We start from the raw sequence: 55,503 nt of genomic DNA, 5'->3' as shown, positions 1-55,503 counted from the left end.
GCTTGCCGATGCGGAGAACGGCGTCAGCCTTTGGAGCGAGCGCTACGACCGTCCGGTCGAGGACGTTTTCAAACTGCAGGACAGCCTGACGGAAGGCGTCATCAATGTCCTTGCTGGCTGTTTTGGGGCGATCGCCACGGTGGGCCGCAATGCGGTCCGCCGCAAGCCGCCGGCCAGCCTGCGGGCCTACGACTTTTATCTGCTTGGCGTCGAACAGCACAACATGTTCAGCCGCGCCGGCAATGTCGAGGCAATCCGCCTGCTTTCACGAGCGCTGGAGCTTGACCCAACTCTGGTCAGGGCCTGGACCGAGCTTGCCTATGCCTATTCCATCGAGGCCTGCAACGGCTTTGGCGACGATGTGCCGGGCTCAATCGAGAACTGGCGGGCGGCGGTCGAAAACGCCTTGCGGCTCGACCCGACGGACAGCGCCGCCCACACCTGCCTTGGCGATCTCAAGGGATGTCTCGGCGACTTTGAGGGGGCAGAGCGCGCGTATCAGCGTGGCTTCGAATACGGCTCCAATCATGCCGACACGCTGGCGCTGCTGGCCGGCAGCAAGGCGCTTGTCGCCGGCGATCCGGCCGAGGCGATCCCGCTCATCGAGCGCGCCATGCGCCTCAATCCACTGGCCCCGCCCTGGTATTTCGGCATGCAAGGCCGCATCCTGTTCGTCGCCGGCAGGCATCGCGAAGCCATCGCAGCGCTCCGCAGGAGTTCGCCGGATTCTCCGAACGTGCTGATGTTTTTGGCGCTGGCGCATGCAGCCGTGAGCGAGACCGGCGAGGCGGCTAGGATTGCAGCCCGCTTGAAAGCTGAATTCCCGGACTTTTCGGTCGAACGCTTCGTCGCAGCCTATCCCGTGACAAACCCGCATGCCGTGCAAGCCATACGCGACGCCGCAAAGCTGGCAAGGCTCGGTTGAGGCCTTGCCGAGGAGTCCGCGACCGCGCATTGCCCCGATAATCTCTCAGTCAGCCATCGCCGGCTTGCTGATTTTGGATTTGTCGGTCGTCATCGACAGCAAGGTGATTGATCCAAATACGACCGCAGCGCCAACTGCTCCGATCGGCGACAGTCGCTCGCCCAGAAATATTGCCGCGCCGATCGCTCCGAACACGCTCTCCGCGCTGACGATCACGGCGGCATGGCTGGCCGACGTGAAGCGTTGAGCGATCGTTTGGATGCCGAAGGCGGCCCCGGTCGAGAAGATGCCGAGCACGGCGAGTTCCGGGCCGGCATCGCTGATGGCAGCCAGCGATAAATTGCCCTGAAAGGCGCCGAGCGGCAGAGTGATCGCGGCGGCGCCGAGAAATTGCGCGGCAGCCGTCGCGACCGGCGCGCCGTGGGTCTGCATGTGGCGGCCAAGCTCCACCATCCAAAGCGCGTAGCACGCGGCCGAAAGTATCGCAGCGAGATCGCCATGGCTGAAGCTGGAGGTCAAGCCCCCGGACAGCAGCAGGACACCGATCAATGTCATGGCAGCCGCAAGCCCGCCGACAGCATTCGGACGCTCGCCAATCAGGAACCAGGCCGCGAGCGGTGTCATCACCGTTGCCGTGCTCACTAGGAAGCTCGCATTGGTAACCGAGGTGTCGAGATAGGAGATCTGCTGGACGATGATGGAAATCGAAAACAGAACGCTGACTTTGGTGAGGCTCATCCAATAGCCGGGCCCGAATTTCCTTCCCCATTCGAGCATCGTCAGCGGCGCGACCATGAGCCCCGCGATCAGGCAGCGCATGCCCACGGCGCTGAGCGGATCGAGATGATCCAGCACAGTCTTCTGCGCAACATTGCCGAAGCCCCAAAAGGCAGCAGCAAGCAGAAGCAGACAGTTGGCCTGCACCCTCGACATATCAATGTCTCGACAAAGCTTGCGCCGCGAAGGGCGGATCGCAAGTCGGTTGATGGAAAGGCGAAACGAGCGTCACACTGCGTCTCGGCGGTTCCCGGCGTGCGAAGCCAGCGCGCGCTCGGCTCGCCCGTCCTGGAGCAGCAGCAGGTCGGCCTTTGCCCATAGCAGGTAGCAGACGAGCAATGTCAGCGGCGCAGCAACGAGCGTCGAGGAAGCGCCCGACCACACCGGCGGCAAGGCACCGCCGATCCCGGCCGCTGCCGCTACCATCGCCGGCAGGCGGCTGGCCAGAACGGCGCTGCGGAACGGGTCGGGCCAGGTGGCTTGCCAGCCGGGCAACGGCCTGCCGGCAGCGAAAGCGCTGCCAAACTTGCCTAGTGCATGCAGCAGGCCCGAGGTCGCCGCAAGTACAGGCTCACCGAACAGGAACAGGGCGATGCCAAGCCCGATCGCCCCGACCCCCGACAGCACGTCGCCAAGGCGGTTCAGGGACGCGTCGGGGCTCGGCTTTCTAGCCCAGGCGCGGCAGTAGATTTCGCCGCTGTAGAAGAAGACCAGCGTGGCTAGTGTCAGTGCCATAGCGGCGATGCTACCGGCGAAATAATCGAGGAGCGCGGCAGAGCCACTCAGGCCGGAACCCCGCGGCACGGCGACGATCTGGACCGTGACACCCGTCACCAGCCCGAGCGCATTGCCGAGATTGTAGTATCCGCCGGGACCGGCCATGCGTGAGCGGATTGCCGCGGTAAGCCGCGACAGCCCCCGCACCGCCCGATACCAATCGAGGATAGCGCTTTTCGGCCGCAGCTTCGGTAACGGTTTTTCGTCGAGCATCGACGGTGCGAAGGACAGGACATCGGCCAGCGCCGAGGCCCTGCGCCGGCCGGCTAGCGTGCCGTCCAAGTGGTACAGCGCATCGTCCAGGCGGAGTGGCGCATGGTCGTCTTCGAGCCCCATCAAATCCCCCTCATGAGTTACGACGTCCAGTGGGTACTGGGATGGTTTGCTGCCCACCCGGCGCGTTTTGCCTGAGGTGTCGCCCGGCTCTCCGGCGGCAGCATCGGGAAGGTTCATGGACGCTCGTTGACAGCCCACGACGCTGAGCGGATCGAGATGATCCGGCACGCTCTTCAGCTCAACATTGCCGAAAGCTTGCGCCGCAAAGGGCGGATCGCTGGTTGCTAGCGGGCGGCCAGCTTGTCCAACCGTTTGCAATACAGGCGGACGCCGACGGGGACGATCTCATACCCGGCGTCGTTCAACTGGAGCTTCATCTCCTCGAAATGCCGCTTTGAGCCGCTGACGATCGATTCAGGCGTGTAGTCCCAGCCGTTGCGGGCGGCATTGGCCAGGATGTCGGCATAGAGGCGCATGCTCGCGATTTTCACATCCGATTCCAGCGCCTGCCTGCATCCTCTTGCGAACGACGGCGACTGGGCGGCGGAAAGACTCAAGATCGTGCACGCCAGCACTATGGAAACAGGACGCATGGAAACCTCCCCTGATTGCAGCTTGTTGCTGGAAGCGATCGTGCGATTTATGCGCCTGCGGCGGGATCGGGCAGATGCAGTATTCGACCTCCTGCATTTGTAGTATTCTGTCCTGGGGCGGTTTCCATCATGACGGTCAATGACGCTTCGAAAGCGCAGACGCTCGATGCTTTGTCGGGTCGCGAGCGCGCGGTCGCGGAGAAATTCGCAGCCGGAATGACCTATCGCGAAATCGGCAATGCACTTTTCATTGCCCCGACCACTGTTCGCACCCACCTTGCGGCCATCTACGAAAAACTTGGCGTGCGCACCAAGATCGGGCTCGCGGTGTATTTTGCCGGCGCTTCCGGCGCTAGCAACGGCTCGGGCCAGCACGTCGAGATCGGCCATCAAAGCGGAAAACCGCGGCTGGCGGTGATGCCGGTTAAGGGTCAGTTCGGCAAAACAAAGACCGGCGCGGATGCATTGACGCGCGCGTTGACCGCAGAGCTCGGCCGCTTCTCCCAGATCGGAATCGTCGCAGCGGCCACAATGTTCGCGCTCGCGAAGCGGCATCTCACTGTCAAGGAAATCGGCAGGACCACGGGAGCCAACTATGTCCTGGAAGTCGCGGTCCATCGCCAGGACAAGGCCACGCACGCCTTCGCGCATCTCGTGGACGCCCAGGAGGAAGTTGAGGTCTGGAGCGCAAGATACGATCTCGCCCAGCCGTCATCGCATGACGAATTGACAGGCGTGATCAGCGGAAACCTGTTCCAGGTGTTAATGAAGCACGCGGCAGGCCCGTCCGCCCTCGAGGAAGCAGTTCAGCGCCACAAGCTCTATCTGAAGGCATTTTACCACGTCGAACGGCCGACGGCGAAAGGCATGGGCGTAGCGCGGCGCCTCTGTGAAAGGCTCCTCGCTGGCGAGCCAGACCATGCCTTGATAAGAGAGACCCTTGCCTGGGTCGATTTCCACTCCTGCTTCAACGGATGGTCCAGTGAACCCATCCAGGCCTTTCGCCGGGCTGGTGATGAGGCGCGGGCCGGACTTCGTTACGATGACCGGGAAGCATGTCTGCACAGTGCTCTCGGATTGGCCGAGACTTATCTCGGAAACTTGCAGACAGGCCTTGTTGCCTGCGGCGGGCCATCGCACTCAATCCGAACGATGCAGAGTGCCGTACCTGGCTGGGAATCGGGCTGACTTACGCCGGAGATCTCGAAGGCGCACAGGCAGCTTTCGCGCGGGCCAACCTTCTCAGTCCGGATTATCATCCGATCTTTCTGTTCAGGGGCGATGCCGAATACGCCGCGGGGAACTATGACGCCGCGACTGCCTCGTTTGATCGATTTCTGATGGTCCTGCCTGAATACCACTGGGCACGGCTCCTGCGGGCTGCATCATACGTCGGGATAGGCGATCTCAAGTCTGCCCGGAAAGACGTGTCGTTCGTCTCGCGCGAGTCGCCCACGTTGACCGGCAAGCATGTCCATCAATTGCAGCAGGCGCGCGGTCCGGAGTTTAGGAATAAACTGTTGTCACGCCTCAGCGCCGCAGGACTGCCGTGGAAGTGACTCATCGAGAATGACATTTGCCGCATAAGGTCCGGTTCCGGGTCAACTTGCGGCCATGGCGGGCTCCAACCAGAAATCACCGCGACCGATGGAGGCTCGGCTCGTATCGATCCGGGATTATTTAGGCCACCTCGCGACCCAAGTTCCGGCCGCATTTATGCAACTTTGACCCTTATTGATCAGCGATCCTGCCCCAGGACATCCATTTCGAAACGGAACAATGCCCCGCATCCACCCCGTTCAGCGATCAGATCGCCGATCTCGGAACCTGCCCTTTCATTCAGATGCAGTATTCGACCTCCTGCATTTGTAGTATTCTGTCCTGGGGCGGTTTCCATCATGACGGTCAATGACGCTTCGAAAGCGCAGACGCTCGATGCTTTGTCGGGCCGCGAGCGCGCGGTCGCGGAAAAATTCGCAGCCGGCATGACCTATCGCGAAATCGGCAAGGCTCTTTTTATTGCCCCGACCACTGTTCGCACCCACCTTGCGGCCATCTACGAAAAACTTGGCGTGCGCACCAAGATCGGGCTTGCGGCGTATTTTGCCGGCGCTTCCGGCGCTCGGCTGGACGGGCTATCACTCCCGTCGGACGCTCCGCCAGTGCTCGCCATATTCCCGATCGAATGCCTGAGTTCGGAAGAGCGTTGGCGCCGCTTTGCCGACGGCCTGTCGTCGGACATCACCATCGACCTGGCACGTTACGCGGGCTTGCCTGTCATCGCCTTCCACACGATGAAATCGCTGGGCAGCAAGCCGGCCGATTTCGCGGCGGACGGCAAGGCGCTCGGCGTCACCTATATCGTATCGGGCCAGTTGCGCGCCGACGACCAGAGGATTCGCTTGACGATAGAGCTTGCCGATGCCCGTAGCGGCGTCAGCCTGTGGAGGGAACGCTACGACCGCCCTGTCGAGGACATTTTCACGCTGCAGGACAGCCTGACCGAAAGCATCATCAATGTGTTCGCCGGCAGTTACGGAACGCTTGCCACCGTCGGCCGCAATGCGGTTCGCCGCAAGCCGCCGGCCAGCTTGCGGGCCTATGACTGCTACCTGCTCGCCCTCGAACAGCACACCACCTTCAGCCGCGCCGGCAATGCCGAGGCGATCCGCCTGTTTTCACGCGCGCTGGAGCTTGACCCTACTTTCGCCAACTGCTGGGCCGAGCTCGCCTATGCCTATTCGGTCGAGGCCTGCAACGGCTTTGGCGACGACGTGCTGACGTCGATCGAGAACTGGCGGACGGCGGCCGAAAACGCCTTGCGCCTCGACCCGACGGACAGCTGCGCTCACGCATGCCTTGGCAATGCCAGGGCATGCCTTGGCGATCTCGAAGGAGCGGAGCGCGCGCACCGGCGCGCTCTCGAATACGGCTCCAATCACGCCGGCATACTGCCGCTGCTGGCCGGCAGCAAGGCGCTTGTCGTCGGTGATCCGGCCGAGGCGATCCCGCTCATCGAGCGTGCCATGCGCCTCAATCCATTGGCCCCGCCCTGGTATTTCGGCATGCAAGGCCGCATCCTGTTCGTCGCCGGCAGGCACGACCAAGCCATTGCGGCGCTCCGCAGGAGTTCGCCGGAGTCGCCGGACGCGCTGATGTTCCTGGCGCTTTCACATGCGGCCATGGGCGAGGCCGGCGAGGCGGCGCGCGCCGCGGCCCGCTTGAGAGCCGAATTTCCAGGCTTTTCTGTCGAACGCTTCATCGCAGGCTATCCCGTGACCAACCGGCACGCGTTGCTTGCCATCCGCCACGCTGCCGGACTGGCGAAGCTGCCGTAGACCCCTACCGGTCGATCGTCACCATGACGCGTTCGTTGTAGCGCTCGCCCGAGACCTTGCCCGGCGCCAGCGCGTCGTCGAGCGCCTGCATTGCGGCGGCGTCGAGCTTGATCGCTGGGGCGGCGACGTTCTCCTCGAGGTACTTTCTGCGCTTGGTGCCGGGGATCGGCACGATGTCCAGCCCGAGGTCAGTGCCCTTGTGCAGCAGCCAGGCCAGCGCGATCTGGCCCGGCTTGACGCCCTTGGCCGTGGCGATGTCGCGGACAATCCCGGCCGCCTGCACGTTGGCGTCGTAGTTGGCGCCCTGGTAGCGCGGGTCGCCGCGCCGGAAGTCGCCCTCCGGGTAGTCCTCGGCGCGCTTGACGTCGCCGGTGAGGAAGCCGCGGCCAAGCGGCGCGAACGGCACCAGGCCGATGCCGAGCTCACTGAGCAGCGGGATGATCTCCGGTTCCAGATTGCGTTCCCACAGCGAATATTCGCTCTGCACAGCCGACACCGGATGCACGGCATGCGCGCGGCGGATGTTGGCGGCGCCGGCCTCCGACAGGCCGAAGTAACGCACCTTGCCCTGGATAATCAGATCGCCAACAGCACCCGCCACATCCTCGATTGGCACCGCCGGGTCGACGCGGTGCTGGTAGAGCAGGTCGATATGGTCGGTGGCGAGCCGGCTGAGCGAGCCTTCGACCGCCTCGCGGATATGCTCGGGCCGGCTGTTGCGGTCGGTGCCGATTTGCTTGCCGTTTTCGATACGAAAGCCGAATTTTGTGGCGATCGTCACCTCGTCGCGCCGGCCCTTCAGGGCGCGGCCGAGCAGTTCCTCATTGGTGTGCGGGCCATAGACTTCTGCCGTGTCGAGGAAGGTGCAGCCGAGCTCGATGGCGCGATGCAGCGTGGCGATCGATTCCGCCTCGTCGGCCGGGCCGTAGGACTGGCTCATGCCCATGCAGCCGAGGCCGATCACCGATACCTGCAGCCCCTGGCTGCCCAGCTTGCGTGTGCTCAAGGTCATGGAAGAGATCTCCGGAAAAGCGTCAGGGTTCGTGTGCGTCAGGACGATATAGAGCGCTCGCTTAGTTTCCACAGTCGCTCGGCTGAGGGCTAATCGCACGATCGCGTGAGCCGAAGAGGATCACCTCAGCCTTTCCTGGCAACCAGCAGCAAAGGCTCGCGCTCCGGCGTCGTCACCGAAAAGCCGGACGGGCCGACCGTGTCGAAGAAGCGGTGGAATATCTCGATGAAGACCCGCACGAAGAGCGGCTTTGCCGAACCGTACATGTCGGCGACGATCAGTGTCGGTGGCGGCAATTCGTCGAAGATCGGTTTTCGAACGATCTCGTCGCCATCGGCGGTGGCCCGGCCGATCGGCCGCATGTTGAGGATGGCCATGCCGAAGCCCGAGGCGACCGCCGAGCGGACCGTCTCGTAGGATCGCGTGCGAAAGCGCACCTCCGGTCGTTTGGCCAGCACGTCGAACAAGGTCAGGAGATAGGTTGCGGTGTGCGGCAGATCGAGCAGGACCAGCGGCCGCTCCGCCAGTTCCGCCAGCCAGATGCCGTCGCGCACGGCGAGGGGATCATCGGCATTGAGGACGGCGTGCGCCGGCACCTTGCAGATGCGGGTGACGCTGTCGATGCCGATCGGCCCGATGTCGTAGAGAATGGCCAGGTCGATCTGGCCGGCGACAAGCCGTTCCTGAAGCTGGACCTGGTCGGCCTCGACCAGGTCGATCTCGACATCGCCGACGCTATCGAGATAGCCGCGCAGCATTTCCGGCATGAATAGCGCGCCGAATGGCTCGAAACAGCCGATGCGCAGGACTTTCGGCACGCGGCCGCTGAGATCGCCGATCGACCGGTTGAACTCGGTTTCCGCCGCCAGCATGACGCGGGCTGCTGCGACGAAGCGTTGGCCTGCCGGCGTGATGGAGACGCCGCGCGCCGGCCGCCTGTCGAAAATACGCGCCCCCATCTCGGCCTCGGCCAAGGTGATCGCCGCCAGGATGGAGGATTGCGAGATGTAGAGCGACTTGGAGGCCGCCAGCACGCTGCCGAGACGGGCGACCTCGCAGACATAGCGCAATTGCCGGACGGTCAGGTTCATAGAAAATCCAATTGTTGCATTTAATAGCGCATGTTACTCGCAATAATACATTTTGTGGAAATGCAGAAACCCGCCAGACTGCCTCTGCTGACAAGGCTGCCGAAAGAGTGGCCATGGAACGAGGGGTTCGAACTGCATGCCGAATGGGATATCTCCCATTGCCGACGCCGATGATCTGTGCCGCCTGAGCGCCGCGGAGCTTAACGTTGCCTATCGCGCTGGATCGCTATCGCCCGTCGAGGTGACGATGGCGGCGCTTGCTCGCGCCGAAGCGATTAATCCGCTTTTCAACGCCTTCACCATGATCGACCGCAAGGCTGCGATCGAGGCCGCCGGCGCCTCCGAAAAACGCTGGCGGGCAGGCGAACCGCTGTCCGCCGCCGACGGCATACCCACGACGCTCAAGGACATCGTCTGGGTCGAGGGCTGGAGCGTTCGCTATGGCAGCAGGACCACGCCGGCTGCGCCTTGCGACAGGGATGCGCCCGCCGTTGCCCTGCTGCGCCGAGCGGGCGCTGTCTTCATTGGACAGACGACGACGCCCGAATTCGGCTGGAAGGCGATCACCGACAGCGGGCTTTGCGGCATCACGCGCAATCCCTGGAATGCCGAAAAGACGCCCGGCGGTTCTTCCGGCGGCGCGGCGGTGGCGGCCGCCACCGGAGCCGGCGTCTTCCACCTCGGCACCGATGGCGGCGGATCGATCCGTATCCCGGCCTCCTTCACCGGCATCGCCGGACTGAAGCCGACCTTCGGCCGCGTGCCGGCCTATCCGTCGAGCGCGTTCGGAACCGTCGCCCATATCGGGCCGATGGCGCGGACCGCGCAGGACCTTTCCGTCATGACGCAGGCGATGTCCGGTCGCGATCTCAGCGACTGGCAGCAAGGCGCGGGAACGCTGGCGCCGCTTGGCCGGATCGATGCGACGCTGCAAGGAGCCCGGGTCGGCTACTGGTCGAAGCCGCCATCCGGCGTGCTGGATGAAGAGATTGCCGCCGCCGTGTCCCACGCGCTGACGTATTTCAGCGCGTTTGGCGCGACGGTCGAACCCATTGATCTCCCCGGCGGCGATCTGCTCGATCTTTTCCAATACCACTGGTTCACCGGCGCCGCCGCGCGTCTGGCGCTGATCCCTGAGAACGAACGGGCAGGGATCGATCCGGGCTTCCTGGAGATCGCCCGGGCCGGGGCGGCGTTCGACGCCAAGGCACTGGTCGCCGCACAGTTACAGCGCGGCGAATTCGGCGCCGCCATGGATCGGCTGCTCGACACCTATGACTTCATCGTTTCGCCGGGAACATCGATCCCGGCCTTCGACGTCGGGCTTGAAGTGCCTTCGGGCAGCGGCCTGTCGCGCTGGACCGAATGGGCAGCATTCAGCTATCCAATCAATCTCAGCCAGCAACCGGCCTGCGTCATCCCTTGCGGCATGACGGCGGCGGGCCTGCCGGTCGGCTTCCAGATCGTCGGTACGCGTGGCGACGATGCCCAAGTGCTTTCCGCGGCGGCCGACCTGGAAGCCGCCTTTCGGCCCCTGACGCAAGCGTTTCGCCTGAAGGATTTCGCCTAATCTATTTCGCATAAAGAACAGACCGTAACCGACGACAAAAAAAGGGGAATTTTGCCATGATCAACAGACGTGCAATGCTGCAAGGGGTGGCCGGCGCGGGAGCTGGTGCTGCTCTTCTTGCCGACATGAACAATGCGGCGATCGCCCAGGACGCCACCCCCATTCCGGTCGGCTCGGCCCTGCCGATGTCCGGTATCGCCGCCGCCGACGGCATCGAGTTCAAGAACGGCCTCGACCTCGCCGCCGAGGAGATCAATGCGGCGGGCGGCATTCTCGGCCGGCCTGTCGAGATCCACATCGAAGACACCAAGGAAATGGGCGCCGATCTGGTCAGCCAGTCGATGCAGCGCTTGATCGATCGTTTCACGGCCCCGGTCATCATCAACGGCTACAATCTCGGCACCAACATGATCGAGATGGACGTCGCCGCCGACAATGACGTCATCATGATGCACTACAACACGCTGATTTCGCACAATGAGAAGTTCAAGACCGACCCGGCCCGCTACTACAGTTCCTTCCAGGGCGATCCGCCGGAATTCTGGTATGGTCCCGGCTGCCTGAATTTTCTCAAGACGCTAGTCGCGGACGGCAAATGGAAGGCGCCGAACAAGAAGATCGCCATCATCCCGTCGGCCAATGAATATTCGATCGTCATCGCCAATGCGATCCGCGACAAGGCCGCCGAATATGGATTCGAGGTTAGCCTGTTCGAGACGGTTCCGTTCCCGACCAACCAGTGGGGTCCGACACTGGCGAAGCTCCGGCAGGATCCGCCGGCGGCGATCCTGGTCACGCATTTCCTGCCGCAGGACCTGGCGCAGTTCATGGTCCAGTTCCTCGCCGAGCCGATCAACAGCCTGATCTATATGCAGTACGGGCCGTCGCTGCCCGCGTTCCGCGAGATCGGCGGCGAAGCGGTCAACGGCGTCGTCTATTCGACGGTGATCGGTTGCCTGCCGGACGATTTCTCCAAATCGTTCCGCGAGAGTTACAGGGCGAAGTTTGGTCCGAACTCCGCTTACATCACGGGATCGCAGACCTATGACGGCCTATGGATGTGGGCGCTTGCGGCGGCAATCGCCGGCGGTCCGGGCGAGCCGTTCAACAAGGAGCAGACCACCAAGGTGGCCAATGCCATGAAACGCTTGGTCTATCGCGGGGTCAACGGCACCTACCGGGCCGATCCGGCGGGTCAGTCGGCGTTCTGCTACCCGACGCAGGTGGCGGATCCGTCGCTCGGCATGCCGCACCAGTTCCTGCAACATCAGGATTACAAGACCGATCCGAAACTGATCGCGCCGGTGCTCTATGCAACGGACAGCTTCATCCTGCCGCCATGGATCAAATGAACCGGAACGTAGAAATGAAACGAACGAAACCGGCGGGCCATGGCGCCCGACCGGTTGCCATCAGGTAAACAACAGTGCCAGGCAAACGAGATGACTGAGGCCGCGGGCCCGATGCTGGTTTGTGACGGCGTCGTCAAACGGTTTGGCTCGCTGGCCGCCGTCGACGGCGTGTCGATGGTGGTCAATCCGGGCGAGATCGTCGGCATTGGCGGGCCGAACGGCGCCGGCAAGACGACTTTTTTTGATGTCGTGACCGGGATCACGCCGGCCAGCGCCGGCCGCGTGCATTTCGGCGACGCCGACATTTCAACTTTGGGAGCCGACCGCATCTGCCAGCTCGGCATGGCCCGGACCTTCCAGCTCAATGCCGCCTTCGATAGCTTGACGGTTCGCGAAAACATCGAGATCGCCGCCTATTTCGGCCGCCAGCGGCGCAGGCTGGCTGGCTTCCGCCTCGGCGAGGATGTCCGGCAGGCAACAATGGAGGCGCTGGATTTCGTCGGACTTGCGGGCAAGGCTGAAGAGACCGTGGCGCGGCTGCCGGTGCTCGACCGCAAGCTCCTGATGATCGCCGGTGCCATCGCCACCAAGCCGAAGATGCTGTTCCTCGACGAGCCGGTCGGCGGGCTCAACGTCGCCGAGATCGACCAGATCATGGCGATGGTGCTGAAATTGCGCGACCAGGGACTAACCATCGTGCTGATCGAGCATGTCATGCGCTTTCTCCTGGCGCTGTCCAGCCGCGTCATCATCATGCACCACGGCAAGGTGATCTTTGAGGGCAGGCCGGACAAGGTGGCCGAGGACCAGACCGTCGTCGAAACCTATCTGGGACAAGGCACGCAGAAGCGGCTGAAGAAATTCTTCGACGACCAGGCCGCAACGAGCCCGGTCGAGGGGGCGCAATGACGAGCGCAGCCGCCAAACCGCCCGTCCTGCAGCTCGACGCCATCGTCTCCGGCTATGACGGCCTTGAGGTGCTCAAGGGCATTTCGCTGACCGTCCGTGCCGGAGAATTCGTCACCGTCGTCGGCCCGAACGGCCATGGCAAATCGACGCTTCTCAAGACGATCTCCGGCCTCGTGCCGCTACGCGGCGGGCAGATCAGCATCGACGGCCAGCGCCTGTCCGGAAAGCCACACGAAACGGCGATGCTGGGCGTCGCCCACGTGCCGCAGGGCGACATGCTGTTTGCGCAGATGAGCGTGCTCGAAAACCTGCTGATGGGCGCCTATCTGGCGCCGGACAAGGCCGAGATCAAGCGCCGGCTGGACGAGGTCTACACGCTTTTGCCGAAGCTCGCCGACCGCCGCGACCAGGTCGCCTCGAGCCTGTCCGGCGGCGAACGGCGCATGGCCGGCATCGGCCGCGGCCTGATGATGGGCGGGCGCATCCTGTTGATCGACGAGCCGTCGCTCGGCCTGGCGCCGCTGATCATCGATCAGGTCTACGGCGTCATTGCCGAACTGAGCAAAGCCGGCCGGACGATCCTCCTCGTCGAGGAGAACCCGGCGCGGGTCGAGGACCTCGCCGACCGCCTGCATCTGCTCGACGACGGCGCTATTGTCTGGTCGGGCAAGCCCGCTGAACTGATGGCGCGAGACGAGCTCCTCGCAACCTATCTTGGAGGCTGACGCCATGACCGACGTTCTCATGGCCATTCTTGTCGCCGGCTTCACGTCCGGCGCGCTCTATGCCCTGGCGACGGTCGGGCTGTCGCTGGTCTGGGGCTCGATGGGCATGCTCAACATGGCCCATGCGGCGATGCTGACGCTTGGCGGCTATGTCGCCTTCACGGTGATCACCTCGCTCGGCCTGCCGATCGCTATCGGCTTTGCCGGCGCCATTCTCGTGGGCGCCGCGGCCGGTGCGATCCTTTATTTTGCGATCGTTCGCAATCTCCTGAAGAACGACAAGTCGACATTCGAAGCCAACGTCATGATCGCCACGGTCGGCATCGGTATTGCGCTGGAGAATGCCATCCTGCTGACGTATGGCGGACAGCCGCTGAAGCAGCCGGTCTCGATCGCCGGCGCCGTTCGCCTCGGGCCGCTGACGCTGCCCTGGCAGAACCTTTTGATCATCGCGGTCGTCGTCGTCATGATGGTGGTGGTCTCGCTGGCGCTCGGCCGCACGCGGATGGGTCGTGCAATCCGGGCGACGGCGCAGAACCGCGATGCGGCCCAGCTCATGGGCGTCGCCGTCAACCGCGTCTATCTGCAGGTGCTGATGCTGTCCGGCGCGCTCGCCGGCATCTGCGGCGTCATGGTCTCGTCGATGACGCAATTGTCACCGCCGCTCGGCAACGATCCGATGCTGAAAGCCTTCATCATGTGCGTCGTCGCCGGCCTCGGCAATCTGCCGGGCGCGGTCGCCGCCGCGCTTGGCCTGGCGCTGCTCGAATCCTTCGTCCAGTACGCGCTTGGCGCCCGCTGGGGCTTTCCGTCGCTGCTGTTCGTGGTCATTGCCGTGCTGATCTGGCGACCGTCCGGCCTCTTCGGCCGCGCCGAAATCCGGCGCATGTGAGGGCATCATGACAGACACCAGATCCATGTCGCGCATGTCCCGCTCAGCCAGGACCGATCTTGCCATCAGCCTGGTGCTGATCGCTGCGGCGGTTGCGCTGCCCTTCATGATCGACAGCCGCTACATCCTCGGCCAGATCGTGCTGGCGCTGTTTTATGCAACGATCGCATCGCAGTGGAATCTTTTGTTCGGCTTCTCCGGCATCTTCTCGCTGGCCCAAATGGCGATCTTTGCCTTCGGCGGCTACGCGACCGCGATGCTCTGCTTCTATTTCGGCTGGAACGTCTGGGCGGCCCTTGTGCCCGGCGCGCTCGGCGCCGTGCTGTTCTCGCTCGTCGTTGGCCTGGCCTGCCTGCGGCTGACTGGCGTCTATGTGGCGCTGCTGACCCTAGCGATTGCCCAGACGATGTATCTGCTGATCGTCACCGACACCGAGTGCTTCGTCATGGTTGGCTCGGTCTGCCGCCAGTTCACCGGCGGCGCCGTCGGCTTTGCCCGGTTCGGCGATCTTGGCACCAGGGCCTTGCTGAGAGCGCAGTGGCTGGTCGGCAACTATGCGATCATCGCGGTGCTGTTCGGCATCACCATGGTCTTCACTTACGCGATCGTCAAAAGCCCGATCGGGCTTGCCTTCCGGGCGCTCAAGGACAATCCGGGCTATGCGGTGGCGCGTGGCGTCAACCGGTTCCAGGCGCAGCTTCTCGTCTTCGGGATTTCTGCCTTCTTCACCGGGCTTGCCGGCGGTTTCTATGCCGCGCATTTCCAGGCGATCGGCCCCGGCGTGCTGTCGATGTCGCAGCTGATGTTCATCATCGCCATCGTCGTGGTCGGCGGTGTCGGCACGTTCTGGGGACCGCTTGTCGGCACCGTGGTGCTGGTCCTGGCCGACGAGCTGATGCGCGAGAGCGGCGAGTTCCGCACGCTCGGCCTCGGCCTGATCATCGCCCTGTCGGTGGTGCTGATGCCGAAGGGGCTGGTCGGCCGCTTTGGCGATCTTGTCCGCTGGCTGACGCGCAAGCGCAGCGGCCCAACGAACAGCAAGCCAGTAGTGAGCAACATTGTGCAAAGCCCGGCTGCGGCCGGAAAATGAGAGACCGACGATGTTCGACACGATCATAGTGGGTGCCGGCTCGGCCGGCTGCGTGCTGGCAAACCGGCTCAGCGCCGATCCTGGCCGCAAGGTGCTACTACTGGAGGCGGGACGCGAAGCGCCGCTCGCCTCGGACGTGCCGTCGGACTGGCCGACCATGTTCAACACCGCCGTCGATTGGGGCTATTACACCGAGCCGCAGGTCGGCTGCCGCGGCAGGCGGGTGTTCTGGCCGCGCGGCAAGATGATCGGCGGTTCCGGCGCGCTGAACGCGATGATCTATATTCGCGGCCTGCCGTCCGACTATGACGGCTGGGCCGCCATGGGCTGCCCGGGCTGGGCCTGGAGCGACGTGCTGCCGGTGTTCAAGGCCTGCGAAAGCAATGCCGAGCTTGGCAACGATCCGCTGCACGGCGCCAATGGGCCGCTGCATATCGGCAATGTCGGGCATGTCGATCCCAACGAGCTCGCCTGGATCGAGGCCTGCAAGGCCGCCGGCTACCAGCACAACCGCGATTTCAACGGCGTCGAGCAGGAAGGCGTCGGCCTCTTCCAGTTCACCATCAAGAACGGCGAACGCTGGGGCACAGGCAAGGCTTATCTGCGCCCGGCGCGGCAACGTCCCAACCTCACGGTGAAAACCGGGGTGCTGGCGACGGGCCTGATCGTCGAGAAGGGCCGGGCCAGAGGCATCCGCTATCTGGTCAACGGCGTGCCGGAGACTGCCTTTGCCGAGAGCGAGGTGGTGCTGTCGTCGGGCTCGATCGGCAGCTGCCAGCTGATGCTGCTTTCCGGCATCGGCCCGGCCGACGAACTCAGGAGCGTCGGCGTCGATCCCGTCCACGATCTGCCGGGCGTCGGCAAGGATCTGCAGGACCATATCAACATTCCGATCACCTTCTACACCAAGGACAAGATCGGCGTCGGCGCCTGGACCGACGAGACGCTGCAGCGGGATTTTGCGGAGTGGCAGACATCGCGCAGCGGCCCGCGCTCCTCACCCTGGGTGGCGGCCGGTGGCTTCGTCAGGAGCCGACCGGATGTCGAACCGGACCTTCAGCTTTACGGCGCCATCAGCCCGCATCGCGACTATGTGCGGTTCCTGTCGTCGAAGCCCGGCATCACGCTGCACACCACGCTGCAGCGGCCTGACAGCCGCGGCGAGATCCGCCTGCGCTCGGCCAATCCCATCGAATATCCGGCGATCGACCCGCGTTACTTCGCCAGCGACGAGGACGGATCGGATATCGCCACGCTGGTAGAGGGCATTCGCATCAGCCGCCGGATCGCGGCGGAGTCGCCACTCAAAGAAATGCTGGTCGGCGAAATCACGCCAAGCGCCGAATGCGAAAGCGATGCCGAGATCGCCGAGTACATTCGTGGTCACTGCACGACGCTCTACCACCCGACCAGCACCTGCCGCATGGGCACCGACGCGATGGCCGTCGTCGATCCCGCGTCGATGAAGGTGCATGGGCTGGACGGGCTTTGCATCGCCGACGCCTCGGTCTTTCCAAAGATGGTTTCCGGCAACACCAATGCGCCGACGATCATGATCGCCGAACGCGCCGCATCGATGATCCTGGGAGGATAAGAAACAACATGGCGACGGGTTGGAACTTCCATGAACTCTATCTCTGGCACGAGACTGGGAACGCCGCGCAGTTCTTTCAGCCGAGCCTGACCATCGAACCGGGCGAGCATGCCGAGAATGCCGCGACCAAACGCCGGTTCCGCAATCTCATGGAGGTTTCAGGCCTCACCGAAAAGCTGTCGAAGATCGCCTCGGTCGCGGTGAGCGAGGACGATCTCGCCCTGTTTCACGATCGTGACTACATCCGCCGCATCAAGACGCTCAGCGACGAGCGCGGCGGCGATGCGAGCTATCTCACCCCCTTCGGTCACGGCAGCTACGAGATCGCCTGCCTGGCGGCTGGCGGCACCGCTGCGGTGATGGATGCGGTGCTGAGCGGCGATGTCGACAATGGCTACGCTCTGGTGCGGCCGCCCGGTCATCATGCCGAACGCGCGCAAGGCCTGGGCTTTTGCCTGTTCGGCAATGTTCCGGTCGCTATCCTGAAGAACCGAGCCAAACATGGCTTCGAGCGGGTCGCCACCGTCGACTGGGACGTCCATCACGGCAACGGCACCCAGGCGGCCTTCTATGCGGATCCGTCGGTGCTGACGATCTCGATCCACCAGGACGGACTCTATCCGCCCGACAGCGGGTTCCACAAGGAGCGCGGCGAGGGCAAAGGCGAGGGCTACAATATCAACGTGCCACTGCCGGCCGGATGCGGCCACGGCGCCTACATGTCGGTATTCGAACGCGTCGTGCTGCCGGCGCTCACTCGCTACAAGCCTGATCTCATCGTCGTACCATCGGGTTTCGATGCATCGGCGGCCGATCCGCTGGGGCGCATGATGCTGCACAGCGGCAGCTACCGCGAAATGACGCGGCTGCTGATGCAGGCGGCCGACAATCTCTGCGGCGGGCGGCTGATGATGTCGCATGAAGGCGGTTATTCGGCCGCCTACGTGCCCTATTGCGGCCTGGCGGTGATGGAGCAATTGTCCGGCATCAGGACTGATATCGACGACCCGTTCCTGCCGGTCTTCGAAGCCTACGCCGGCCAGCCCCTGCAGCCGCACCAGGCGGCCGCCATAGCCAGGGCGGAGGAATTGGTGGGCGGTATCGGATAGTGGATGTGAGTAGTTCCGGGAGCGCTCATCGCCCCGGCGCAGCTTGCCCAATGTCATGCGGCGGCGGCGGCTTCGAAAGCTGACTCTCCCCGGCTGGCTGAGTGAAAAAGGTGGCCTGATCATCCCAAATTGACACGACAGCCGGTCTCGGCCATCCTTATGCTCGCCGCCTTCTCCTGCGGTGGCTTGTGTGTGAGTGAGTCATGGCCAGTTCCGTCACCAGCCAGAAATCCAAGCGCGCCGCGGTGCGCAAGGCTCTTGACCGCCACAAGGTCTACATCACCGCACAGAGCTTTTCCGCCGGCGCCTACAAAGCGCGTGTCCTCGTTGACGGCGAGGCCTACTGGGTCGACGAATTCCGGCTGAGCCAGCTCCAGCAGGGTCTGTCGCCGGCCGAGCTCGAATTGACGCCGGCCACCGACGATTGAGCTGTGTGAGGCACGACATCGGCCCGCCACATGCTGACAAAATGATTCATGTGATGTGGGTCAAGCCGTTGTTTTTACGCGGCCGACGCATCCCGCTTGGCATGCGCATATGACGTCGAAACTCAAGGCCTATCGCGCCAAGCGCGAATTCAGCAAGACGCCGGAGCCCGCCGGCGGACTGGTTGCCGGAGAAGGCAACCGCTTCGTCGTCCACAAGCATCACGCTACCGCCGACCACTATGATTTACGTTTGCAGGTCGGGGATGTGCTGAAGAGCTGGGCGGTGCCTCGCGGCCCGTCGCTCAACCCAGCCGACAAAAGGCTCGCGGTCGAGACCGAGGACCATCCGCTCGAATATATCGACTTCGAAGGCGTTATTCCCGAGGGCGAATATGGCGGCGGGCCGATGATCGTCTGGGACACCGGCGTCTGGGCGCCGATGGACGACGTCGAAAAGAGTTTGCGCACCGGTTCCTTCAAGTTCCGACTGGCCGGCGAGAAACTGAATGGCGGTTGGATGCTGGCGCGGCTGAAACCGAAGCCCGGCGAGGATGAGGGCAAAAAGAACTGGCTGCTGTTCAAGGAGCGCGATCTCGCCGCCGACGCCAAGCTCGACATACTGGAAGCCCGGCCGGAAAGCGTCAAATCGGGACGGCGCATCGAGGAGCTGGTGGCAACGCCGAAGCCTGCCGCAAGGCCTGTGAAACCGGTCGTGCTGAAGCCCGGCGCTTTGCCGGGCGCCGTCAAGGCGCCGGCGCCCGCCCGCATCGAGCCACAGCTGGCGACGCAGGTTCCGAAGCCTCCGGGCAGTGAACACCCCGCGGAAAAAACGCGCGAAGTCTGGCTGCACGAGATCAAGTTCGACGGCTACCGCACCATGGCGCATCTGGCTAAGGGTGAGGTGCGGCTGATCACCCGCGCCGGCATCGATTGGACCAAGCGCTATGGCGACCTGCCGCATGCCTTCGCCAGGCTGCCCTGTCGCGAGGCTGTTATCGACGGTGAGATCGTCGTGCTCGACGCCAAGGGCATCAGCCGCTTTGCCCTTTTGCAGGACGCGCTGGCCGAAGGCGCCGGCAACAAGCTGCACTTCTATGCCTTCGACCTGTTGTATCTCGACGGCTGGGACCTGAGAAAAGCGCCGCTCGGCCGGCGCAAGGCGTTGCTGTCGCAGTTGCTGTCCGGCCTCGGTGCCAACTCCGCCATCCAGTTCAGCGATCATGTCGAAGGCGACGGGCAGGGGCTCTATGACCAGGCCTCCGAACTGGGGCTGGAAGGCGTCGTCTCGAAACGCGCCACGGCAACCTACCAGAGCGGCCGCACCAAGACCTGGACCAAGACCAAGGCGCTCAAGTCCGACGACTTCGTCATCGCCGGCTACACCACCTCCGACGCGGCCGAGGGGCTGGCGGCGCTAGGCATGGCCGAATTCGAGGACGGCGAATTGCATTATCGCGGCAAGGTCGGCACCGGCTTCGATGCCGCGACAGCAGGCGAATTGCTGGCCCGGCTGGAGCCGCTGCGCGCCGGCGCGTCGGCGCCCGAAGGGGTTCCGCGCGAGATCATGCGCGAGATGAACTGGGTGCGGCCGCTGCTCTCGGCCCGCATCCACTATGCCAACCGCACAGCAGACAATGCGCTGCGCCATGCCGTGTTCCGCGGGCTCAGGGATGTCGGCCTGTCGACGCCGGTGTCGGCCAAGCGCAAGCGGCTGATCGCCGAGGCCGACCTTGCAACGATCTGGGTGACCAACCCGACGCGGCGGCTGTTCGGCAAGACCGGACCGACCAAGCTCGATATCGCCGTCTACTACGCGCTGGTCGGCGACTTCATGCTGCCGCATATTCTCGGCCGCCCGGTGTCGCTGGTGCGCTGCCCGACCGGCAAGCCGCAGGACTGTTTCTTCCAGCGCCATGCCTTCACCGGCATGCCGCCTTCGGTCGTCACCTTCGAGGCGACCAATTCCGAGGGCGAGACCAAATCCTATTTGTCGGTCGAGGACGCCAAGGGCTATCTGGCGCTGGCGCAGTTCGGCGTCGTCGAGTTCCACACCTGGGGCACCCATCGCACGCGGCTCGACAAGCCCGACCTGATCGTTTTCGACCTCGACCCCGGCGAGGGCATCGCCTGGCGCGAGGTGGTCGGGGCGGCGGTGCATATCAAGGGCGAGCTTGAGGCGATGGGGCTGGTGCCGTTCGCTAAAACCTCGGGCGGCAAGGGCATCCACATATCAGTGCCCGTGACGCAGAAACAGAACTGGAAGAAGCTGCACCAAGCGACCAGCGCCATTTCCTCGGCGGTGGCCGCCTCCGCGCCCGACACGTTCACCACCACGATGGGCAAGGACAACCGCAAGCGGCGCATCTTCATCGACTACCACCGCAATGCGCGCGGCCACACCTCGGCGGCACCTTACTCGCTGCGCGCCCGCACAAACCTGCCGGCCTCGACGCCAGTGAGCTGGTCCGATCTGGAATCCATCGACGCTCCGGAAGATTTGAATTATTCTTCGCTGCCGGGCCTTCTGGCCACCTCCGGCGATCCCTGGGCCGACATGGAAGATTTCGCTAGGGATTTGCCGGTATTGTAGGTGGGATGTAGGTTTTGCGCAGCGCTGTTCGTCCTTTGGACGAAGCGCTGCAAAAGTTCGACAGTGCACGGCCGCGTAGGAGAGTTTCATGGCGCCCAGGGCAAGTTGGAAAGGTTACCTCAAGCTCAGCCTCGTCAGCTGTCCGGTCCGGCTCTATCCGGCGACGAGCGCGAGCGAGCGCATCAGCTTCAACCAGTTGCACAAGAAGACGCACAACCGCATCAACATGAAGCCGGTCGATCCCGAGCTCGGGCTGGTCGAGCGCTCGGACCTCGTCAAGGGCTACGAGTACGAGGACAAGCAGTACATCATCATCGATGATACCGATCTCGACGCGGTGCGCATCGAATCCAACCATACGATGAACATCGAGGCCTTTGTCGACGAGGGCGAGGTCGACGTGATCTATCAGGACGCGCCGTACTATCTGGCGCCGGATGGCGCGATGGCCGAGGAAACCTTCGCCGTCCTGCGCGAGGCGATGCGCCAGTCCGGCAAGCTGGCGATTGCGCGGCTGGTGCTGTCCAGTCGCGAGCGCGTGGTGACGATCGGCGCGCGCGAGAACGGCATGTTCGTCTGCACCTTGAGGAACCCGAACGAAGTGCGCGGCACGGCTGAATATTTCGGCAACATCCCGGCCGGCAACCCCGACCCGGAGATGCTGCAGCTCGCCGAAGCGCTGATCAAGCAGAAGGAAACCACCTTCGATCCGAAGAATTACGAGGATCGCTACGAGATCGCGCTGATGGCGATGATCCGCGAGAAGCTGAAGGGCCACAAGCCGATCATCGCGGCCGCGCCCGAGCGCGGCAATGTCATCAACCTGATGGATGCGCTGAAGGCCAGCCTGTCGCAATCGGCAAAGCCGCCGGCTAAGTCGAAGAGCAAGGCCGATGAGGCGGCGAAACCGGCGGCCAAGGCAAGTGCTGCAAAGGCTGGGGCCGCAGCGGCCAAGGAAAATCCGCTCAAGGCCAACCTTCTCAAGGCCGTCGGCAAGAGCAAAGGGTGACAGCTCTCGCCGGCACCGTCTTCGGCACCATCGGCGCGCTGGCGGCGTTTCCGCTTCGGCTGGCCGCGCGCGAGGTCGAGCGCCAGCAGGGCCAGTTGCGGCGCGGCGTCAACAGGCGCACCAGCCATGTCGTGTTCGGACGCTTGTATCTCGCCATGGCCGGGGATGCCGAGATCGAGCGCCGCGTCGCGGCCGAGCGCGCGACCGGCCGTAAGCTGATTAGCGAGAACGGCTTTTTGCGCCTGCTCGGGCTGATGAAGGCGCCGGAGGCCTCGGCCCTGTCGCGGCAGTCGCTTCTCGACCAGTCGCGGCTGGCCGCATCCGACCTCGACCTGTTGTCGCTTTTCGACGCCTTCGAGCATGATGGCGAACCCTATTCGTTTCGCGACCTGATCCTCGCCCGCAAATATGCCGGGCTTGTCGCCGGCGGCGCCTCGTGGGGGGCGATCGCGCGCTCGGTGCACCGCTCCGGCCCGGTCGCCTCGCTCACCGCCAAGTCACTCAATGTAGGCTCGCAGCATGGGCGCGCCGATGCGATCTATCTCGAGGGCGGCCAGAGCGAACTGGACGGACAATTGCTGTTCGACTTGGGATCGCCGGATGACGACACGCTGGAAGAGTTGTTCGCCGACGCTGAAGCCGCGGAGGAGGCTGAACACCACGAGCAGGCGGCGGCGCTCTACCAACGCTGCCTGGCCATCGACCCGACCGATGCGATTGCCGCCTTCAACCGCGCCAACTGCCTGCGCGCCTCCGGCCACGCGGTCGAGGCGGCGCACGACTATGCCCGCGCCATCAAGCTCGACCCCGGCTTTGTCGAGGCCTGGTTCAATCTCGCCGGGCTGATGACCGAGCAGGGCCGCGACGCCTCGGCGCGACGGCACCTGCAAAAGGCGATCGCGCTCGATGCCAATTATGCCGATGCGGTGTTTAATCTGGCACGGCTGGAGTTCGACGCCGGTAACCTTGCCGAGGCACGGCGGCGCTGGGCGCGGTATCTTGAACTCGATGCGGATTCCGAATGGGCGCGTATGGCGGCCAAGGGGGTACAGTTCGTCGATTTGCAGTTGGCGCAGATGTCGGCGGGGTGAGGCTTCGTTTGGTCGCGCTTGAACACCCCCCTCTGGCCTGCCGGCCATCTCCCCCTCAAGGGGGGAGATTATGCGCATGGCGGGTTTCGCCAATCTTCAACGTCGCAGGAGTAGGCGGGCAGTCAAAGCTGCCAATCTCCCCCCTTGAGGGGGAGATGGCCGGCAGGACAGAGGGGGGCGCGAAGGAACTCGGCTTTCATCTGCGAGGCACCTTGTGACGACCACCTTCCTCTTCGACGGCGACGACAACGCCCCGGTCACCATCCTGCTTGCGCACGGCGCCGGCGCGTCGATGGACTCGGCCTCGATGACCGCCACCGCCAAAGCACTGGCAGACGCCGGCTTCCGCGTTGCGCGCTTCGAATTCCACTACATGGCCGCCCGCCGCTACGGCCACCGCAAGCCGCCGCCGCGGGCCGAGACGGTGAACCCCGAATACATCAAGGCGATCGCCGACCTCGGGGCGAAGGGCGTGAAGGGGCCGCTCATCATCGGCGGCAAGTCGATGGGCGGACGCGTCGCCTCGATGATCGCCGACGAGATGTTTTCAAAGGGCGATATTTCAGGGCTGCTTTGTCTGGGCTATCCCTTCCATCCGCCGGCCAAGCCGACGCAGCTGCGCACGAAGCATCTGGCCGCGCTGAAGACGCCAACGTTGATAGTCCAGGGCACGCGCGACGAATTCGGGACGCCGGACGAGGTCGCGACCTACGATCTTTCCGACCGCATCGAGATGCTGTGGCTGGAAGACGGCGACCACGACCTCAAGCCGCGCAAGAACATCTCCGGCTTCTCCACTGCCGATCATCTGAAGACGATGACTGATGCGGTGAAGGCGTGGGCGAGCCGGCTCTAACTTTCGCCCGATGAAGATCGCCACCTTCAACATCAACAACATCAACAGCCGGCTGCAAAACCTGCTGGCCTGGTTGACTATCGCCAAGCCCGACATCGTCTGCTTGCAGGAGCTGAAGGCAAGGGAGACGCAGTTTCCGCGCACAGCACTCGCCGCGGCAGGCTATGGCGCGGTGTGGACGGGTCAGCCGACCTGGAACGGCGTTGCCATACTCGCGCGGAGCTCAGAGCCGGTGCTGACCCGCGAGGCGCTGCCTGGCGACGACAGCGACCGGCAGGCGCGCTACATCGAGGCGGCGGTCAACGGTATCGTCGTCGCCTGCCTCTATGCGCCGAACGGCAACCCGCAGCCCGGTCCGAAGTTCACCTATAAGCTGGCCTGGCACGAGCGCCTGAACGCGCATGCGGCGGAACTGTTCGACACCGGCCTGCCGGTGGTGCTGGCCGGCGACTACAACATCGTGCCCGAACCGCGCGACATCTACCCGACCCGCTCCTATGACGACAATGCGCTGGTGCAGCCGGAAAGCCGGGCCGCGTTCGCGGCGCTGCTCGACCAGGGCTGGTTAGATGCGTTGCGCAAGAAGCACCCCAGCGACACGCTCTACACATTCTGGGATTACCGCCGCAACCGCTGGCCGCGCAATGCCGGCATGCGCCTCGACCACATCCTGCTGTCGAAGAAGCTGGCGCGTCGGCTGACCGGGGCAGAGATCGACCGCGACGTGCGCGGCGAGACCGGCGCCAGCGACCACGCGCCGGTGTGGGTGGAGTTGCGGTGAGGGGGGAGAGCCAATCTCCCTGTGGGGGAGATTGGCTACTATCAGAAGGACATCGACAAGCCCGGCGCTGACCGGCATCATTGCGGGCGAAGCGGATAGCGGCCCGAGGGGAGCCCGATGAACAGGTTTGTCGACAGGCTGCTTGCGGTGCTGCTGCTGGCGATCGGCTTGCTCTGTTTCACACGTGTGTATTTCGCGCTGGGCGGCGAGGGCGCCGGCGAAGGCTTCGCGTCCGTGCGCCTGGCTTTGGTCGGCGCGGCGGGCGTTTGCTCAGCCCTTGCAGCCCTGCTGTTCTGGGCCGGCCTGTTGCCGGGCCGATCGACGCAAGATCCGAAGGTGCCGCTGTTCGGCAGGGGTGCCGAAACGCAACCCGCCGGACGATCACGCCTGCGGAAGATCTTCGTCGTCATTCCGTTCCTTGCCGTACTCGCTTTGGTGGCCGACCAACTCGGCCCCTGGTTGCGACAGCCACAGGACGCCGGCAAAAGCCTGACCGCCGAGCAACCCGCGCCGAACACGCCGAAGGGCGAAGACGTCGCCAGCGCGGAACCGGTACAGCCGCCGGCTCCTGCCTCGCCATCCGAGGTCGCGCTTGCCCCACCCGCCTCACCGCCGGAGGCTGCTCCAGCCCCGCCACCGCAGACTGTTGCGCCGCTGCCCCAGGCTCCGCCGCCGCAGCCGACGCAGGCGGATGGCCACCGCGAGCCCGTCGTCTGGCTGGCAGTTGCGCCTGACGGGCACTCGATCCTGAGCGCCAGCACCGACCGCACGATCAAGCTCTGGGATATCGACGGCAAGCGCCTGATCCGCACTCTCGGCGTCCACAAGGACATGGCGCGGACAGCGCTTTTCCTGCCCGATGGGGCGCGGGCGCTGACGGCCGGCGACGATGGCGAGATCGTGCTGCGCCAGCTCTCCGATGGCGCTGTGCTGCATGTATTCTCGTCAGGCCAGAACGGTGGCGTCAACAAGCTCGCGATCAGTCCCGACGGCAAACGTGCGGTCAGCGGGCACGACACCGGCAGGGTCATCGTCTGGGATATCGAGAAAGGCTCGGTGCTGCATGTGATGCCGGGGCACGACTGGTCGATCAGCGGGATCGCCGTCTCGCCCGATGGCACACGCGCGATCAGCGGCAGTATCGAGGGCACGCTGAAGCTATGGGACATCGACACGGGCAAGCAGCTGCGCAGCTGGCACGGGCACGAGCGTGGCCCCTATGGCGTGGTGTTCATGGCCGACGGGCGCCATCTGATCACCGGCAGCGGCGACTATACGATCAAGCTCTGGGATCTCGACGTCGGTCGCGAAGTCCGCCGCCTCGATGGTCATTCGGGTACGGTCTATGCGCTGGCGCTGTCGACCGACGGCAAGCGGCTGCTCTCCGGTTCGCTCGACGGCACGGCACGGCTGTGGGACGTGGAAACCGGCAACGAGACCGCCCTGTTCGACAGCCGGTCCGGCCCGGTCTACGCGGTGGCATTCGCCGCCGACGGCACGGTGCTGACCGGCGGCTACGACCGCACCATCCGGGACTGGCCGGCAGGCGGCGGTGACGCGGTAGCGCTGTTTCCGGGCGCGCCGGAGTGATCGCCGTAAGCTCCTCCGCGCAGATTAGTTTCGAGGGCAAACGCGACCTGTACAAAATCGGCCCAAGGCCCCATCGTCGCCCAGGGTGTAGGGACCGAACATGACGAATCTCCACTTCGTCGAGGCGTCGATCGAACAGTTGCGGCGGGCGCTGGAGGCCGGCACCGTCACCAGCGTCGAGCTGGTCGGCGCCTGCCTGCGCAGAATTGCGCACTACGACCGGCATGGCATCACCCTCAACGCCGTTCCCGTGCTCAATCCAAAGATGTTCGAAGAGGCGGCCGCGTCCGACCGGCGCCGCCGGGACGGCGCGACGCTCGGGCCGCTGGACGGCATCCCCTACACCGCCAAGGACAGCTATAAGGTGGCGGGCTTGTCGGTGGCCGCCGGCTCGCCCGCTTTCGAGCACCTCACCGCCAACGAGGACGCCTTTACCATCGGAAGACTGAGGGCCGGCGGCGCGGTGCTGATCGGGCTGACCAACATGCCGCCGATGGCCAATGGCGGCATGCAGCGCGGCGTCTACGGCCGGGCGGAAAGCCCCTACAACGCCGATTACCTGACCGCCGCCTTCGCGTCCGGCTCATCGAACGGTTCCGGAACCGCGACCGCCGCCAGCTTCGCTGCCTTCGGGCTTGGCGAGGAGACATGGTCGTCCGGCCGCGCGCCGGCGTCGAACAACGCGCTGGTCGCCTACACGCCGTCGCGTGGCGTCATTTCCGTGCGTGGCAACTGGCCGCTGGTGCCGACGATGGACGTGGTGGTGCCGCATACGCGCAGTGTGCCGGATATGCTGGAACTGCTCGACGTGATCGTCGCCGACGACCCGAACACCAGGGGCGATTTCTGGCGTGCGCAGCCCTGGGTGGCGTTGCCGAAGAGTTCGGCCGTGCGGCCGCCACGCTATACCGGGCTCAGACTGGACGGGGCGCTGCAAGGCGTGCGGCTCGGCGTGCCCCGCATGTATATCGGCCGCGATATAGAGGCTGACGTTCCGATCCAGACCCGCGCGTCGGTGCTGGAGCTGTGGGAGCAGGCGGCAGCGGATTTGCGACGGCTCGGCGCGGATGTGGTGGAGGTCGATTTTCCCGTCGTCTCCAACTACGAGCGCGACCGGCCGGGCACAAAAAACATGGTCGATCGCGGGCTGGTTCCGGTAGAATTCGCCGAGCGCGAGATATGGGACCTGTGCGTCTTCGCCTGGGACGATTTCCTGCGCGCCAATGCCGACCTCGCCATCCCCGATCTCGCCTCGGTCGACGGCGCAAAAATCTTTCCTCAGCCGCCGGGCAAGCTGCCGGACCGCTATGACGACAGTTTCGATCTGGCGGAGTATGTCGAGCGAGCCAAGCGCGGTGCCACACCATTCGAGGCCATTCCCGAGCTGGAGGCCGGCCTGAAAGGCCTCGAGGTGACGCGGCAGATCGACTTCGAGGACTGGCTCGACGCGCAAGGGCTCGATGCGGTGGTGTTTCCCGCCGTCGCCGACGTCGGGCCGGCCGACGCGGATGTCAACGAGGCGTCCGCGGCACTTGCGTGGCGCAACGGCACCTGGGTCGCCAACGGCAATCTTGTGCCGCGCCACCTGGGTATTCCGACCGTCACCGTGCCGATGGGCACGATGGCCGATATCGGCATGCCGGTCGGGCTGACCTTCGCCGGCAAGGCCTATGAGGATACGAAGCTGCTTCGGCTGGCCGGCGACTTCGAGCGTTTCGGCCTGCGCCGCACCCGCCCGCCGCGCACGCCGGAATTGGCCGACGATGTCTTTGCCGCCCGGCATGGCGACATCACGACCAATGATGTGCCGCTGACCATCACGCTTGCCGCCGAGGCGCGGCATGCGGGTGGCCAGGACGAGATAACAATCACGCTTGATGTGCATGGCGAGGCCGGAGCCGAGACCAGCGTGAAAATCCATGTCAACGGCGAGCCTGTCGCCATGCAGCGGACCGGCGCGCGCTTCACCGGGCGTGCGGTCGTACCAGCTGCCACGCACCAGGCGATCCACAGCGTCTGGCGCGGCTCGTACGGCTCAATCGTCACCGCCGTCGTGCGTCTTGAGGACGGACGCGTCGCCGGCGCCTATGCGGTGACGGGAGGGATTGGGTAACATCGCGCTTCGGCTGGTGCCACGGCATCCAGCGCAGCGTCTGCGGCCAGTCTTTCAATCCGCGTCAATCCGGCTTGCAGGGGTCGGCTTTGGCCGCTGCCGTCTTTTCGCCCTCCTGCTGCGCCTCGACATCCTGCTGCGAAGTGGCAAGGTTTTTATCCCCACCGCCTTCCTGGTTGGCAAGCGGCATGGTGTTGGCGTCCTTGCTGGCCGGGCCGCCCTCGACCCTGTTGCCGGTATTCGCGTCGGTTTCGAGGGGCGCACGCGTTGCGTCTTTTGCGATGCCTGATTGAGCTTCGATCGATGCGGTCGTCTCATGGCAAGTGGCGCTTGCCGTGCCGGCGGTCAGGCCGATCATAGAGGTGGCGAGCAAAATAGCGGTTAGCGTCTTCATCTCATCCTCCTTTCGGTGTTTGAGCCTATCTTTCTAAACTGCCGGCGATATCCAAGGTTCCGCTAATTCAGTTCGAACTCGATCCGAACGCTCAGCGGATCGTTCCGGCATCTATCTGGCCGGCATCTATCTGGCGACGTATTCCCATTGATTTGCGGGCTTCCGCAGGCGCGGCCTATCGCGTATTGGGCCAGGGAAAATCCCTTGGGCACGCGTGAAAAGTATGATTCGACTGGAAAGCATCAGCAAGCAGAACGGCCGGCAGATCGTCTTCATCGAAGCCTCTGCCTCCCTGCAGAAGGGCGAGAAGGTCGGGCTGGTCGGCCCCAACGGCGCCGGCAAGACGACGCTGTTTCGCATGATCAACGGTGAGGAGCAGCCCGACGAGGGCCAAGTCTCGGTCGATCGCGGTGTCACTATTGGCTATTTCAGCCAGGATGTCGGCGACATGGAAGGCCGTAGCGCTGTCGCCGAAGTGATGGACGGCGCCGGGCCGGTGAGCGAAGTGGCAGCCGAGATGCGCGAGCTCGAAGCCGCCATGGGCGACCCGGAGCGATCAGGTGAAATGGACGCCATCATCGCCCGCTATGGCGACCTGCAGGCGCGGTTCGAGGAGCTCGACGGCTATGCGCTGGATGGCCGCGCCCGCGAGGTGCTCGACGGCCTCGGCTTCAGCCAGGAGATGATGGACGGCGACGTCGGAAAGCTTTCCGGCGGCTGGAAAATGCGCGTGGCGCTGGCCAGGATTCTGCTGATGCGGCCCGACGCCATGCTGCTCGACGAGCCGAGCAATCATCTCGACCTGGAAAGCCTGATCTGGCTGGAGCAGTTCCTGAAAGGTTACGACGGCGCGCTGCTGATGACTTCGCACGACCGCGAGTTCATGAACCGCATCGTCAACAAGGTGGTGGAGATCGATGGCGGCTCGCTGACCGCTTACTCCGGCAACTATGAATTCTACCAGCAGCAGCGGGCGATCGCCGACCGGCAGCAGCAGGCGCAGTTCGAGCGCCAGCAGGCGATGCTGGCCAAGGAGATCGCCTTCATCGAGCGTTTCAAGGCGCGCGCTTCGCATGCCGCCCAGGTGCAGAGCCGGGTGAAGAAGCTGGAGAAGATCGACCGCGTCGAGCTGCCCAAGCGCCGCCAGAAGGTGTCGTTCGATTTCCAGCCGGCGCCGCGCTGCGGCGAGGACGTGGTGACGTTGAAGAACATCCACAAAAGCTATGGCAGTCGCTCGATCTATGAGGGGCTGGATTTCCAGGTGCGCCGCCGCGAGCGCTGGTGCGTGATGGGCATCAACGGCGCCGGCAAGTCGACGCTCTTGAAGCTGGTGGCCGGTGCTTCCGAGCCGGACAATGGCACGGTGGCGCGCGGGCCCAGCGTCAAGATGGGCTATTTCGCCCAGCACGCCATGGAAGTGCTGGAGGGCGAACGCACCGTGTTCCAGACGCTGGAGGACGCGTTTCCGCAGGCCGGCCAGGCGCCGCTCAGGGCGCTTGCCGGCTGCTTCGGCTTTTCCGGTGACGAGATCGAGAAGAAATGCCGGGTGCTGTCGGGTGGCGAGAAGGCGCGGCTGGTGATGGCCTTGATGCTGTTCGACCCGCCCAACCTTCTGGTGCTGGACGAGCCGACCAACCACCTCGACATCGCCACCAAAGAAATGCTGATCACGGCGCTCTCGCAGTATGAGGGCACCATGCTGTTCGTCTCGCACGACCGGCATTTCCTGGCAGCGCTGTCGAACCGGGTGCTGGAACTGACGCCCGAGGGCATTCAAACCTATGGCGGCGGCTATACGGAATATGTCGAGCGCACCGGGCAGGAAGCGCCGGGGCTGAGGAGCTGAGGCGCAGGCCCGACGCTGCCGCTCACCGTCACTCAAACCCTCGATTCCGGAGAGAAAGCCACCGGCTGCTCAGCCGCGTATCACAATTTCGCGCAGCGGATCGCCGCCGTCGATGAACAGCCGGCCTTGCGCCGTCAACGCGGCCTCAAGCCGTTGCAGGGCGATTTTTCCTGCCTTGGGATGACGCCCGTCCAGTGCGCCGACGCGCACCGCAACGGCAATGTCGAAGGGCTTCTCGTCCGCCTCTAGGTTGAAGTCCTCGATAGCGACCTGACGAAGGCTCAGCCGGCCCGCTGCAATCTCGGCGCGCGAGGCGGCCCTGGCCTGCGCGATGGCCTTGGCCGAGCGGTCGATCGCCAGCACGTGGCCGTCGCCAATCCGGCGTGCGATCTCGCGCGCCGCAGCACCCGGTCCGCAGCCGATCTCGAGCACCCGCATGCCCTGCCGCAAAGGCAGCGCATCGACGATCGCCAAAAGCCTTGGCGACAAGTCGTTCGCCATTCCTCTTCTCCAGCCTTTCCCTGAGCCGAGATTAGCGACCATGGCTGGCGACGGGAAGGCCGACACCTGAGGGGACATCGTCGATGTGTTCACCGCCGGTGGGCGAGGCCCCTTGATCGATATCGAAAAGGCCGACGATCGGTCGACTTTCTCAACTGCCGCGACAGGAACAGTGGGGGGCACTTAAAGCAGGGCTTCCCGGACCAAGCCCGGAGCGGCCCGGCGTCGTTGGCCTGAGGGGGGGACTGGCGCCGAGCCTAACCGGTTGGGGGGTAGATCACCGGCCAATTTAGATACATACGCTCAAGCTAATGTAAGCGCAAGCTAATGTTATGAGTTAGCGATTTCCAGCGGTTGTTTCTGATCGGCCGTGCGCTCGAACCGGGTGCCGAACTGACGCCCGAGACATCCACACCTATGGCAGCGGCTATACCTGACTGTCCCGAACGCTTTGGCAGGAGCCGCCGGACTTGCAGGGCTGATGCGCAGAGCGGAGGCCTGGAAGGCGTCTTGGTGGTCGGCTTGACCATTCAGGAGGCCGGCGACATTGTGGATGGCGAGTTGCTGTTCGCCAGTCCATAACGGTCGTGTGGGAATGGATTTTCGCAACGCCATCGATGAATCGCTGGCCTGGGCCAGCCGATGGTTCGACTACGCCGTCACGCCGTGGTTTTTCTATCAGGCCGCAATCATCGTCGTGCTCTTCCTCGTCGCGAAGCTTGCGGCGCAGCGCATCGAACCGCTCGTGGAGAACCGGGCACGCCAGATAAAGGGCCATCCCGGACTGTTGAGGGTCGTGGTTGCCCTGTTGCGGCGCACCGACTGGATCCTGTTCACGGTCTTCCTGCTTGCCGCGCTCTTTCTCATGCGCGCCGTCACCTGGCCAAGCCGGAGCCATTTCATCACTATCGCGCTCTCGCTATCCCTCGCGTGGCTGTTCGCGTCGGTGCTGTCGCGCATCATCCGCAACCGCTTTGTCGCGCGGGCTCTCGCCTGGCTCACCTGGATCTATGCGGCCCTCGTCATCCTGGGCATCGATGACGACACCGCGGCTTTCCTGGACAGCCTCGCAATACCTTTGGGCGCGGTTCGCCTTTCGGCGCTCATGGTGCTGAAAGCGGCGCTGTTGCTGATCGCCACGGTTTGGCTTGCGGTGGTCGTCGGCAAATATATCGATGAGCGTGTCCGGATCTCCGAAGAGCTGACACCCTCGATCCGCGTCCTCGTCGGCAAGGTCGCAAAGGTCGGCCTTGTGCTGGTCGCGGGTGTCATCGCCCTGTCTTCCGTCGGTCTCGACCTGACGGCTCTGACGATATTCTCCGGCGCCGTCGGCGTCGGCCTGGCTTTCGGGCTGCAAAAGGTCGTTTCAAATTTCGTCTCCGGCATGATCATCCTTCTCGACAAGTCGATCAAGCCGGGCGACACCATTTCGCTCGAAGGCACCTTCGGCTGGGTACGCGAACTGCGGGCGCGATTTGTCTCGGTGGTGACGCGCGACGGCCGCGAATACCTGATCCCGAACGAAGACTTCATCACCCAAAGGGTCATCAACTGGTCGTTCAGCGATAACCTTGTGCGGCTCGACGTCAATTTCGGGGTCTCTTACGACGCCGACCCGCATAAGGTCAGTGAACTGGCGATAGCGGCCGCCACGAGCGTCGGCCGGGTCGAAGCGGGCCGGCGGCCGGTCTGCTGGCTCACGGACTTCGGCGACTCCTCGCTCAATTTCGTCCTGCGCTTCTGGATCCACGATCCTCAACAAGGCCTGACCAACGTGCGCGGAAGGGTGCTGCTGGCGCTGTGGGACACCTTTAGGGAAAACGGCATAGACATCCCCTATCCGCATCGCGAGATCATCATGAAGCCGGACGGGCGCGTTGGGACATCACGCGGGCGCTGATGGGGCAGGGTGCAGCAGGGTCGCGGCGCCGAAGCTGAGAGCGGCCTTTTCGTCCGTGCCATCGCAACGCCGCTTATTCCCTTCAAGCCTCGGCTCCAATGCTGTATCCAGCCCCGAATTCAAGGAGCCCCTCGATGACCTCACATCTCGCCGACGCCAGCATGGTTGTCGATGCAGCCGGCATGCCGGCCGATGACGACGCCGCGTGGCAGGACGATGTTCGCGCGGGCGTGCGGCATGTGCGCGATCTGGATTCGCTGCCACTGTCGCCAGCCGAGCGCGCGGCGGCCCAAGCCGCGGCCACGCGCCACAAGGTACGCATCCCAAAAGCCTATCTCGACCTGATCGACTGGAGCGACCCCGCCGATCCCATCCGGGCGCAGGTCATCCCGTCGCCCGAAGAACTGGCCGAGCAGGAAGGCGAGCTCGACGATCCGATCGCCGACCATGCCTTCAGTCCGGTGCCGAGATTGACGCATCGCCATGCCGACCGGGTTCTTTTGTTCCCGACCTATCAATGCGCGGTCTATTGCCGGTTCTGCTTTCGCAAGGAATCGCTGACCTCGATCGGCCGTGGTTATACGCGCGAGGCGCTGGAGCCGGCCTTTGCCTATATCGAGGCTCATCCCGAAATCCGCGAGGTGATCCTGACCGGCGGCGATCCGCTGTCCCTGCCGGACAAGGCGCTGGCCGAAATCCGCGCCCGCATCGAGGCGGTTCCGCATGTGCGGCTGTTACGCATCCACACGCGCGTGCCCGTCGCTCTGCCCTCGCGCGTCACGTCAGGGCTGGTTCGCTCCCTGCAGGGCCGGCTGATGGTCACGATCGTTACCCATTTCAACCACGCGCGGGAGATCACGACGGCGGCCGAAGCGGCCTGCCGCACGTTGCGACAGGGCGGCTTCGTGCTGCTGAACCAGAGCGTTCTCCTGAAAGGCGTCAACGACACGGTCGAGGTGCTGGAGGAGCTGTGCCGGGAGCTGATGTACCGCCTCGGCGTCAAACCCTATTACCTGCACCACGGCGATCTCGCCCGCGGCATGGCGCACCGGCGCACCACCATTGCCGAGGGACAGGCGTTGGTCAGCGCCTTGCGCGCGCGGCTGTCGGGCATCTGCAACCCCGTCTATGTGCTGGACCTGCCGGACGGCGGAGGCAAGGTGCCGCTCGGCCCGTCCTATGTCGAGGCGCAGGACGGAGAGACGTGGTGGATTCGCGGGCAGGACGGCGAGGTGAGGGCGTATAGGGAGGTTGTCGGCGATCTTTGAAACCTGGGTTCCTCGCCCCGTCAAGCGGGGAGAGGTGGCTCGGCGAAGCCGAGACGGGGAGGGTTTTCCCCTGAGCGCCGAAGCTCCTGCCGTTGGGCCTGGTTGGAACCGGATCCAATGCCTCGCATTTTAGAGATGAGGGGCAAAGGAGCGCAGGGTGAAAGCTTTATCAGCCTTACTTGGCGGCTTCGTGCTGACGCTGGCGGTTTTTGCCAGCGGATTGGCCTTCGCCCTCTGGATTCTTGCCGCCGAGCCGGTGCGGCAGGTCGCCCCGACGTCCAGCGTCGCCGAACTGTGGCCCAAGGAGCCGCGGAAGGTGGACGCTGCTTCGCAGCGTCTTGAGCGACTTCCCGCCCGCCCAGTTGATCGCAGCTCGACACCTGCCGATGCCGCGGCTTCGGCGCCCATCGTTACCGGCTCTATCCAGCCGCAAGCGGACGAGCAGCAGACGGGCGAGCAGCAGGCGGTGCCTGCCGGCCATGCAGAATGGTGCGCAAGCCGCTACCGCTCCTACAGGCCAAGCGACGACCACTACACGTCCTACAGCGGAGAGCAGCGCCCCTGCATCTCGCCCTATCTCGATGCGGGCGCTGCCGACCGCACCGCACAGCCTCCCGACGATGGCGCCAGCTATGTCGAAGCGAGCGACACGTTGCCAATGGATGGTTACGTTCCGTCGCAGGAAGCCGGCGCCGCCTGGCTTCCGCCCGACCACGTGCAATATTGCTTCAGCCGCTATCGCTCCTATCGGCCGGAAGACAACAGCTATCAGCCTTACTCCGGCGGCCCGCGCAGGCAGTGCGAGTAGGCAGGGCGGGCTGGCGGCCGCAGTGCATGGCGCCTTGTGCGACCCCACCCAACGATCACGCAGATTTCTTGGATCGTTCGGGTTGGCGCGGCGTTCATCCGATACCCAAAGGAGGAATCAACATGGGCGACGACCGGGAAGACAAGATTCGTGAGCGCGCATACCAGATCTGGGAACGTGAAGGCCGGATCCATGGCGATCCCGAGCGGCACTGGCACCGGGCCGAGGCCGAGATCGACAGGGAGGCAGCCCTGCCGTTGACGGCAGGCGATGCCCTGCCGGAAACCCGCGAGGTCGCGAGCTCCGACGTCTTGACGGTGGAGGCCCTGGCGATACGCACCGGCATATCGGGCGAACAGGCGCAGGAGCTGATCGACAGGCTGGGCAACGACCGGGCGGCGATCGAACAAGCCGCGCGCAACCTCAAGGGGAAGCAGCGGCTCGGGGAGTGACAGATGATCAGAAAGCTCAAAGACGGAAAATACCGCCTCTATTCGCGCAAGAAAGACGAAAAGACCGGTAAGCGCCGCAATCTCGGCACCTTCGATACCCGCGAGGCCGCCGAGAAGCACGAACGCGAGGTGCAGTATTTCAAGAGGCATTGAGGCGGCGTTGGTGGCCGGTGCCCGCCAGGCAGTTGCGCCGCATGCCTGGCGGAACCTGAATTCTTACTCCGATGCCGGCGTTGCCGACCGCACCGCACAGCCTCCCGACGATGGCGCCAGCTATGTCGAAGCGAGCGACACGTTGCCAATGGATGGCTACGTTCCGTCGCAGGAAGCCGGCGCCGCCTGGCTTCCCGCCGACCACGTGCAATATTGCTTCAGCCGCTACCGCTCGCCGGAAGACAACAGCTACCAGCCTTACTCCGGCGGCCCACGGAGGCAGTGCGAGTAGGCAGTAGGAAGGTGCTGAGAGGCGACTTGCGCCATCTGCAAACTAGGTGCTGGACCTTCCCCAGGGCGAAGGCAAAGTGCCGATCGGGTGCGTCGTATTTCGAAGCGCGGGACGATGAGACGTGGCAGATTCGCGGGCAGGATCGGGCGGTGAGGGAGGTGGTGGGGAGTTCCCTATTTTCCTAGAATCTCCAACATATCGCAAACCCGTCGGAATATAACGCCATTGGACGCTGCTTGCCGGGCCTTCTCAGAGATTACCCGGTCTAGCGGAATCGAATACGCCATGGTCTCATGGATGTCGCGCGCATCCATGCATATGATCTTCTTGCCTCGGCCGAAGGCGAATAGGCCGTCTTCGGTAAAGCCGCTATAACTAATGAACAACCCTCGTCTCCAAGCGGCCTTCTCCTCGACCTTCCCGTGGAATGCCCTCAAGGCCGCCGCATCTACCAAACGGTTCTGCCACTTGGCTTCGAGAAGGTATGTCGATCCTTCTAGCTGGAAACTGCCGTCAATCTGCTCGCCGCGAATGCGGAAAGGGTCGCGGGCCACAAGACCGTACACATTGAACATGTCCCTGAGAAATCTTTCGAAGTCATATCCACGCTGATGAGGTGCCACGTCGAGCAAAGCTTTGTAGCGTGTCATCAATCCTGCGATAGCTTCGGGAGATACATTTTGGGCCGGCGCAGAGGTAGCCGGTTGGTTCGGCTTTCCGAGTTCCCACAGCCCACCAATCGAATGCATCAGGTTGGCCATCTTCTTATGGATGTCCGAGATGCCTTCCTTCTGACCGTTGCGCTCTATTGCAACTTCACGGTGGTCCCAAAGGGCCCTAAGTGCCTTCACCACAACCGGCTGCGGTGCCGTTTGGAGGAAATAGCGCATCCGCTTTCCCTTCGACCCACCTTCGACGGACCACCTGGGGTGGTCAATGTCTATGTCGATCTCCTCCTTGAAGAACTGAGCAAATGTTCTGTCCGAGAAGTTCAGCACATAACCGCCGCCCATCCAGAAGAGATCGTCAAGGAATTGCATCTGCAGGGATTTGAAGTTTGCCATGACTATATAATGTCCGTTCAGTCCTTACGCGACATACAGCGCGACGGTCCTCACAAGTTTTGTGCAAGTTCACTCTGATCGGTTTAGTTCCTTAGATCACTCGCCACAACGGTGAAGTAAACTGGATATGCAGCAAGTACTGCATTAATCTCATCTGCCCTGTTTCGGCATATCGCCCGCACGCCGCCGCGTTCGAGGACTTCCGGCCACGATGCAGCAAGCGTAGATGCCACAATCCGATCGACGAAACCCGATTCCATAAATGCGAGCGCAGACCGATCAGGCAGACCACTCTTAATTTGACGCTGAAGCAGCGCGAGCGCTTCTTGCAAACCGGGATCGAGTTCTTCAGCTAGATCAGCGAGCGACGCAATCACCATTGCGACGTCATAACCAAAGCCGTTTTCGCACAGCGCCACCACATCCTCTACTGTTACTCTGTCACCGCTAACGCGAACGTCACGGCCGACTAGAAGAGCATGGATTGCCGCATAAGAATGTCCGGCTACCCACTCAAGAAGGGCGAGCGAGACGGCGCCGGAGTCGGACATGTTACGGATCGAACTGGCGCTGACGTGACGGAGGGCACTCGCCGAGACCGCCTCGAGAAGACGATCCTCGGCGACTGCAATTCGCAGCGGCTCAATATTGTCGCTGAGCCAAGTCCGAAGCTCAGCAACGGCAGCGGGCGGCAACGGCGAGCGCCGGATGAGGAGCCGATAAGGTTCGTCGGTCCGTTCACTAATGATCTCAGCGATTCGCCGAAATATATCAACGAGTCGCTCGCGAGTTGGATCGTCGGCAAGGTGATAGGCGAGCGTGTTGGCGGCAAGGTCACTTACCCTAGCGGCAATATCTTCTCCCGCCGCAAAGGTCATGTTCGCAACGAGGAAGGCTGCGATGCTCTGCACGGCACGGGCACGACCCTCGATGAACTTACGGAACTCGTTTGCGCCAATGTTGGGCTGAAGCGCCAATGCTTCGGCGACAACCGCCTCGATTCGATCGCGATCGGCAAACGCGAGATCAAGCCATTGGGATAGTATCGGCTGCACAATCGGTGGCGCACCGGGCTGGCGCTGTACATAGTCTTCGAAGATCGCGAGGATGGCGCTAGTGCTAGGTTCGGACTTGCTCGCGTCCAGAAGGTCTTTCGCTTCGTTCCACCGCCAGCGCTGTGCGAAAATGTTGCGCTGATCATAAACCGTTGGCGTCGAGAAGATTATGCTTCCCTCGGTGTGCATGCCTGCACGACCAGCGCGCCCCATCAGGTTGTGAAAGTCGCGCACCAGGATCTTCTGGCCGCCTTGGCGGGTTGAAGTGACGATCAGGTATTTGAGCGGGAAGTTGACGCCTTGCGCCAACGTCGACGTGCACATCACGAATTTGATGAGGCCGTCCTTCATCGCATGTTCTATCGAAAGGCGCAGACCTTGCGGAGTATCGGCGTGATGCGCGAAGATGCCGAGTGCCGCTGCTCGAGTCGCGCTAGCTTGGGCGCCGAGATGTTGTTCGGAGAGGTGACGGATCTTTTCCACTTCCGCGGCATCTGAGACGGCTAGTGGCCGCATGTAGGGAACACCACGTTCGAAAATGTCAACCGCGCGGCGGCAGAGCTTAGCTGCGCTATCTTTGCGCCCGCAAAATATTGCGACGCTGCCATTGCTGACGACGTGAAGCCCCAGAAAAAGGCCGACGTCGCCGCCATCCTTTCGCTCGGGAAAACGGCGCTCAGCCTTCTCTTTGCCGCGCAAGGGCAGGACGACGTCGTTGATAATCCGCGGAACCCAGAACTCGACCTCTTCTGGGTCCGCTGGGCTCACATATTGAAGGCGCCCTCGCGCGTGCTGCCAACTGGCGAATGCGATGCTCTTTGCAGTTGGCATTAAGCCGTCGCCGCCGATCACCGCATCAGGATCGCCGATCAGCCATGCTGCGACGTTTGCAGCATTCCCGATGACGGCCGAGATCAATACAATCTGGGCGTCGGGGCTGAGCGCCATCTTGAGAGATGTGAGTAGTAGCTCATAGGTGGGGCCGCGAGTCATGCCATCGAATTGATGGCCCTCATCGTAGATTACCAAGCCAATACGATCTGCGAGCTCGGGTGCTCGGCGGAGCATATAGAGCAGCTTCTCAGGCGTGACGATCAGGACAGTGTTGTTGGCGAAAAGTGCCTCAAGTTCAAGGTCGAACTGATACGAGTCGGAGGCCTCGTCAAGGCTGATAGGTTCGCCCGCAAAAGCCACCAAAAGGTCGCCGCGAATGTCGTGGCAGAGCGATCGATACGGCGCGACGATTACTGCAAGCGAGGCGCGATTCGCAAGGAAGGCCGAACGGATGATCAACTCCGTCGCACGCGTCTTGCCTGCGCTAGTCGGCATCTGGATGACAGCTGACCGCCCGAGGAGCATCCCCGCATTGGCAATCCGCTGCTGGGCCGGCCAGAGCTCGACCGGGAAATGTGACTTGGCAAGCGCCGGACGCCAGGCATCGGGATCTAGGCCCGACGAAGGGGGAAGCATTGTGCGCGCGGCATGGCGCAGCTTACTTGCACAAATGGCCGTAGTGAGATCGGCATAGATCAACTCGCGGGGCGATCCGTTCGCATATGCAGCGGACCGCAGTTCCGCGCACGCCCTTTGGACCGCGGCAGCATCATTGTCGAAATGCATATAGCCGCTGAGCGACTTTAATATTGCGGACGTGTGACCTTCGTGCGGATGCTCGCCGTCGATGGGCACAAAGTCGTTTCGGAGAATGGTATAGATCAGTCGGCCCAGTCCGCCGGAAAGGTTAAGCTCGGGCAAGTCCATGTGACGAATTATAACAGTGGCGCTGCCGACATTGCCGGCAAGATAGTACGCCGAGGCACAAAGCAGTGAGAACTCAGTGGTAATTGTATCATCAAGCTGCGCGTTCAGGAACGCGTCGAAAAATATTGAAGTGAAGCGTAGCCCGTTTATCGGAGTAGGGCCAGTTTCGCCCCAATTAGGCGGAACAGGAATGGCATCGACTGGCGCGAGAACATCCGCCTCGTCGTTCGCTATCGTCGCAGAGACGTCGCCAAGCAGACCGATGGCCAGCGTGAACAACATTGTAGGGTTGCGTGGCAGTGCATTGAAATCCTCAGGCGCAACTCGAAATTCGTGCATTTTAGCACGCGCTCGTGTCGTCGACAGGATGTTCATGGCGTTAGCGTCAGGCCTCATCGGCGGCCCTTTCGTAGAGCGCGTGAACCAACTTCATCAATGATGGCCCACGTACGACGATCAGCCGGAGATGGTCAGCATTGGGGTGACCGGCTGTGGAGGCGGCGGTTAGGTCCGTAGCGACGAACACCTCGTCATCGAGGATCGCTGCGGCACCATTGATACGTCTGAACGGTCGAGCTACTTCATTCTGGAAACGCTTGACCTTGCCGGCCTCTTCCTGCTGCCCGCGCACGAGCATTCGCTGTTTAATCGCGTTGAGCGTCATTGCCTCGCGCAGATGATCCTTGATCGAATCGGTAATAGCATCCTGCAGTCGGTTAGCATCGGTCTTTGTCATTCCGGATTTGGATTCGAAGATGAAGAGTTCGTCGTTTGGGTCGTTCGGTGCTTCGGTCGCAAACTTGAACCCGATGATGTCGCAACCCTTGGTGGAATCATTGCGGTTCCAGCGATCCTGGTAACGCAAGGTTCGTGGACTCCAATAACCGAGTAGATATTCGATATAGTCGGCGACGAGGATTTCACCAAAGTCGCCAGAGCGGAGGCTAGGCCCAGGGGTTTTGGAGCCATCCGGAAATAGTATCTTCCGAAGATATTCCGCGTTGCTGAGGCCAGTACCGTCAACCATCGCGGGTAAATCATCGTCATCGATGTAGTGTTGCCGGAAATGCGTAGCCCAAGCCGATAGAACTTCATCGTCTTCTTTTGGCTCTAGCGCCCAGATCTCTATCTCGCGCCCGCACGCCGTGACTTGACGCTCGCCAGTGTCGTGCAGCCACGAAACATGTGGTGGAATCACGCCCAATCGTTTTGCCCCTTGCCCCTAAGCTTCCAACTATACTGCTTGAGCAAATAAGGAAACCGTCATGCCACATCTTGCCTCCGCGGGCAGTCTCCCGCTGCACGCCGGACGAGACGATAGCTCGCAGCCGTGCCGTCGAGTCCCGGAAACGAGATGGTGATATGACCGATGAAGATGGTCGAGCGGCGCACGCCCCGTTGCCCGAGCGGCAATGTCCCCGAGGGTTTCGCCGCTTTACTGAAATCCAGGCATCTATCGGCGTGCTTCGAGTGCGAACTGAATTGTTTAGGATCAGCACGCAGTCTGCACCGGCGATGAGAATGCAACTGGATTTGGGGGGCTTAACGCGTCGCCCGGCGCGCTCCCTCCATCGCATCAAGCCGTTCCTGCAGATGCCCATTCAGCACGATCATCTCCTTGAGCGCCTTCACCGCATCGCCCTTGTGCTGGGCGATGAACTTGTCGGCGATGGCCTGAAGGGCAGCTTCTTGGCGGCTGTCCAGCGTCACGATGTGGTCCATGGCGATGCCTCCACCAGTTTCTGCTCAAATTGAACAAAACGGGAACAAAAATGTCAAGGGTGAATTGACTCCGCGAGGAATGCCTTCCTATTGTCAGTAGGTGGGGCGGTTCCTCACAAAATGGGGAGAGCCGCGATGGGCAGACGAAAAAGCCGGTTTGACAGGCTGTCGACGAGGGATGCGGAGGCGATCATCAGGGACGCTCTGAGCCTGCGCAAGACGGTGCTTTCGTCGCAACTGCATCTGAAGGCGCATGGCGAGCTGTATTGGCAGCTTTGCGGGCTTGTCGAAAAATTGCATGAGGTGATGGCCAGCCTAGCGGAGAAGGAGCCCGATTTCCGGATGCCGAATCTTGGGCTGCTCCCGCTTCCCGAGGATTACCTGACTCGGAAATGAGCCATGGCCGGGCCGATGGACAGCGTTGGACGTGCCGCGAAGGCCAACATGCTGCTGATCGTGGAGTGCGGCCACTGCTACCATGTCGGGCGCTTCAGGGCGAACGATGTCGCGCAGGTGGTGGGCTGGAACAAGCCGCTGGAGACCATCAAGTTCAAGTGCAAACGATGCAGCCGGAAGGATACTACAGTGCGCACCCAGTTCATCGACCAGGACCATCCGCCGAAGGGCTACATCTGGACGTTGCAGAAGTTCAAGCTTTAGAACAGCGACCCCTGCACCGGCGCCTGTGGCGCCTGCGGCGGAAACTTGATCTGCGTCGCCGGCTTCTCGACGATCACCAGCGCGTCGTCCGGTGCCGTGCGCTGCAGGTGCCTGGCCTCCGACCATGGCGCGGTCAGCCAAGTCTCGGTTTCCTCCTGCGTGGTCAGGATCACCGGCATCGCTTTCTCGTGGATCGGCGCGATCAGGGCGTTTGGCTTGGTGGTCAGAAAACCGTAGAGCTCGAAGTCGCCGGGGCCGTCCTTGACCTTGCGCACGCCTTGCCAACGCGTCCACAGGCCGGCGAAGAAGAACAGCGGCCGCTCCTCGGTCAGCGCGAACCAGTAGTTCCTCTGGATACCGGTATCCGGGTCCTTGTCGCCCGGCGTCGGGCTCGGTTCGGCGAAGCTGGTGAGCGGCACCACGCAGCGGTTCTCGACGCCGAGATATTGCTGCCAGTGGCCGTATTGCGGGTTGCGGATGTTGGTGGTGCCGTAGTCGGCCTTGCCCTTCACCCGCTCAATCGGCGTCGGCATGCCCCACAGCAGGTTGGCCAGCTCGCGCGTCCCGTCCGGCGCGTTGCGCACCACCGGGCCGGGCTGGTTGGGGTAGATGTCGATGGAAGGTTCGAGATTGCCAAGAATGTCGCGCAGGGCGCGGGTCCACTGGCGGATCGCCTCCTGGCTGGTGGTGATGTTGTAGAGGTTGCACATGTCGAACCCTCTGGGATGTCCAGGCATCTTGTGGGAAAGGGCAGGGAATTTCCAGCGCTGTCGCGCGGCTGCTGACACGCTACCCCAGCCACCACGACAGCGCCGCGATCACCGCCGCCACACCGGCGATCGACCGCGCCGGAAGAAGACTACCGTGCGCAGCGGCGAACCACGGGCTCCGCTCACGCAACGCACGCCGATTCCGCGCGTTCTACCCATTAGGAGGAGCATGGCGACGGCCGGTCTCATGCGCTCACAGTTGGAGGCGAACCATGATGTCAAAGTTCAAAGAAGCCCTTGAGCGCGGGAAGGAAGCCCGTGAGCAAGAGGAGAAGGTCCGCAGCGAGAAGGCCGAGGTGGTGGACTTCGGCGCACAAGCCAGGGCCTGGCTAAACGACGTCGTGGTTGCGTCGTTGCAAGCGGCCCAAGCCGACGTGACGGGCGAGGTGACTGTCGACATAGACACCGCGCCAAGCCACCAAGCCAAAGCGTCAACACCGTCTATTCGGTTCCAAGTCTACAGGAAGCGGGGCATGGAGGAGGAGGTAATCAGAAGGACGTTCACGGTCGACGTTCATCTGAGTGGGGAAGTCTCAGTCTCTTCGCCCGGGATCGTGGCGAGAGAGGTGGGAAACATAGGGGATAGGTCTGACGAGCGGTTCTCTAGCTTGCTAGCGGAACTGATCGAGGAGGCAGCGAAGGACACTTAGCCAGCAAGGTGTCGAGGAAAGGGCAGGCAATTTCCAGCGCTGTCCGCAAGGCTGCTGACACCGCCAAGTCTGTCAGTAACAGCTTTCCAGATGCCGCAAACACCCCCTCCGTTAACCTTTCGTTAACCATGGCTGGCTAGCGTTTACCTATCAGTAAGGAATCGCTGTCCGTGACCTTCGCCGCCCCCGTCGAGACCAAATCCATTCGCTTTCGCGCCCGCTCGTTCGTCGCCTTCACGCTGACGCCGGAGGCGCCGCTTTCGGAATGGCTGGAAAGCCTCGATCGTTGGATCGGCAACTCGCCGGGTTACTTTGCCGGCCGGCCGGTGGTGCTCAACCTCAACACGTTGAAGCCCGAGGTCGGCGAGATCGAAGCGCTGGTTGCTGAGCTTGGCCTGCGCGGCATCCGCATCTATGCCATCGAGCTCGACGGCAACACCGCACTCGAGTCCAATCTGCCGCCAGTGCTGATCGGCGCCAAGGAGGCCACCGCCGGGCTGCTCATGCAGGCCGACCGCAAGGGCAGGCCGGAAGAGATTGGCAGGGCGGAAGAAGGCAGGCCGGAACAGGGCAAGCAGCCAGAAGACAGGCAGCCGGAAGCGCCGGCCACGCTTATGGTCAAGACGCCGATCCGCTCGGGCCAGTCGGTCTTTCATGCGCATGGCGATGTCATCGTGCTGGGCTCCGTCGCCTCCGGGTCCGAGATCGTCGCCGCAGGCTCCATCCACGTCTACGGCACGCTGCGCGGGCGCGCGTCGGCCGGTGTGCTCGGCCATTCGGCGGCGCGCATCTTCTGCCGAAAAAACGAGGCCGAGCTGCTGTCGGTCGACGGCTGGTATTGCACCGCCGAGGAGATGGAGCCGTCCTTGCGCGGAAAAGCGGTCCAGGCCTTTCTCGAAAAAGACACGCTGCGCATCGCGCCTTTCAGCTAATGCATGCCGACCAAAGGAACGCAGCGGCTTTAGGAAACATTTACGAAAACAATGACTTAAGCGCATCGCATAAATCAGACGCTTAACAAATACCGACAACAATAATGGAGGCATATATGGGCAAGGTAGTGGTGGTCACCTCAGGCAAAGGGGGCGTCGGCAAGACGACCTCGACGGCCGCCCTTGGTGCCGCGGTCGCGAGAACCGGCAAGAAGGTGGCCCTGGTCGACTTCGATGTCGGCCTGAGGAATCTCGATCTGATCATGGGCGCCGAGCGGCGGGTGGTGTTCGACCTGGTCAACGTCATTCAGGGAACGGCCAAACTCTCGCAGGCGCTGATCCGCGACAAGCGGGTCGAGACGCTGTTCCTGCTGCCGGCCTCGCAGACGCGCGACAAGGATGCGCTGACCGAGGAGGGCGTCGGCGAGGTGATCGACAAGCTGCGCTCGGTGTTCGACTACGTCTTCTGCGACAGCCCGGCCGGCATCGAGCGCGGCGCGCAGCTCGCCATGCGCTTTGCCGACGAGGCGGTCATCGTCACTAACCCGGAAGTCAGCTCGGTGCGCGATTCCGATCGCATCATCGGCCTGCTCGATGCGAGAACCGTGAAGGCCGAGCGGGGCGAGCAGATCGCCAAGCATGTGCTGGTGACGCGGTATGACGCGGCGCGCGCGGCGCGCGGCGAAATGCTCTCGATCGACGACGTTCTGGAGATCCTGTCGACGCCGCTGCTGGGCATCATTCCCGAGAGCCAGGACGTGCTCAGGGCTTCCAACCTCGGTTCGCCGGTGACGCTTAGCGATCCCACCAATTCCGCCGCCCGCGCCTATATCGAGGCGGCCAAACGGCTCGAAGGCGAGGAACTGCCGGTCGTCGTGCCGTTCGAACGCAAGGGCTTTCTCGACCGGCTTTTTGGAAGGAGGGCAGCATGAACCTGTTGGACCTTTTCAAGCGGCGCGGCAGCGCGCCGGTGGCGCGCGAGCGGCTGCAGGTGCTGCTCGCCTATGAGCGCCGCAGCCGCAGCCAGCCCGATCTCGTCTCCATCTTGCGCGAGGAGATCATGGCCGTCATCGCCAGGCATGTGCAGATCGACCAGGATTATCTGCAGGTCTCGATGGAGCGCGGCGAGACGATGTCGACGCTGGATATCGACATCCAGATCCCCAACAAGAGCGCAAGGCCGCTGGCGATGTCGGCCTGAACTCGCACGACACGGGTTCCTCGCTCCCGCTGCGATCCTTCGCGCCCCCCTCTGGCCTGCCGGCCATCTCCCCCACTTGGGGGGAGATTTGACGTCTCGCCGGCTTTCGCCAATCTGCAACGGTGCAAGAGAGCGCGGAGCGCCGGAGCTGCCGATCTCCCCCCAAGTGGGGGAGATGGCCGGCAGGCCAGAGGGGGGCGCTGTCCCGCCTGCGTATCCAAGGATATCGCCTGAGCTGCAGCCGCTGCCAGAAGGCCGGCCCCCCTTGCCCCACCCAACCACCTCTCGCTGCCTCACGACAGCCAAGCCCATTGGTCCTATCTCCGCCGCATGCCGTCGCGCATAGCCCGGCGGCAGGGGAGGACCAACCACAGTGACGTCGACGCCGGTTATCAAGCCTGTCTCCGAAACCCTGCCCATCGCGGCACTTCTCGGCGCCATGGTGTCGATCCAGATTGGCGCGGCCTTCGCCAAGGGCCTGTTTCCGCTGGTCGGCGCGCAGGGCACGACGGCGCTGCGGCTGGTCGTCGGCGCGCTGATGCTGGCGGCGGTGCTGCGGCCCTGGCGGGTGCAGCCGTCCAAAGCCGTCTGGCCGTGGCTGATCGCCTATGGGGTGACGCTCGCCGCGCTCAATCTTTTGTTCTATGCGGCGCTCGAGACGATCCCGCTCGGCATCGCGGTGGCGCTCGAATTTACCGGTCCGCTTCTGGTCGCGACGCTATCGTCGCGGCGCGGCAGCGACTTCGCCTGGGTGGCGCTTGCCGTCGCCGGCATCGTGCTGCTGTCGCCCCTCGTCCATTCGCGCCAGGCGCTCGATCCGACCGGCGTGATACTGGCGCTGGCGGCCGGCGGCTTCTGGGCACTCTACATCGTGTTCGCGCAGAAGGCGGGCGCGGAACTTGGCGGCCAGACCACGGCTTACGGCCTGGCAATCGCCGCGGTGCTTGCGCTGCCATTCGGCGTGGCCGAGGCGGGGCCGGCGCTGGTCGCGCCGTCGATCCTGGCCGGCGCCCTGCTGGTCGGGCTGTTCTCCAGCGCGCTGCCGTTCTGGCTGGAGATGGTGGCGCTGACCAGGATGCCCGCCAGGCTCTACGGCACGCTGACCTGCCTGGAGCCGGCGCTGGGCGCGTTGGCGGGGTTCCTGTTCCTGCACGAGATCCTGACCGGGCTGCAATGCCTGGGGATAGCCGCTGTCATAGCCGCGGCCTTCGGCGCCACCATGACGAACAAGCCGCCGGTGCCTTCGCCCGAATAGGGTTCGCTGGCGGCGCCTTGGCTGACGCCGGCTACCCCAGCCACCACCAAAGCCCAGCCAGCACCGCCACGCCGCCCGCGATCGACAGCCCGAGCATCATGTACGATCCCTTGATGACGTCGCGGATGACCTTCTTGACGCTTTCGCGGTCATTGAGGTTCGGGAACGGCTCCCGCGGCTCCGCCACGCCGAGAAAGCGGCACAGCGGCCCCCAGCCTTCGGTCACCGTGAACACCAGAAGTTTTTCCGGCGACACTGCGGCCTTCACCTCCTCGGTGTAAGCGTTGTAGCGCTCGATTGCCCGCTCGCGGTCGTCCATCACGCCGGCCAGCACGCGACCCCAGATCAGCTTGCGCGACATGTCGCCGAATTTCCGGCCGAACGGCGTCAGCCACTCCAAAATCTTGAACTGCCAGAGATTTTCGGTGAAGTAGATCGTATCGATCGTGCTGTCGTACCAGCCTTCGGCGCCGCGCGGGTGAAGCGTCAGCAGCACCTTGGCATCGGGATAGGCGGCCAACAATTCCCGCCACACGCAGCAGCCGGGATTGTCGACCGTCGCCGTGTAGTTGGCAAACGCTCGGTCCCAGTCGTGCGGCGTGCCGGGCTTGCTGTTCGCCACCTTGCGCCAGAAGTTGAGGTGGCCCTTGTTGGCCTTGTTGAGGATCACTTCCTGCATGTGATAGCAGGGAAAGCCGAGCCTGTTCAGCGCGGCAAAGGTCGACCATGTGCCCGTGCGTCCGAATCCCGCGCCGATTACCTTGAGCGCCATGTTCCCCATCCCTCCCATGGACTGATATTCTTATTTTATGTCAGTCCGTAGGGCCTACGTTGCGCCCGGAGTGTCCGGCGCGCAACAAATTTCCATCATGTCCTCCCGTTACAGGTCGTCTCTTTTTGAATGGACCAGCGATAGCCAAGGTAGAGCCTCAACCAAAGATTGCGTTAAATATGTGCACACTTCTGTTCCATTTGCCACTTGCGCAACCATTGAAAGGGTGAAAACGTTGGTCTGGGGTAAATGGGCAAGGGGGGTCGTCGCGGCTGTTGCAAGCCCGGGACGGCCTTGAAAAGCAATGAATTTTCCACAGTTCCTGGTGGGGATGACCACCGCGTCACTCGTCGTGGCGCTCTCGACTTTTTTGGCAACCGGTTCAATCTGGAAGGCGCTGGGCTGGACAGTCCTGACCCTGATCGTTTTGCAGGTTGGATATTTTGTGTTCGTCGTCCGGCTGATCTATAGAACCGGGCGAAAGACACACAGGTGATCCGCGACCCGTGAGTGCTGGACCATCGAGACGGTATCCGGTTTACGACGTGTCGAGATTCGACGCCAATCCGGCTGAATATCTATATGCTTAGATCATGATGTTCCCGAAATAGACATTATGGTCTAAGCCTTTTGAAAGCGGACTTGTTCGGTTCTGGGAATGTGCATTGGACGTTCCGTTACTTTAGTCAACCAGTATATATTTCCGAATACATATGCCTGGGATTGGGCAGCGCGGAAGCCTGCCTGCGGCTTGTGCAATCCTGATCCGCCGTCGAGACGTGGCGGGTTGAAGCTGCCGATCTCCCCCGGGGGAGATCGCCGCGTCATCCGCTCAGCTCCGTCGCTCTGCTCACTCCGCCGCCAGCTTGTCCTGCGTGTTGGTGTCGAAATCGCTGGCGTCGTGACGCTCGTGCAACTGCATCGCCGGCTCGCCGAAGGCGCGATTGACCATGCGCCCGCGCTGCACCGCCGGGCGCGCGTCGATCGCGTTGGCCCAGCGCTGCACGTGTCTGTAGTCCTGGACCGACAGGAACTCGCCGGAATCATTGTACATGCGCCCGAGCGCCAGCCCGCCATACCAGGGCCACACGGCGATGTCGGCAATGGTGTAGTCGGTGCCGCCGAGATATTCGCTTTCAGCGAGGCGCCGGTCGAGCACGTCCATCTGGCGCTTGGTCTCCATGGCGAAGCGGTCGATGGCATATTCGATCTTTTCCGGCGCATAGGCGTAGAAATGGCCGAAGCCGCCGCCGAGATACGGCGCCGAGCCCATCTGCCAGAACAGCCATGACAGGGTTTCGGCGCGCGCCGGCTGCTCGGTCGGCAGGAATTCGCCGAATTTTTCGGCCAGATGCACCAGGATCGAGCCGGATTCGAAGACGCGGATCGGCTTTGGCCCGCTGCGGTCCATCAGCGCCGGGATTTTTGAGTTGGGATTGACCTCGACGAAGCCGCTGCCGAACTGGTCGCCGTCGTTAATCCTGATCAGCCAGGCGTCATATTCGGCGCTTTTGTGGCCGAGCGCCAGGAGCTCCTCCAGCATGATCGTCACCTTGACGCCATTCGGTGTCGCCAGCGAATAGAGCTGCAGCGGATGCTTGCCGACCGGCAGCTCCTTGTCATGCGTCGGGCCGGCGATCGGCCGGTTGATGCTGGCGAAGGCGCCGCCATTTTCCTTGTTCCAGGTCCATACTTTCGGCGGTGTGTATTGGTTCATCTCGGGAGGCCTTTGTTGGAAGCGGGGAGGGTCTTGGGGAGGATCAGCTTGCGCAATGAGAAAGGGAGCGAGGATGGGCAGATTCATCCGCACATAGATAAAGGTAGTGCTGGCAGCAGGAAGTTCAACTTGTGTTGAACTATTGTCGGTTCCGGGTGCCGGCCCACGTTCTCCCCCTTGGGAAGGGATCACGGATGCCCTTGCGCCTCGTCACGTGCGCCATACCTATAGAGGATATCGGGCCTTTGGCGGCCGCCATGAATATTGCCGGGATTGAGAGCATGACCATCGATACGATTTTGCGGTCCATCGTGGCGGTGCGCGCCTCGATCCCCGACGACGCCTTCACCGCGAATGCGCTGGGCACGAGCCGGGAGGGCAGCGGCGTGGTGATACGCGAGGACGGTCTGGTGCTCACCATCGGCTATCTCATCACCGAGGCGGAAGAGGTCTGGCTGACCGACCGCAATGGGCGTGTGGTTCCCGCGCACGCGCTCGCCTACGACCAGGAGACCGGCTTCGGCCTGGTGCAGGCGCTGGCGCCGCTCGGCCTGCCCGCGGTGGCGCTCGGCGACGCGGCCAGGGCCAAGGCCGGCGATCCCGTGGTACTCGCCGACGGCATCGGCCAGTCGGTCAGCGCGTACATCGTCACCAAGCAGGAATTCGCCGGCTATTGGGAGTATCTCCTGGACGAGGCGATCTTCACCGCTCCCGCCCATCCGTCATGGGGAGGTGCGGCACTCATCGGGCAGGACGGCAGGCTGCTCGGCATCGGTTCGCTGCGCCTGCAGATGAGCCGCGCCGGCGAGATTGCCGATATCAACATGGTGGTGCCGATCGACCTTCTGCCGCCCATTCTCGACGATCTCCTGACACGCGGCCAGGTTGCCAAGCCACCGCGCCCCTGGCTCGGCGCCTTCTCCGCCGAAAGCAATGGCGAGGTGGTGGTGATGAGCGTCGCCGAAGGCAGCCCGGCCGCCGAAGCCGGCCTGCGCCAAGGCGACATCATCTCGGATGTGCGCGACGGCGAAGTCGACGGGCTCGCCGATTTCTACCGCAAGCTATGGCAGAATCCGGCGGGCGCGGAGATCCCGCTGCGGGTGGTGCGCGACGGCCGCGAAACCTGGCTGCGCGTCAAGTCGGCCGACCGCAACAGCTTTCTCAAGAAACCGCAGCTGCAGTGAAGCAGTCGATACGGGTCACCTGATGCATCCAAGGCTGCTCAAGACGTTCCTCGCGGTTGCGCGGTGCCGAAACATCACGCGCGCCGCGGAGGAGATCCACCTCGCGCAATCGAGCGTGAGCGATCAGATCCAGACGCTTGAAGCCGAGCTTGGCACGGCCCTGTTCACGCGGTCGAAGCAGGGCCTGCAGCTGACGCCGGCGGGCGCCACGCTGAAGCCCTATGCGCAAGACATTCTGATGCTGGCCGAAGAGGCACGGGCGGCCGTGGACGTGACCGCCGGACACGCCGCCGGATCGGTGACGATCGGCGCGCTGGAGACGATCGCCTCGGCGAAGCTGGCGCAATGGCTCCCGGATTTCCAGGTCGCCCATCCCGACGTCGATCTTCGGCTGAAGGTCGCGGGCAGCGGTGATCTCGTGCGCAAGCTGGAAGATGGCGAGATCGACGTCGCCTTTTGCTTCGACAGGGACGGTTTCGAGAAGGTCGACGAACGCCTCGCCAGACGGACGCTATCGGCGGAACCATTGATCCTTGTCGTTCCTCCTGAGGAGGCAGCGATGAGAGGCGATCTGACGGCGCTCGGCAAAATGAGCTTCGTCGTCACCGAAGCTGGATGCATCTATCGGCACCTGTTCGACAAGGCTTTTGCCGAGGCAGGCCTTGCATCGCCGAGGCTTGCCGCCGAAGTCGGCAGCATCGGCACGATCGCGCGCCTGGTGGCGGCTGGGGCCGGCCTTGGTCTGGTGCCGCGCCTGGCCGTGGTCGGGGCGCTCGATCGTGGCGAGGTCATCGAAATGCCCTGGCCGGGCCCGGTCCGCACGGCGTCGATTGCCATGATCTGGCGCCGCAGGCGGGTGCAGCCGCCAGCCTTGAAACTGCTGCTGGCGGCCGCTGGCGACAATTTCGCGCCGGTCAGACCAGCCGATGCCCGCCCTCGACATGCAGTGTCGTCCCTGTCGTGAAAGCGTTGCCCATCAAGAAGCAAATAGCGTCGGCGATGTCGTCGGGTTGTCCGACCCGCCCGACCGGCAGCCGCTCTGCCATCGCGTTCAGCGTGTCGTCCTTCTTGGCGCCGGCAACGAAGGTCCAGATCGGCGTGTCGACCCAGCCCGGCGAGACCGCGTTGACGCGGATGGGCGCCAGCTCGATGGCGAGCGCCCGCACGAGCCCCTCCAGCGCCGCATTGACCGCGGCGACGACCGAGCCCCGCGCCGCCGGCCGATAGGCCGCGATGCCTGATGTGAAGGTGATGGAGCCAGTAGCCGAAAGCATCGGCGCGCCATGTTTGGCCAGCAGCAGCGGCCCATAGAATTTGCTTTCCACCACCCTCTGCGCCGCCTTCAGCTCGAGCGCAGGCAACAGCTCATAGGCGCCTTCGATATCGGCTGCTGTGCTGACAATATGGTCGAGCCGGCCGATCCGACTGAACAGAGCGGCGACTTGGTCCTCGCGAGTGATGTCGACCGCGACCGTGTCCAGTGCGGCGGGGTTGCCCAGTTGCTCGCGGGCGCGCTTCAGCCTGTCCTCGTTGCGCCCGGCAATTATGACCTCGGCGCCAGCCTCGAGACACTGCCTTGCCAGCGCCAGACCCATCCCCGAACTGCCGCCGACGACCAGAACTTTCCTGTTTGCCATATCCGCCATCCTTCGCTTCCACAGACGATCACTTGGTCAGGGAAGTCGCAGGTCTGGGCTCGAAGCGGAAACGGAAGAAAACGATAGTACTATCGGAAAATCCGATGGTGCGGCGTGCCTCACTCGCCGCAGGCGCTGAAGCCTATTCCGGGGCTCCACTCCGAAAAGGCAATGACCTTGCCTTCCACCGCCACGGTCTTCTGCATTGTGGTGCCATCGGGCTGCATCTTGCTGCTTTTGCCGTTGCCGGTCAAAACATTGTAGACGCAGTCGCTTGCGACGTTGTCCTCAAGATAGTCGTGATAGTCATAGGCAAAGCCGGCGACGATGAAGGCATCATTGCGGTAGGCGAGCGTCAGCGTCGTGTTGGTCCGTTTGCTGCCGACCGGCATTGCCGGCAGGTATAGTTTGATCGAGCCGTTCGGCAGTGCGGTCAGCTCCGGCTCGGTGTCGGAAGCCCCGTAGCCCGGCCGGTCGTAACCGTTCCACTCTCCGTAGATCTGCTCACGCACGATGCCGGCAGGTTTGAGAAAATTGGCCTCGCGGTCCCTAAGGAAGAAATACATGTCCATCGGGTCGCCGGGCTTGGTCTCGACGATCATCATCAGATCGACGGCGCCGTCGCCGTTCCAGTCGCCGGTCAGCGCGGTGATGATCTTCTGGGTTTCGATCGGTTCCGCCAGGGCCATGGTCGGCAGCAACAGCATCAGGCCGAACAGCATCGCTCGCATGGCAACATATCCCCCAATTGAAGCCCGCCGCCATGGCCGGTTCTGGACACAAGATTACTACATCACGATGGGAAGAACCGCCATGGGAGCCGATGGACGCGTGATGCGTGGGGAGACGGGCGTCAGCGACGTCGGCGGGACAGCGCCCCCCTCTGTCCTGCCGGACATCTCCCCCACAAGGAGGGAGATTGGCTGTCACTTCGGCTTTCGCCAATCACCAGCGCTAGGCGGGCGGGACGGTGAGGCTGCCAATCTCCCCCCCAAGTGGGGGGAGATGTCCGGCAGGACAGAGGGGGGCGCGAAGGAACGCGGCCCCTGCGCAAAAGTAGCCGGCGGCCGCCGGCTCGTCACACCCGGCCCGATTTCCCATCCTCGCCAAAAATCCCGATCACCCAGTCGATAAACACCCGCACGCGCGGCGCAAGCTGGCGGTTTTGCGGATACAGCGCCGACAGCGGCGTCGGCGACGGCGGATAGTCCGGCAGCACCTCGACCAGCGTGCCGCGCGCGAAATCGCCGGCGAAGCGGTAGTGCGGCGCCTGCACAAGGCCGAAGCCGAGGCGGGCGAGTTCCGCCATCGGGTCGGAGCCGTTGACCGTCACCCGGCTCGGCAGCGTGATGGTGCGCCGCTCGCCCGCAACCGTGAATTCAAGCGGCATCACCTCGCCGGTTCGCGACGAGCGGAAGCCGACCATCGCATGGCCTCCGAGATCGTCGGGTGTGGCCGGCACGCCGTGCCTCTCCAGGTAGGCCGGACTGGCGCAGGTGACTTCGCGCAGCGTCGCCACGCTCCGCACGATCATGCCGCTGTCGGCCTGTTCGCCGGAGCGCAGCACGCAATCGACGCCTTCGCGCACCAGGTCGACCAGCCGGTCGCCATCGCCGATATGCAGGTCGATCTTGGGGTAGCGGTCGAGGAATTCGGCGAGCCGTGGCAGGATAAAGTGGCGGGCCATGAAGCCGTGCACGTCGATCCTGAGCAACCCTTGCGGCTGCGCCGCCCGGAAGCCGGCCTCGGCATCCTCAATATCGGCCAGGATGGCGAGGCAGCGCTGGTAATAGGCCTGGCCGTCGAGGGTAGGGGCGACGTGGCGTGTGGTACGCTCGAGAAGCCTGACGCCCAGCCGCGCCTCCAACTCCTTGATCGCCTCGGTGGCAGTCGATCGCGACATCGAGAGATCGGCGGCCGCTGCGGTGAAGCTGCCGCGCTCGATCACGCGGGTGAGAAGGCGCATCCGGTCGAGACTGTCCATCGCTATTGTTCGCCACATCCGAATGGTGTTGGCAAGACCCGATCAATTATCCCGGCGAGTTTGTCACCTATCTTCAGTCCACAAGAATTGGAGATCTGACATGGCTACACAAAATGGAAGAGCGGCGCTGGTGACCGGCGCCTCGAAGGGAATCGGTGCCGAAATCGCCAGGCGGCTGGCGCGTGACGGCTTTTCGGTCGTCGTCAACTACGCCAGGGGCGCCGAAGCGGCCGAAAGCGTGGTGCGCGAGATCGAGGCGGCGGGCGGCACGGCAATCGCCGTCCAGGCCGATGTCGGCGATCCCAAGGGCGTGGCGCGTTTGTTCGACGCAGCCGAGCAGGCCTTCGGCGGGCTCGACGTGCTGGTCAACAACGCCGGCATCATGAAACTTGCGCCGCTCGTTGAGATGGACGACGCGGATTTCGACCGACAGATCGCGGTGAACCTTGGTGGCGTGTTCCGCGGCATGCGCGAAGGTGCGAGACGGCTCCGCGACGGCGGCCGCATCGTCAGCTTCTCGTCCAGCGTCGTCGGGCTCTACCAGCCGAGCTACGGCGTCTATGCCGCGACCAAGGCCGGCGTCGAGGCGATGACGCATGTGCTGGCTAAGGAGCTTGGGACGCGCGGCATCACCGTCAATGTCGTGGCGCCGGGGCCGGTGGCGACCGAGCTGTTCCTCGACGGCAAGTCCGAGGCGCTGGTCGAGACGATCACCAAGATGATCCCGCTCGGTCGGCTCGGCCAGCCCGCCGACATCGCCGGCGTCGTGTCGTTCCTCGCCGGTCCGGACGGCGGCTGGGTCAACGGCCAGGTACTGCGCGCCAATGGCGGCACAGTCTGATTTTTTCCGCAACAACCACAGGGAATTGACATCATGCCGTTTGCAAACTTCAAGGTGCCGGAGCGCGCTCTGTCCGCCGGGCAGAAGGAGGACCTCGTCCACAAGACCACAGCCCTTTTCGTCGAGATGTTTGGCGAAGGCGTGCGCCCCTACACGATGGTGCTGATCGAGGAGGTCGCCGATGGCGGCTACGGCC

The 55,503-nt window shown here is 63.5% G+C and carries 55 protein-coding genes and 1 pseudogene (1 of these 56 only partly in view); 39 read left to right on the top strand and 17 right to left on the bottom strand.

The window, feature by feature from the left end; genetic code table 11:
* Positions 1-925, top strand: partial view of a LuxR C-terminal-related transcriptional regulator gene (locus tag EOC94_RS22810; RefSeq protein WP_127293634.1) — the 3' portion only. It extends 497 nt beyond the left edge of the window; 925 of the gene's 1,422 nt are visible here — the last part of the coding sequence; the start codon falls outside the window, past its left edge; its stop codon occupies positions 923-925.
* 45 nt (positions 926-970) lie between these two features.
* Here the strand turns inward: EOC94_RS22810 and EOC94_RS22805 are convergent, their stop codons facing one another.
* The 3 genes from EOC94_RS22805 to EOC94_RS22795 form a co-directional block, all read right to left on the bottom strand.
* Complete coding sequence (locus EOC94_RS22805) at positions 971-1,858, bottom strand: DMT family transporter (RefSeq protein ID WP_127293632.1); 888 nt, start codon at positions 1,856-1,858, stop codon at positions 971-973.
* A 72-nt stretch (positions 1,859-1,930) separates the two neighbouring features.
* Complete coding sequence (locus EOC94_RS34165; protein ID WP_185928309.1) at positions 1,931-2,932, bottom strand: hypothetical protein; 1,002 nt, start codon at positions 2,930-2,932, stop codon at positions 1,931-1,933.
* A gap of 107 nt (positions 2,933-3,039) precedes the next feature.
* Positions 3,040-3,246 carry a hypothetical protein gene (locus tag EOC94_RS22795; protein ID WP_127293630.1) on the bottom strand — a complete coding sequence of 69 codons (207 nt, stop codon included), beginning with the start codon at positions 3,244-3,246 and terminating at the stop codon, positions 3,040-3,042.
* On the opposite strand from EOC94_RS22795, the gene EOC94_RS34160 reads away from it, so the two are divergent.
* The 3 genes from EOC94_RS34160 (at position 3,230) to EOC94_RS22785 (ending at position 6,686) form a co-directional block, all read left to right on the top strand.
* A complete protein-coding gene (locus tag EOC94_RS34160; RefSeq protein WP_185928315.1) occupies positions 3,230-3,451 on the top strand; it encodes a hypothetical protein in 222 nt (73 codons plus the stop codon). The two genes, EOC94_RS22795 and EOC94_RS34160, sit on opposite strands and share 17 nt — an antisense overlap.
* Positions 3,452-3,477: 26 nt before the next feature.
* Entirely contained in the window at positions 3,478-4,536 is a 1,059-nt protein-coding gene (locus EOC94_RS22790) for a LuxR C-terminal-related transcriptional regulator (RefSeq protein WP_281032977.1), read from the top strand.
* Positions 4,537-5,246: 710 nt separating this feature from the next.
* Positions 5,247-6,686, top strand: a complete 1,440-nt coding sequence (locus EOC94_RS22785; protein WP_127293626.1) for a LuxR C-terminal-related transcriptional regulator — start codon at positions 5,247-5,249, stop codon at positions 6,684-6,686.
* Between the two features lie 4 nt (positions 6,687-6,690).
* Here EOC94_RS22785 and EOC94_RS22780 read toward each other — a convergent pair whose 3' ends face one another.
* On the bottom strand, positions 6,691-7,698 hold the full coding sequence (locus EOC94_RS22780; protein ID WP_127293624.1) for an aldo/keto reductase: 1,008 nt from the start codon (positions 7,696-7,698) through the stop codon (positions 6,691-6,693).
* A gap of 125 nt (positions 7,699-7,823) precedes the next feature.
* Positions 7,824-8,789: a LysR family transcriptional regulator gene (locus EOC94_RS22775; protein ID WP_127293622.1), complete on the bottom strand. Its 966-nt coding sequence runs from the start codon at positions 8,787-8,789 to the stop codon at positions 7,824-7,826.
* Positions 8,790-8,925: 136 nt separating this feature from the next.
* Here EOC94_RS22775 and EOC94_RS22770 point away from each other — a divergent pair, with 136 nt between their 5' ends.
* The 16 genes from EOC94_RS22770 (at position 8,926) to EOC94_RS22690 (ending at position 28,488) form a co-directional block, all read left to right on the top strand.
* A complete protein-coding gene (locus tag EOC94_RS22770; RefSeq protein WP_127293620.1) occupies positions 8,926-10,359 on the top strand; it encodes an amidase in 1,434 nt (477 codons plus the stop codon).
* A 56-nt stretch (positions 10,360-10,415) separates the two neighbouring features.
* Positions 10,416-11,711 carry an ABC transporter substrate-binding protein gene (locus EOC94_RS22765; RefSeq protein WP_127293618.1) on the top strand — a complete coding sequence of 432 codons (1,296 nt, stop codon included), beginning with the start codon at positions 10,416-10,418 and terminating at the stop codon, positions 11,709-11,711.
* Positions 11,712-11,801: 90 nt separating this feature from the next.
* Complete coding sequence (locus EOC94_RS22760) at positions 11,802-12,620, top strand: ABC transporter ATP-binding protein (protein ID WP_126105707.1); 819 nt, start codon at positions 11,802-11,804, stop codon at positions 12,618-12,620.
* On the top strand, positions 12,617-13,345 hold the full coding sequence (locus tag EOC94_RS22755) for an ABC transporter ATP-binding protein (protein WP_095482747.1): 729 nt from the start codon (positions 12,617-12,619) through the stop codon (positions 13,343-13,345). The genes EOC94_RS22760 and EOC94_RS22755 overlap by 4 nt, the downstream gene beginning before the upstream one ends.
* Before the next feature lie 4 nt (positions 13,346-13,349).
* Positions 13,350-14,237 (top strand): branched-chain amino acid ABC transporter permease, encoded by an 888-nt coding sequence (locus EOC94_RS22750; RefSeq protein WP_127293616.1) that lies wholly within the window; start codon positions 13,350-13,352, stop codon positions 14,235-14,237.
* A 7-nt stretch (positions 14,238-14,244) separates the two neighbouring features.
* Positions 14,245-15,327 (top strand): branched-chain amino acid ABC transporter permease, encoded by a 1,083-nt coding sequence (locus EOC94_RS22745; RefSeq protein WP_127293614.1) that lies wholly within the window; start codon positions 14,245-14,247, stop codon positions 15,325-15,327.
* Between the two features lie 10 nt (positions 15,328-15,337).
* Positions 15,338-16,921 carry a GMC family oxidoreductase N-terminal domain-containing protein gene (locus EOC94_RS22740; protein WP_127293612.1) on the top strand — a complete coding sequence of 528 codons (1,584 nt, stop codon included), beginning with the start codon at positions 15,338-15,340 and terminating at the stop codon, positions 16,919-16,921.
* Between the two features lie 8 nt (positions 16,922-16,929).
* Positions 16,930-18,030, top strand: coding sequence for a class II histone deacetylase (locus tag EOC94_RS22735; RefSeq protein WP_127293610.1), 1,101 nt, complete (start codon positions 16,930-16,932; stop codon positions 18,028-18,030).
* A 203-nt stretch (positions 18,031-18,233) separates the two neighbouring features.
* The gene (locus EOC94_RS22730; protein WP_095482742.1) at positions 18,234-18,458 is read left to right on the top strand and encodes a hypothetical protein; all 225 of its coding nucleotides are present in this window, start codon (positions 18,234-18,236) and stop codon (positions 18,456-18,458) included.
* 109 nt (positions 18,459-18,567) lie between these two features.
* A complete protein-coding gene (gene ligD / locus EOC94_RS22725) occupies positions 18,568-21,048 on the top strand; it encodes a DNA ligase D (protein WP_127293608.1) in 2,481 nt (826 codons plus the stop codon).
* Between the two features lie 88 nt (positions 21,049-21,136).
* Complete coding sequence (locus EOC94_RS22720) at positions 21,137-22,057, top strand: Ku protein (RefSeq protein WP_127293606.1); 921 nt, start codon at positions 21,137-21,139, stop codon at positions 22,055-22,057.
* Positions 22,054-23,148, top strand: coding sequence for a tetratricopeptide repeat protein (locus tag EOC94_RS22715; RefSeq protein ID WP_127293604.1), 1,095 nt, complete (start codon positions 22,054-22,056; stop codon positions 23,146-23,148). The genes EOC94_RS22720 and EOC94_RS22715 overlap by 4 nt, the downstream gene beginning before the upstream one ends.
* 214 nt (positions 23,149-23,362) lie before the next feature.
* Positions 23,363-24,004 carry an alpha/beta fold hydrolase gene (locus tag EOC94_RS22705; protein WP_127293600.1) on the top strand — a complete coding sequence of 214 codons (642 nt, stop codon included), beginning with the start codon at positions 23,363-23,365 and terminating at the stop codon, positions 24,002-24,004.
* 10 nt (positions 24,005-24,014) lie between these two features.
* Positions 24,015-24,785 (top strand): exodeoxyribonuclease III, encoded by a 771-nt coding sequence (locus EOC94_RS22700; protein ID WP_127293598.1) that lies wholly within the window; start codon positions 24,015-24,017, stop codon positions 24,783-24,785.
* A 117-nt stretch (positions 24,786-24,902) separates the two neighbouring features.
* Positions 24,903-26,375, top strand: coding sequence for a WD40 repeat domain-containing protein (locus EOC94_RS22695; protein ID WP_127293596.1), 1,473 nt, complete (start codon positions 24,903-24,905; stop codon positions 26,373-26,375).
* Between the two features lie 100 nt (positions 26,376-26,475).
* Positions 26,476-28,488 carry an amidase gene (locus tag EOC94_RS22690; RefSeq protein ID WP_127293594.1) on the top strand — a complete coding sequence of 671 codons (2,013 nt, stop codon included), beginning with the start codon at positions 26,476-26,478 and terminating at the stop codon, positions 28,486-28,488.
* Positions 28,489-28,552: 64 nt separating this feature from the next.
* Here the strand turns inward: EOC94_RS22690 and EOC94_RS22685 are convergent, their stop codons facing one another.
* A complete protein-coding gene (locus tag EOC94_RS22685; RefSeq protein WP_126105720.1) occupies positions 28,553-28,882 on the bottom strand; it encodes a hypothetical protein in 330 nt (109 codons plus the stop codon).
* Positions 28,883-29,105: 223 nt separating this feature from the next.
* Between EOC94_RS22685 and EOC94_RS22680 the strand changes: the two genes are divergently transcribed.
* Positions 29,106-30,728 (top strand): ABC-F family ATP-binding cassette domain-containing protein, encoded by a 1,623-nt coding sequence (locus tag EOC94_RS22680; RefSeq protein ID WP_126105721.1) that lies wholly within the window; start codon positions 29,106-29,108, stop codon positions 30,726-30,728.
* Positions 30,729-30,797: 69 nt separating this feature from the next.
* On the opposite strand, the gene EOC94_RS22675 is transcribed toward EOC94_RS22680, so the two are convergent.
* Positions 30,798-31,229 carry a methyltransferase domain-containing protein gene (locus tag EOC94_RS22675; protein WP_126105722.1) on the bottom strand — a complete coding sequence of 144 codons (432 nt, stop codon included), beginning with the start codon at positions 31,227-31,229 and terminating at the stop codon, positions 30,798-30,800.
* A gap of 595 nt (positions 31,230-31,824) precedes the next feature.
* On the opposite strand from EOC94_RS22675, the gene EOC94_RS22670 reads away from it, so the two are divergent.
* From EOC94_RS22670 to EOC94_RS22645, 6 genes and pseudogenes are all read left to right on the top strand, one after another.
* A complete protein-coding gene (locus EOC94_RS22670; RefSeq protein WP_127293592.1) occupies positions 31,825-33,129 on the top strand; it encodes a mechanosensitive ion channel domain-containing protein in 1,305 nt (434 codons plus the stop codon).
* A gap of 161 nt (positions 33,130-33,290) precedes the next feature.
* Positions 33,291-34,397 carry a KamA family radical SAM protein gene (locus EOC94_RS22665; protein ID WP_127293756.1) on the top strand — a complete coding sequence of 369 codons (1,107 nt, stop codon included), beginning with the start codon at positions 33,291-33,293 and terminating at the stop codon, positions 34,395-34,397.
* Between the two features lie 157 nt (positions 34,398-34,554).
* Entirely contained in the window at positions 34,555-35,205 is a 651-nt protein-coding gene (locus tag EOC94_RS22660) for a BA14K family protein (protein WP_127293590.1), read from the top strand.
* A 122-nt stretch (positions 35,206-35,327) separates the two neighbouring features.
* Positions 35,328-35,657, top strand: a complete 330-nt coding sequence (locus EOC94_RS22655) for a DUF2934 domain-containing protein (protein ID WP_095482729.1) — start codon at positions 35,328-35,330, stop codon at positions 35,655-35,657.
* A gap of 3 nt (positions 35,658-35,660) precedes the next feature.
* Entirely contained in the window at positions 35,661-35,810 is a 150-nt protein-coding gene (locus EOC94_RS22650; RefSeq protein ID WP_023677295.1) for a hypothetical protein, read from the top strand.
* Between the two features lie 199 nt (positions 35,811-36,009).
* Positions 36,010-36,102, top strand: a pseudogene (locus EOC94_RS22645) (BA14K family protein); the annotation flags it as partial.
* A gap of 173 nt (positions 36,103-36,275) precedes the next feature.
* Here EOC94_RS22645 and EOC94_RS22640 read toward each other — a convergent pair.
* From EOC94_RS22640 to EOC94_RS22625, 4 genes are all read right to left on the bottom strand, one after another.
* Positions 36,276-37,166: a restriction endonuclease gene (locus EOC94_RS22640; protein ID WP_127293588.1), complete on the bottom strand. Its 891-nt coding sequence runs from the start codon at positions 37,164-37,166 to the stop codon at positions 36,276-36,278.
* Positions 37,167-37,249: 83 nt separating this feature from the next.
* Positions 37,250-40,357 carry a DEAD/DEAH box helicase gene (locus tag EOC94_RS22635; protein ID WP_185928308.1) on the bottom strand — a complete coding sequence of 1,036 codons (3,108 nt, stop codon included), beginning with the start codon at positions 40,355-40,357 and terminating at the stop codon, positions 37,250-37,252.
* Between the two features lie 10 nt (positions 40,358-40,367).
* Positions 40,368-41,180 carry a Hachiman antiphage defense system protein HamA gene (locus EOC94_RS22630; protein WP_127293754.1) on the bottom strand — a complete coding sequence of 271 codons (813 nt, stop codon included), beginning with the start codon at positions 41,178-41,180 and terminating at the stop codon, positions 40,368-40,370.
* A 344-nt stretch (positions 41,181-41,524) separates the two neighbouring features.
* The gene (locus EOC94_RS22625; RefSeq protein ID WP_127204768.1) at positions 41,525-41,704 is read right to left on the bottom strand and encodes a hypothetical protein; all 180 of its coding nucleotides are present in this window, start codon (positions 41,702-41,704) and stop codon (positions 41,525-41,527) included.
* A gap of 135 nt (positions 41,705-41,839) precedes the next feature.
* Between EOC94_RS22625 and EOC94_RS22620 the strand changes: the two genes are divergently transcribed.
* Both EOC94_RS22620 and EOC94_RS22615 read left to right on the top strand, forming a co-directional pair.
* On the top strand, positions 41,840-42,100 hold the full coding sequence (locus EOC94_RS22620; protein ID WP_127293584.1) for a hypothetical protein: 261 nt from the start codon (positions 41,840-41,842) through the stop codon (positions 42,098-42,100).
* 3 nt (positions 42,101-42,103) lie between these two features.
* Entirely contained in the window at positions 42,104-42,364 is a 261-nt protein-coding gene (locus tag EOC94_RS22615; RefSeq protein ID WP_127293582.1) for a hypothetical protein, read from the top strand.
* On the opposite strand, the gene EOC94_RS22610 is transcribed toward EOC94_RS22615, so the two are convergent.
* A complete protein-coding gene (locus EOC94_RS22610) occupies positions 42,361-43,074 on the bottom strand; it encodes an SOS response-associated peptidase (protein WP_127293580.1) in 714 nt (237 codons plus the stop codon). The two genes, EOC94_RS22615 and EOC94_RS22610, sit on opposite strands and share 4 nt — an antisense overlap.
* Before the next feature lie 272 nt (positions 43,075-43,346).
* Here EOC94_RS22610 and EOC94_RS22605 point away from each other — a divergent pair, with 272 nt between their 5' ends.
* From EOC94_RS22605 to EOC94_RS22580, 5 genes are all read left to right on the top strand, one after another.
* Positions 43,347-43,784: a hypothetical protein gene (locus tag EOC94_RS22605; RefSeq protein WP_127293578.1), complete on the top strand. Its 438-nt coding sequence runs from the start codon at positions 43,347-43,349 to the stop codon at positions 43,782-43,784.
* A 170-nt stretch (positions 43,785-43,954) separates the two neighbouring features.
* On the top strand, positions 43,955-44,716 hold the full coding sequence (minC, locus tag EOC94_RS22600; RefSeq protein WP_127293576.1) for a septum site-determining protein MinC: 762 nt from the start codon (positions 43,955-43,957) through the stop codon (positions 44,714-44,716).
* Between the two features lie 116 nt (positions 44,717-44,832).
* Entirely contained in the window at positions 44,833-45,648 is an 816-nt protein-coding gene (gene minD / locus EOC94_RS22595) for a septum site-determining protein MinD (RefSeq protein WP_095482856.1), read from the top strand.
* Positions 45,645-45,917, top strand: coding sequence for a cell division topological specificity factor MinE (minE, locus tag EOC94_RS22590; protein ID WP_095482719.1), 273 nt, complete (start codon positions 45,645-45,647; stop codon positions 45,915-45,917). The genes minD and minE overlap by 4 nt, the downstream gene beginning before the upstream one ends.
* A 373-nt stretch (positions 45,918-46,290) precedes the next feature.
* Positions 46,291-47,172 carry a DMT family transporter gene (locus tag EOC94_RS22580; protein ID WP_127293572.1) on the top strand — a complete coding sequence of 294 codons (882 nt, stop codon included), beginning with the start codon at positions 46,291-46,293 and terminating at the stop codon, positions 47,170-47,172.
* Between the two features lie 31 nt (positions 47,173-47,203).
* Here the strand turns inward: EOC94_RS22580 and EOC94_RS22575 are convergent, their stop codons facing one another.
* Positions 47,204-47,944: a sulfotransferase family protein gene (locus EOC94_RS22575; protein WP_127293570.1), complete on the bottom strand. Its 741-nt coding sequence runs from the start codon at positions 47,942-47,944 to the stop codon at positions 47,204-47,206.
* 304 nt (positions 47,945-48,248) lie between these two features.
* Here EOC94_RS22575 and EOC94_RS22570 point away from each other — a divergent pair, with 304 nt between their 5' ends.
* Positions 48,249-48,440 (top strand): hypothetical protein, encoded by a 192-nt coding sequence (locus EOC94_RS22570; RefSeq protein WP_095482717.1) that lies wholly within the window; start codon positions 48,249-48,251, stop codon positions 48,438-48,440.
* A gap of 354 nt (positions 48,441-48,794) precedes the next feature.
* Here the strand turns inward: EOC94_RS22570 and yghU are convergent, their stop codons facing one another.
* Positions 48,795-49,661, bottom strand: a complete 867-nt coding sequence (gene yghU, locus EOC94_RS22565; RefSeq protein ID WP_127293568.1) for a glutathione-dependent disulfide-bond oxidoreductase — start codon at positions 49,659-49,661, stop codon at positions 48,795-48,797.
* A gap of 281 nt (positions 49,662-49,942) precedes the next feature.
* On the opposite strand from yghU, the gene EOC94_RS22560 reads away from it, so the two are divergent.
* Complete coding sequence (locus EOC94_RS22560; protein ID WP_127293566.1) at positions 49,943-50,845, top strand: S1C family serine protease; 903 nt, start codon at positions 49,943-49,945, stop codon at positions 50,843-50,845.
* A gap of 22 nt (positions 50,846-50,867) precedes the next feature.
* Positions 50,868-51,809, top strand: a complete 942-nt coding sequence (locus tag EOC94_RS22555; protein ID WP_127293564.1) for a LysR family transcriptional regulator — start codon at positions 50,868-50,870, stop codon at positions 51,807-51,809.
* Here EOC94_RS22555 and EOC94_RS22550 read toward each other — a convergent pair.
* From EOC94_RS22550 to EOC94_RS22535, 3 genes are all read right to left on the bottom strand, one after another.
* A complete protein-coding gene (locus EOC94_RS22550) occupies positions 51,760-52,491 on the bottom strand; it encodes an SDR family oxidoreductase (RefSeq protein ID WP_127204756.1) in 732 nt (243 codons plus the stop codon). The genes EOC94_RS22555 and EOC94_RS22550 overlap by 50 nt on opposite strands.
* 110 nt (positions 52,492-52,601) lie before the next feature.
* Positions 52,602-53,213, bottom strand: a complete 612-nt coding sequence (locus EOC94_RS22545; protein WP_127293562.1) for a hypothetical protein — start codon at positions 53,211-53,213, stop codon at positions 52,602-52,604.
* A 347-nt stretch (positions 53,214-53,560) separates the two neighbouring features.
* Positions 53,561-54,466, bottom strand: coding sequence for a LysR family transcriptional regulator (locus EOC94_RS22535; protein ID WP_127293560.1), 906 nt, complete (start codon positions 54,464-54,466; stop codon positions 53,561-53,563).
* 100 nt (positions 54,467-54,566) lie between these two features.
* Between EOC94_RS22535 and EOC94_RS22530 the strand changes: the two genes are divergently transcribed.
* Both EOC94_RS22530 and EOC94_RS22525 read left to right on the top strand, forming a co-directional pair.
* Positions 54,567-55,307: an SDR family oxidoreductase gene (locus tag EOC94_RS22530; protein WP_127293558.1), complete on the top strand. Its 741-nt coding sequence runs from the start codon at positions 54,567-54,569 to the stop codon at positions 55,305-55,307.
* 33 nt (positions 55,308-55,340) lie between these two features.
* Positions 55,341-55,503 (top strand): 4-oxalocrotonate tautomerase family protein (locus EOC94_RS22525; RefSeq protein WP_148128434.1); only part of this gene is annotated, 163 nt, incomplete at its 3' end.

The sequence above is a fragment of the Mesorhizobium sp. M6A.T.Ce.TU.016.01.1.1 genome (genome assembly GCF_003997065.1).
Classification (GTDB): Bacteria; Pseudomonadota; Alphaproteobacteria; order Rhizobiales; family Rhizobiaceae; genus Mesorhizobium; species Mesorhizobium mediterraneum.
This window is presented reverse-complemented; position numbering and strand designations above follow the sequence as displayed.

What these genes read in the sequence shown, in the direction of transcription:
- EOC94_RS22805 (WP_127293632.1), bottom strand. Translation starts at nt 1,858, where the DNA reads ATGTCGAGGGTGCAGGCCAACTGTCTGCTTCTGCTTGCTGCTGCCTTT.
- EOC94_RS34165 (WP_185928309.1), bottom strand. Translation starts at nt 2,932, where the DNA reads ATGAACCTTCCCGATGCTGCCGCCGGAGAGCCGGGCGACACCTCAGGC.
- EOC94_RS34160 (WP_185928315.1), top strand. Translation starts at nt 3,230, where the DNA reads ATGCTCGCGATTTTCACATCCGATTCCAGCGCCTGCCTGCATCCTCTT.
- EOC94_RS22790 (WP_281032977.1), top strand. Translation starts at nt 3,478, where the DNA reads ATGACGGTCAATGACGCTTCGAAAGCGCAGACGCTCGATGCTTTGTCG.
- EOC94_RS22785 (WP_127293626.1), top strand. Translation starts at nt 5,247, where the DNA reads ATGACGGTCAATGACGCTTCGAAAGCGCAGACGCTCGATGCTTTGTCG.
- EOC94_RS22780 (WP_127293624.1), bottom strand. Translation starts at nt 7,698, where the DNA reads ATGACCTTGAGCACACGCAAGCTGGGCAGCCAGGGGCTGCAGGTATCG.
- EOC94_RS22775 (WP_127293622.1), bottom strand. Translation starts at nt 8,789, where the DNA reads ATGAACCTGACCGTCCGGCAATTGCGCTATGTCTGCGAGGTCGCCCGT.
- EOC94_RS22770 (WP_127293620.1), top strand. Translation starts at nt 8,926, where the DNA reads ATGCCGAATGGGATATCTCCCATTGCCGACGCCGATGATCTGTGCCGC.
- EOC94_RS22765 (WP_127293618.1), top strand. Translation starts at nt 10,416, where the DNA reads ATGATCAACAGACGTGCAATGCTGCAAGGGGTGGCCGGCGCGGGAGCT.
- EOC94_RS22760 (WP_126105707.1), top strand. Translation starts at nt 11,802, where the DNA reads ATGACTGAGGCCGCGGGCCCGATGCTGGTTTGTGACGGCGTCGTCAAA.
- EOC94_RS22755 (WP_095482747.1), top strand. Translation starts at nt 12,617, where the DNA reads ATGACGAGCGCAGCCGCCAAACCGCCCGTCCTGCAGCTCGACGCCATC.
- EOC94_RS22750 (WP_127293616.1), top strand. Translation starts at nt 13,350, where the DNA reads ATGACCGACGTTCTCATGGCCATTCTTGTCGCCGGCTTCACGTCCGGC.
- EOC94_RS22745 (WP_127293614.1), top strand. Translation starts at nt 14,245, where the DNA reads ATGACAGACACCAGATCCATGTCGCGCATGTCCCGCTCAGCCAGGACC.
- EOC94_RS22740 (WP_127293612.1), top strand. Translation starts at nt 15,338, where the DNA reads ATGTTCGACACGATCATAGTGGGTGCCGGCTCGGCCGGCTGCGTGCTG.
- EOC94_RS22735 (WP_127293610.1), top strand. Translation starts at nt 16,930, where the DNA reads ATGGCGACGGGTTGGAACTTCCATGAACTCTATCTCTGGCACGAGACT.
- EOC94_RS22730 (WP_095482742.1), top strand. Translation starts at nt 18,234, where the DNA reads ATGGCCAGTTCCGTCACCAGCCAGAAATCCAAGCGCGCCGCGGTGCGC.
- ligD (WP_127293608.1), top strand. Translation starts at nt 18,568, where the DNA reads ATGACGTCGAAACTCAAGGCCTATCGCGCCAAGCGCGAATTCAGCAAG.
- EOC94_RS22720 (WP_127293606.1), top strand. Translation starts at nt 21,137, where the DNA reads ATGGCGCCCAGGGCAAGTTGGAAAGGTTACCTCAAGCTCAGCCTCGTC.
- EOC94_RS22700 (WP_127293598.1), top strand. Translation starts at nt 24,015, where the DNA reads ATGAAGATCGCCACCTTCAACATCAACAACATCAACAGCCGGCTGCAA.
- EOC94_RS22695 (WP_127293596.1), top strand. Translation starts at nt 24,903, where the DNA reads ATGAACAGGTTTGTCGACAGGCTGCTTGCGGTGCTGCTGCTGGCGATC.
- EOC94_RS22690 (WP_127293594.1), top strand. Translation starts at nt 26,476, where the DNA reads ATGACGAATCTCCACTTCGTCGAGGCGTCGATCGAACAGTTGCGGCGG.
- EOC94_RS22685 (WP_126105720.1), bottom strand. Translation starts at nt 28,882, where the DNA reads ATGAAGACGCTAACCGCTATTTTGCTCGCCACCTCTATGATCGGCCTG.
- EOC94_RS22680 (WP_126105721.1), top strand. Translation starts at nt 29,106, where the DNA reads ATGATTCGACTGGAAAGCATCAGCAAGCAGAACGGCCGGCAGATCGTC.
- EOC94_RS22675 (WP_126105722.1), bottom strand. Translation starts at nt 31,229, where the DNA reads ATGGCGAACGACTTGTCGCCAAGGCTTTTGGCGATCGTCGATGCGCTG.
- EOC94_RS22670 (WP_127293592.1), top strand. Translation starts at nt 31,825, where the DNA reads ATGGATTTTCGCAACGCCATCGATGAATCGCTGGCCTGGGCCAGCCGA.
- EOC94_RS22665 (WP_127293756.1), top strand. Translation starts at nt 33,291, where the DNA reads ATGGTTGTCGATGCAGCCGGCATGCCGGCCGATGACGACGCCGCGTGG.
- EOC94_RS22655 (WP_095482729.1), top strand. Translation starts at nt 35,328, where the DNA reads ATGGGCGACGACCGGGAAGACAAGATTCGTGAGCGCGCATACCAGATC.
- EOC94_RS22650 (WP_023677295.1), top strand. Translation starts at nt 35,661, where the DNA reads ATGATCAGAAAGCTCAAAGACGGAAAATACCGCCTCTATTCGCGCAAG.
- EOC94_RS22640 (WP_127293588.1), bottom strand. Translation starts at nt 37,166, where the DNA reads ATGGCAAACTTCAAATCCCTGCAGATGCAATTCCTTGACGATCTCTTC.
- EOC94_RS22635 (WP_185928308.1), bottom strand. Translation starts at nt 40,357, where the DNA reads ATGAACATCCTGTCGACGACACGAGCGCGTGCTAAAATGCACGAATTT.
- EOC94_RS22625 (WP_127204768.1), bottom strand. Translation starts at nt 41,704, where the DNA reads ATGGACCACATCGTGACGCTGGACAGCCGCCAAGAAGCTGCCCTTCAG.
- EOC94_RS22620 (WP_127293584.1), top strand. Translation starts at nt 41,840, where the DNA reads ATGGGCAGACGAAAAAGCCGGTTTGACAGGCTGTCGACGAGGGATGCG.
- EOC94_RS22615 (WP_127293582.1), top strand. Translation starts at nt 42,104, where the DNA reads ATGGCCGGGCCGATGGACAGCGTTGGACGTGCCGCGAAGGCCAACATG.
- EOC94_RS22610 (WP_127293580.1), bottom strand. Translation starts at nt 43,074, where the DNA reads ATGTGCAACCTCTACAACATCACCACCAGCCAGGAGGCGATCCGCCAG.
- EOC94_RS22605 (WP_127293578.1), top strand. Translation starts at nt 43,347, where the DNA reads ATGATGTCAAAGTTCAAAGAAGCCCTTGAGCGCGGGAAGGAAGCCCGT.
- minD (WP_095482856.1), top strand. Translation starts at nt 44,833, where the DNA reads ATGGGCAAGGTAGTGGTGGTCACCTCAGGCAAAGGGGGCGTCGGCAAG.
- minE (WP_095482719.1), top strand. Translation starts at nt 45,645, where the DNA reads ATGAACCTGTTGGACCTTTTCAAGCGGCGCGGCAGCGCGCCGGTGGCG.
- EOC94_RS22575 (WP_127293570.1), bottom strand. Translation starts at nt 47,944, where the DNA reads ATGGCGCTCAAGGTAATCGGCGCGGGATTCGGACGCACGGGCACATGG.
- EOC94_RS22570 (WP_095482717.1), top strand. Translation starts at nt 48,249, where the DNA reads ATGAATTTTCCACAGTTCCTGGTGGGGATGACCACCGCGTCACTCGTC.
- yghU (WP_127293568.1), bottom strand. Translation starts at nt 49,661, where the DNA reads ATGAACCAATACACACCGCCGAAAGTATGGACCTGGAACAAGGAAAAT.
- EOC94_RS22560 (WP_127293566.1), top strand. Translation starts at nt 49,943, where the DNA reads ATGACCATCGATACGATTTTGCGGTCCATCGTGGCGGTGCGCGCCTCG.
- EOC94_RS22555 (WP_127293564.1), top strand. Translation starts at nt 50,868, where the DNA reads ATGCATCCAAGGCTGCTCAAGACGTTCCTCGCGGTTGCGCGGTGCCGA.
- EOC94_RS22550 (WP_127204756.1), bottom strand. Translation starts at nt 52,491, where the DNA reads ATGGCGGATATGGCAAACAGGAAAGTTCTGGTCGTCGGCGGCAGTTCG.
- EOC94_RS22545 (WP_127293562.1), bottom strand. Translation starts at nt 53,213, where the DNA reads ATGCGAGCGATGCTGTTCGGCCTGATGCTGTTGCTGCCGACCATGGCC.
- EOC94_RS22535 (WP_127293560.1), bottom strand. Translation starts at nt 54,466, where the DNA reads ATGGACAGTCTCGACCGGATGCGCCTTCTCACCCGCGTGATCGAGCGC.
- EOC94_RS22530 (WP_127293558.1), top strand. Translation starts at nt 54,567, where the DNA reads ATGGCTACACAAAATGGAAGAGCGGCGCTGGTGACCGGCGCCTCGAAG.